General features: G+C 66.0%; 49 protein-coding genes and 1 pseudogene (2 of these 50 only partly in view). 26 read left to right on the top strand and 24 right to left on the bottom strand.

From position 1 onward, the window contains the following. Positions 1-1,284, top strand: partial view of a phospholipid carrier-dependent glycosyltransferase gene (locus tag GEV06_11960; protein MPZ18611.1) — the 3' portion only. 411 nt of this gene lie to the left of the window's left edge; only the last 1,284 of its 1,695 coding nucleotides appear in the window; its start codon lies off the left edge, out of view; it ends in the stop codon at positions 1,282-1,284. A gap of 24 nt (positions 1,285-1,308) precedes the next feature. On the opposite strand, the gene GEV06_11955 is transcribed toward GEV06_11960, so the two are convergent. The 6 genes from GEV06_11955 to GEV06_11930 all read right to left on the bottom strand — a co-directional run bounded on the left by GEV06_11955 (position 1,309) and on the right by GEV06_11930 (position 7,779). Further along, complete coding sequence (locus tag GEV06_11955) at positions 1,309-2,703, bottom strand: FAD-binding protein (protein ID MPZ18610.1); 1,395 nt, start codon at positions 2,701-2,703, stop codon at positions 1,309-1,311. Continuing rightward, complete coding sequence (locus GEV06_11950; GenBank protein ID MPZ18609.1) at positions 2,703-3,905, bottom strand: aminotransferase class I/II-fold pyridoxal phosphate-dependent enzyme; 1,203 nt, start codon at positions 3,903-3,905, stop codon at positions 2,703-2,705. Before GEV06_11950 ends, GEV06_11955 begins: the two co-directional genes overlap by 1 nt. Next, a complete protein-coding gene (gene coaD / locus GEV06_11945; protein ID MPZ18608.1) occupies positions 3,905-4,372 on the bottom strand; it encodes a pantetheine-phosphate adenylyltransferase in 468 nt (155 codons plus the stop codon). The genes GEV06_11950 and coaD overlap by 1 nt, the downstream gene beginning before the upstream one ends. A gap of 29 nt (positions 4,373-4,401) precedes the next feature. Continuing rightward, on the bottom strand, positions 4,402-4,956 hold the full coding sequence (gene rsmD / locus GEV06_11940; GenBank protein ID MPZ18607.1) for a 16S rRNA (guanine(966)-N(2))-methyltransferase RsmD: 555 nt from the start codon (positions 4,954-4,956) through the stop codon (positions 4,402-4,404). Positions 4,957-5,036: 80 nt separating this feature from the next. Continuing rightward, positions 5,037-7,163 carry an ATP-dependent DNA helicase RecG gene (gene recG / locus GEV06_11935; GenBank protein MPZ18606.1) on the bottom strand — a complete coding sequence of 709 codons (2,127 nt, stop codon included), beginning with the start codon at positions 7,161-7,163 and terminating at the stop codon, positions 5,037-5,039. A gap of 10 nt (positions 7,164-7,173) precedes the next feature. After that, positions 7,174-7,779: a hypothetical protein gene (locus GEV06_11930; protein ID MPZ18605.1), complete on the bottom strand. Its 606-nt coding sequence runs from the start codon at positions 7,777-7,779 to the stop codon at positions 7,174-7,176. A gap of 160 nt (positions 7,780-7,939) precedes the next feature. Between GEV06_11930 and lexA the strand changes: the two genes are divergently transcribed. The 11 genes from lexA to GEV06_11875 all read left to right on the top strand — a co-directional run bounded on the left by lexA (position 7,940) and on the right by GEV06_11875 (position 22,356). Then, positions 7,940-8,545, top strand: coding sequence for a transcriptional repressor LexA (gene lexA / locus GEV06_11925; GenBank protein ID MPZ18604.1), 606 nt, complete (start codon positions 7,940-7,942; stop codon positions 8,543-8,545). A 49-nt stretch (positions 8,546-8,594) separates the two neighbouring features. Then, entirely contained in the window at positions 8,595-9,761 is a 1,167-nt protein-coding gene (locus tag GEV06_11920) for a hypothetical protein (GenBank protein ID MPZ18603.1), read from the top strand. A gap of 64 nt (positions 9,762-9,825) precedes the next feature. Then, complete coding sequence (locus tag GEV06_11915; GenBank protein MPZ18602.1) at positions 9,826-10,632, top strand: hypothetical protein; 807 nt, start codon at positions 9,826-9,828, stop codon at positions 10,630-10,632. A gap of 87 nt (positions 10,633-10,719) precedes the next feature. Beyond that, on the top strand, positions 10,720-13,605 hold the full coding sequence (locus GEV06_11910; GenBank protein ID MPZ18601.1) for a SpoIIE family protein phosphatase: 2,886 nt from the start codon (positions 10,720-10,722) through the stop codon (positions 13,603-13,605). A 211-nt stretch (positions 13,606-13,816) separates the two neighbouring features. Further along, a complete protein-coding gene (gene nth, locus GEV06_11905) occupies positions 13,817-14,527 on the top strand; it encodes an endonuclease III (protein ID MPZ18600.1) in 711 nt (236 codons plus the stop codon). Beyond that, complete coding sequence (locus GEV06_11900; GenBank protein MPZ18599.1) at positions 14,524-14,925, top strand: hypothetical protein; 402 nt, start codon at positions 14,524-14,526, stop codon at positions 14,923-14,925. Before nth ends, GEV06_11900 begins: the two co-directional genes overlap by 4 nt. Further along, the gene (rsmA, locus tag GEV06_11895) at positions 14,922-15,824 is read left to right on the top strand and encodes a ribosomal RNA small subunit methyltransferase A (protein ID MPZ18598.1); all 903 of its coding nucleotides are present in this window, start codon (positions 14,922-14,924) and stop codon (positions 15,822-15,824) included. The genes GEV06_11900 and rsmA overlap by 4 nt, the downstream gene beginning before the upstream one ends. A 260-nt stretch (positions 15,825-16,084) precedes the next feature. Beyond that, positions 16,085-17,746, top strand: a complete 1,662-nt coding sequence (locus GEV06_11890; GenBank protein MPZ18597.1) for an RNase J family beta-CASP ribonuclease — start codon at positions 16,085-16,087, stop codon at positions 17,744-17,746. Positions 17,747-18,234: 488 nt separating this feature from the next. Further along, positions 18,235-20,088, top strand: a complete 1,854-nt coding sequence (locus GEV06_11885) for a DNA translocase FtsK (protein ID MPZ18596.1) — start codon at positions 18,235-18,237, stop codon at positions 20,086-20,088. Positions 20,089-20,163: 75 nt separating this feature from the next. Then, a complete protein-coding gene (locus GEV06_11880) occupies positions 20,164-22,113 on the top strand; it encodes an AMIN domain-containing protein (GenBank protein ID MPZ18595.1) in 1,950 nt (649 codons plus the stop codon). 18 nt (positions 22,114-22,131) lie between these two features. Further along, positions 22,132-22,356, top strand: coding sequence for a hypothetical protein (locus tag GEV06_11875; GenBank protein MPZ18594.1), 225 nt, complete (start codon positions 22,132-22,134; stop codon positions 22,354-22,356). Here GEV06_11875 and GEV06_11870 read toward each other — a convergent pair. Continuing rightward, on the bottom strand, positions 22,346-23,860 hold the full coding sequence (locus GEV06_11870; GenBank protein ID MPZ18593.1) for a leucyl aminopeptidase: 1,515 nt from the start codon (positions 23,858-23,860) through the stop codon (positions 22,346-22,348). The genes GEV06_11875 and GEV06_11870 overlap by 11 nt on opposite strands. 95 nt (positions 23,861-23,955) lie before the next feature. Here GEV06_11870 and GEV06_11865 point away from each other — a divergent pair, with 95 nt between their 5' ends. After that, positions 23,956-24,414 (top strand): hypothetical protein, encoded by a 459-nt coding sequence (locus tag GEV06_11865; GenBank protein MPZ18592.1) that lies wholly within the window; start codon positions 23,956-23,958, stop codon positions 24,412-24,414. A gap of 77 nt (positions 24,415-24,491) precedes the next feature. On the opposite strand, the gene GEV06_11860 is transcribed toward GEV06_11865, so the two are convergent. The 13 genes from GEV06_11860 to GEV06_11800 form a co-directional block, all read right to left on the bottom strand. After that, positions 24,492-25,010, bottom strand: a complete 519-nt coding sequence (locus GEV06_11860; GenBank protein ID MPZ18591.1) for a hypothetical protein — start codon at positions 25,008-25,010, stop codon at positions 24,492-24,494. Between the two features lie 96 nt (positions 25,011-25,106). Further along, the gene (locus GEV06_11855) at positions 25,107-26,543 is read right to left on the bottom strand and encodes a prephenate dehydrogenase/arogenate dehydrogenase family protein (GenBank protein MPZ18590.1); all 1,437 of its coding nucleotides are present in this window, start codon (positions 26,541-26,543) and stop codon (positions 25,107-25,109) included. Positions 26,544-26,747: 204 nt separating this feature from the next. Further along, positions 26,748-27,797, bottom strand: coding sequence for a 3-deoxy-7-phosphoheptulonate synthase (gene aroF / locus GEV06_11850; protein ID MPZ18589.1), 1,050 nt, complete (start codon positions 27,795-27,797; stop codon positions 26,748-26,750). Positions 27,798-27,848: 51 nt separating this feature from the next. Then, positions 27,849-28,175: a chorismate mutase gene (gene pheA / locus GEV06_11845; protein MPZ18588.1), complete on the bottom strand. Its 327-nt coding sequence runs from the start codon at positions 28,173-28,175 to the stop codon at positions 27,849-27,851. Then, entirely contained in the window at positions 28,172-28,978 is an 807-nt protein-coding gene (locus tag GEV06_11840) for a tryptophan synthase subunit alpha (GenBank protein ID MPZ18587.1), read from the bottom strand. The genes pheA and GEV06_11840 overlap by 4 nt, the downstream gene beginning before the upstream one ends. Further along, positions 28,975-30,237, bottom strand: a complete 1,263-nt coding sequence (gene trpB, locus GEV06_11835; GenBank protein ID MPZ18586.1) for a tryptophan synthase subunit beta — start codon at positions 30,235-30,237, stop codon at positions 28,975-28,977. The genes GEV06_11840 and trpB overlap by 4 nt, the downstream gene beginning before the upstream one ends. Before the next feature lie 19 nt (positions 30,238-30,256). Then, positions 30,257-30,901 (bottom strand): phosphoribosylanthranilate isomerase, encoded by a 645-nt coding sequence (locus GEV06_11830; GenBank protein ID MPZ18585.1) that lies wholly within the window; start codon positions 30,899-30,901, stop codon positions 30,257-30,259. Between the two features lie 20 nt (positions 30,902-30,921). Then, positions 30,922-31,749, bottom strand: coding sequence for an indole-3-glycerol phosphate synthase TrpC (trpC, locus tag GEV06_11825; protein MPZ18584.1), 828 nt, complete (start codon positions 31,747-31,749; stop codon positions 30,922-30,924). Further along, the gene (gene trpD, locus GEV06_11820) at positions 31,749-32,771 is read right to left on the bottom strand and encodes an anthranilate phosphoribosyltransferase (protein MPZ18583.1); all 1,023 of its coding nucleotides are present in this window, start codon (positions 32,769-32,771) and stop codon (positions 31,749-31,751) included. The genes trpC and trpD overlap by 1 nt, the downstream gene beginning before the upstream one ends. After that, a complete protein-coding gene (locus tag GEV06_11815) occupies positions 32,752-33,339 on the bottom strand; it encodes an anthranilate/aminodeoxychorismate synthase component II (protein MPZ18582.1) in 588 nt (195 codons plus the stop codon). Before GEV06_11815 ends, trpD begins: the two co-directional genes overlap by 20 nt. A gap of 149 nt (positions 33,340-33,488) precedes the next feature. Further along, positions 33,489-34,973 carry an anthranilate synthase component I gene (trpE, locus tag GEV06_11810; protein ID MPZ18581.1) on the bottom strand — a complete coding sequence of 495 codons (1,485 nt, stop codon included), beginning with the start codon at positions 34,971-34,973 and terminating at the stop codon, positions 33,489-33,491. Between the two features lie 5 nt (positions 34,974-34,978). Then, positions 34,979-36,463, bottom strand: coding sequence for a type I 3-dehydroquinate dehydratase (locus GEV06_11805; GenBank protein MPZ18580.1), 1,485 nt, complete (start codon positions 36,461-36,463; stop codon positions 34,979-34,981). 86 nt (positions 36,464-36,549) lie between these two features. Continuing rightward, positions 36,550-36,780: a hypothetical protein gene (locus GEV06_11800; GenBank protein MPZ18579.1), complete on the bottom strand. Its 231-nt coding sequence runs from the start codon at positions 36,778-36,780 to the stop codon at positions 36,550-36,552. Positions 36,781-36,869: 89 nt separating this feature from the next. On the opposite strand from GEV06_11800, the gene GEV06_11795 reads away from it, so the two are divergent. Together GEV06_11795 and GEV06_11790 are read left to right on the top strand one after the other, a co-directional pair. Next, positions 36,870-38,735, top strand: coding sequence for a hypothetical protein (locus GEV06_11795; GenBank protein MPZ18578.1), 1,866 nt, complete (start codon positions 36,870-36,872; stop codon positions 38,733-38,735). Positions 38,736-38,827: 92 nt separating this feature from the next. Next, complete coding sequence (locus GEV06_11790; GenBank protein MPZ18577.1) at positions 38,828-41,044, top strand: hypothetical protein; 2,217 nt, start codon at positions 38,828-38,830, stop codon at positions 41,042-41,044. Positions 41,045-41,115: 71 nt separating this feature from the next. On the opposite strand, the gene GEV06_11785 is transcribed toward GEV06_11790, so the two are convergent. Together GEV06_11785 and GEV06_11780 are read right to left on the bottom strand one after the other, a co-directional pair. Further along, the gene (locus GEV06_11785) at positions 41,116-41,886 is read right to left on the bottom strand and encodes a hypothetical protein (GenBank protein ID MPZ18576.1); all 771 of its coding nucleotides are present in this window, start codon (positions 41,884-41,886) and stop codon (positions 41,116-41,118) included. Then, complete coding sequence (locus GEV06_11780; protein MPZ18575.1) at positions 41,883-42,509, bottom strand: sigma-70 family RNA polymerase sigma factor; 627 nt, start codon at positions 42,507-42,509, stop codon at positions 41,883-41,885. Before GEV06_11780 ends, GEV06_11785 begins: the two co-directional genes overlap by 4 nt. Before the next feature lie 121 nt (positions 42,510-42,630). On the opposite strand from GEV06_11780, the gene GEV06_11775 reads away from it, so the two are divergent. Then, entirely contained in the window at positions 42,631-44,034 is a 1,404-nt protein-coding gene (locus GEV06_11775; GenBank protein MPZ18574.1) for a tetratricopeptide repeat protein, read from the top strand. A gap of 82 nt (positions 44,035-44,116) precedes the next feature. On the opposite strand, the gene GEV06_11770 is transcribed toward GEV06_11775, so the two are convergent. Beyond that, a complete protein-coding gene (locus tag GEV06_11770; GenBank protein ID MPZ18573.1) occupies positions 44,117-44,518 on the bottom strand; it encodes a four helix bundle protein in 402 nt (133 codons plus the stop codon). A gap of 106 nt (positions 44,519-44,624) precedes the next feature. Continuing rightward, entirely contained in the window at positions 44,625-48,410 is a 3,786-nt protein-coding gene (locus GEV06_11765; protein MPZ18572.1) for a hypothetical protein, read from the bottom strand. 60 nt (positions 48,411-48,470) lie between these two features. Here GEV06_11765 and aroC point away from each other — a divergent pair, with 60 nt between their 5' ends. The 10 genes and pseudogenes from aroC to bamD form a co-directional block, all read left to right on the top strand. Then, positions 48,471-49,709: a chorismate synthase gene (gene aroC, locus GEV06_11760; protein ID MPZ18571.1), complete on the top strand. Its 1,239-nt coding sequence runs from the start codon at positions 48,471-48,473 to the stop codon at positions 49,707-49,709. A 116-nt stretch (positions 49,710-49,825) separates the two neighbouring features. After that, a complete protein-coding gene (def, locus tag GEV06_11755; protein ID MPZ18570.1) occupies positions 49,826-50,353 on the top strand; it encodes a peptide deformylase in 528 nt (175 codons plus the stop codon). Continuing rightward, the gene (locus GEV06_11750; GenBank protein MPZ18569.1) at positions 50,343-51,302 is read left to right on the top strand and encodes a methionyl-tRNA formyltransferase; all 960 of its coding nucleotides are present in this window, start codon (positions 50,343-50,345) and stop codon (positions 51,300-51,302) included. Before def ends, GEV06_11750 begins: the two co-directional genes overlap by 11 nt. Beyond that, positions 51,299-52,696 carry a 16S rRNA (cytosine(967)-C(5))-methyltransferase RsmB gene (rsmB, locus tag GEV06_11745; protein MPZ18568.1) on the top strand — a complete coding sequence of 466 codons (1,398 nt, stop codon included), beginning with the start codon at positions 51,299-51,301 and terminating at the stop codon, positions 52,694-52,696. The genes GEV06_11750 and rsmB overlap by 4 nt, the downstream gene beginning before the upstream one ends. 476 nt (positions 52,697-53,172) lie before the next feature. Continuing rightward, positions 53,173-54,681 (top strand): radical SAM protein, encoded by a 1,509-nt coding sequence (locus GEV06_11740; protein ID MPZ18567.1) that lies wholly within the window; start codon positions 53,173-53,175, stop codon positions 54,679-54,681. Positions 54,682-54,726: 45 nt separating this feature from the next. After that, the gene (locus GEV06_11735; GenBank protein ID MPZ18566.1) at positions 54,727-55,449 is read left to right on the top strand and encodes a PASTA domain-containing protein; all 723 of its coding nucleotides are present in this window, start codon (positions 54,727-54,729) and stop codon (positions 55,447-55,449) included. Then, the gene (locus tag GEV06_11730; protein MPZ18565.1) at positions 55,446-56,156 is read left to right on the top strand and encodes a ribulose-phosphate 3-epimerase; all 711 of its coding nucleotides are present in this window, start codon (positions 55,446-55,448) and stop codon (positions 56,154-56,156) included. The genes GEV06_11735 and GEV06_11730 overlap by 4 nt, the downstream gene beginning before the upstream one ends. Further along, entirely contained in the window at positions 56,149-56,544 is a 396-nt protein-coding gene (locus tag GEV06_11725) for a YbgC/FadM family acyl-CoA thioesterase (protein MPZ18564.1), read from the top strand. Before GEV06_11730 ends, GEV06_11725 begins: the two co-directional genes overlap by 8 nt. Beyond that, on the top strand, positions 56,541-57,533 hold the full coding sequence (locus tag GEV06_11720) for an NAD-dependent epimerase/dehydratase family protein (GenBank protein ID MPZ18563.1): 993 nt from the start codon (positions 56,541-56,543) through the stop codon (positions 57,531-57,533). The genes GEV06_11725 and GEV06_11720 overlap by 4 nt, the downstream gene beginning before the upstream one ends. Continuing rightward, positions 57,530-57,671 (top strand): annotated as a pseudogene (gene bamD / locus GEV06_11715) (outer membrane protein assembly factor BamD) (it continues 246 nt past the right edge of the window). Before GEV06_11720 ends, bamD begins: the two are co-directional and overlap by 4 nt.

Here is a 57,671-nt window from a genome sequence, read left to right as displayed (position 1 = left end):
TTCATCACCCTCGCGACGTGGGCGCTCATCGAAGCGCTGGATGCGCGTTACCGTGACGAGCCGATCCGCCCCGCCGCGCGCCGCGGTTGGCTGCTCGTCGGCGCCCTCGCCTTGGGACTCGCCGTTCTCACAAAGGGTCCTGTCGGCGTCGCGCTTCCGGTGATGACGGTTGCCGCCATCGCCTGGCGGGAGCGCTATGGCCAGGGCGTGCCGTGGCACTACCGCTGGCCGTCTCGCCGTGACCTGCTGCTCGCGGCGCTCGTCTTCGTGATCGTGGCCGCACCGTGGTATGTGGCCATGACCGAGGTCCACGGGTTCGCATACCTGGATCGCTTCTTCGTCAGTGAGAATCTGGAGCGCTTTGCGACAGACCGGTACAACGAGCCACGGTCGCTCTGGTTCTACGGCCCGATCGTGCTCGGCGGGCTGATGCCCTGGTCGCCCTTCCTATTGTTGTGGGGCCCGTCATTCCTGCAGATCGTCGTGAGACGAGAGCGACGCCTGACCAGCGGTGCGTGGCGGTTAGTGCTCTGGTCGGCGGTGCCGCTCATCTTCTATTCGCTCTCCATTGGCAAGCAACCACGCTACATCCTTCCCGTCCTGCCTCCGCTGGCGCTCATCGTGGCGCGCTCGCTCATCGCGCGTCTCACCGATTCGACCGACGCGACGAAGCGGCACGTCCCGCTTGCCGTGTGCGGCACGCTGGTCTCTTTCAGCCTGCTCCTTCTCGCGGGCTTGCTGCAGCGTGCCAGCCCACTGCTGTTTGCGCTCAACCCTTCGTTGAGCCACGAGGGAACGGCCGCGATTGTTGTGGCGGGTGTGGCAGTGCTCGTGGCTGCTTGGCTGCGTCGGCGCTGGCTGCTTCCCACGACGCTGGCCGCCGCTTCCGTGATCACCTTCTTGTCGCTGCAGTACTCGATTGCGTCGGCGGCTGGTCTCGAACCGGTCCAGCGGATGGCAGCCCTTTACAAGGCTGCCCACCAGCGGAACGAACGGTCCGGGACATACCGGGTACTGGTGCGCAATCTCATCTTCTATACGGGCGTGCGCCAAACGGATCTCATCAGTACCGCAGCGGTAGCGGAGTTTCTTCGTTCGCCCAAGCCAGTCCTCTGTGTCGTCTCGGAGGACGACTTGGCGGCGCTTCAAGCCAAGCACGGCATTCGTGTTCGTCGTCTCGGCGAGGTGCTCTACTTCAACCCCTCAGCCGTCCGCATAGGAACGCTTCTCTGGCCGGATCCTGCAGAGGATTTGGAGACGGTGTTGTTGGTCACCAATCAGTGACGAGTGACGACATCAGTGACTTCGTCACTCGTCACTGAGAAAGATCTTCCCTGGATTCAAAATATTGTGCGGATCGAAGGCCTGCTTGAGACGCCTCATCAGTGCAATCTCCGGTGGTGCGAGCTCGAGGCCGAGGTACTTCGCCTTGGCGAAGCCAATCCCATGCTCGCCGCTGATGGATCCCTCGAGCGCGACCACGCCCTCGAACAAAGCCCGCTCCGCGCGATCTGCGCGAGCCATCGCGGCGGGATCGGCCGGATCGACGAGGATGTTCACATGGATGTTGCCATCACCCACGTGTCCAAAGCATGGAATTCGAAGGGCGCTCTCTGCACGCAGCCGGCTCACCAGATCGAAGAGCTCTGGAATGCGTCCCTTCGGCACCACGACATCGTGATTGATCTTGAGCGGCGCGAGCGACCGGAGCGACGACGACAGCTCGCGCCGATGCCGCCAGAGCTCGTCACGCTCGGCCGCGTCGCGCGCCAGGCGGACCTCCGTCGCGCCGGCGTCGCGGCACGAGGCCGCCACGCGCTCGAGCTCCTCCTCCACCGCCGACGCGAGCCCATCCACCTGGATGAGCAACATCGCGCTCGTACCGGACGGTGCCAGCGTCGTCGCGCCGCGATGCGCGGCCACCGCGGCCAAGGAATCCCCGTCGATGAGCTCGAGGGCCGCAGGCACCACGCGCGCCCGCAGCAACCGGGTCACGCCATCGATGGCGCTCTGGATCGTCGGAAACGCGGCGCGAACGTCGGCCTGTTTCGGCGGTTTGGGCACCAGGCGCAGGATGACCCTGGTGATCACTGCGAGCGTCCCCTCGGATCCCGCGAGCAACTGGGTCACGTCGTAACCCACGACGTTCTTCACCGACTTGCCACCCGTGGTGATGATCTCACCGGTCGGCAGCACTGCTTCGAGCCCGAGGACGTAGCGTTTGGTCACGCCGTACTTGAACGCGCGTGGCCCGCCGGCACACTCGGCGACGTTGCCGCCAATCGTGGACTGGTGCAGGCTGGCGGGATCCGGCGGATAGAAGAGCCCAACGCGCTCGACCGCATTCTGCAAGTCTGCGGTGATCACGTTGGGCTCGACCACGGCGAGCAAGTTCAGCTCATCGATCTCGAGGATGCGGTTGAGGCGCTCGAGTGACAAGACGAGCCCCCCACGGACGGGAACGGCACCGCCCGTGTAGCCCGTGCCGCCGCCCCGGGGGACGACCGGGACCCGCGCCTGGTCGCACAAACGCAGGAGCGCTGCCACCTCAGGGGTCGATCCGGGCAGCACAACGGCGTCGGCGGGCCGGCCTTTCCGAAGCGCGTCCACGCCGTACGCCTCTCGCGCGGTGACGTCCTGCCGCACGTGCGCTGGACCGACGATCGCCTCCAGTGAAGAGACAAACTCTTGCGCGAGCTCCATTAGGCGCGGGCGGCGGGCACGCTCTTGGCCGTCGTATCTACGAACTCGTGAAACCGCTTCGCCGCTTCGCGGAGTCTTTCCTCGGACGTCGCATACGACAAGCGGAGGAAGCCAGGGGCGTCGAAGCCCTCGCCGGCGGTCACGACGACGTGCTGCTGTTCCAGGAGGGTGTCGGCCAGCGCCGCCGATGTCCGCAGACCATCGGGAGACAGGAGATCCGACACATCGACGAACAGGTAAAACGCGCCTGCGGGCTTCACGCAACGGACTCGCGAATCCGCCGTGATGAGATCCCACACGAGATCCCGTCGGCGACGGTACTCGTCCAGCATCTCGGTGACGCAGTCTTGTGGCCCAGTCAGTGCGGAGATGACCGCCTGTTGGGTGATCGAGCAGACATTCGAGGTGGAGTGGCTCTGCAGCGCGCCACACGCGGCAATCGCCTCCCGTGGTCCCAGCGCCCAACCGCAGCGCCATCCCGTCATGGCGTATGTCTTGGACGCCGTGCCGGTGATGATCGTATGGTCGCGCATCCGCTCGGCGAGGATCTTCGGCAGATTGTGCGGCTGCGGGTCATAAATCAGCTTCTCGTAGCAGAGATCCAACACGATCCAGATACCGCGGCGTGCGGCCTCGTCGGCGATGCGGATCATCTCCGCCTCGGTGATGATGGCGCCGGTCGGATTGCAGGGCGAGTTGATGACAATCGCCTTGGTGCGGGGCGTGAGCGCCTCGAGCACGGCGTCTGCGGTGAGCGTGAACCCCTCCTCCGATCGCGTGCGCACGATGACCGGTGTCGCACCACAAAACTTGATCTGCTCGAAGATCGTCGGCCAGCCAGGTGCGTGGGTAACGACCTCGTCTCCTTCGTCGAACAGCGAGAGGGCCGTGTTGACGAGCGCCTGCTTGCCGCCGGCCGTCACGATGATTTCCGCACCACTGTACTCGACCCCGTAGTCCCGCTTATAGCTGGCGGCGATGGCGTTCTTGAGCTCTGGGACGCCGGTATTGGGCGTGTACTTGGTCAGGTTGGCGTCGATGGCGGTGTGGGCAGCCGCCTTGACATGATCCGGCGTCGGAAAGTCCGGCTCCCCTGCGCTCAAGTCGACGACATCGTAGCCAGCTTGGCGCAGCCGCTGCGCCGCAACCAGCCCTTTCATGGTGGGTGACGAAGAAATCCGCGTCATGCGAGTGGCAAGCATCAGTGTCCTCTCAACAGGTGTTTCTGAACCGTGGGCGGGACAAACGGCGATACGTCGCCGCCCAGGCGATGAATCTCCTTGATCAGCCGTGAGCTCAGGTAGGTATGCGCTGTGCTCGGCATCATGAATATGGTCTCGAGCGCCGGCTCGAGCTGGCGGTTCATGTGCGCCATCTGCCTCTCGTACTCGAAGTCGGAGACCGCGCGGAGCCCGCGCACCACGACCTCTGCGCCCCGGCGCCGCGCGTACTCCACGAGCAGCCCCTCGAAGGCATCGACCTCGACCTCCGGCTGATCGTGAAAGACCTCGCGGGCCATCGTCACACGGTGCTCCACGCTGAACAAGGGTGACTTCTCGGGGTGGATGAGCACCGCGATCACGACGCGCTCGAAGAGCCGAGCGGCACGCCGGACCATGTCCACATGGCCGTTGGTCAACGGGTCGAACGAGCCGGGACAAATAGCCAGCTGCCTGGACGCGGCGTCCCGCCCACCGCTCACTGCCGCTCCTCTTCAGCCGGTTTGTAGAACGTCAGCATACTGTCACCCGCACGCACCTGCCGGCGTCGAATCAGGCGGCCCACCGCTCGAGGCACGTCACGTCGCGCCGCGTGCTCGAAGACCAGGAGTCCCCCGGGCGCCACGAGACCGCTGGCGACGTCGAGCGCGCGATCCGCGTCCGGGAGATCGTACGGCGGGTCCAGGAAGACGATATCGAAGTGCTGAAGGGCGGGATCGGTACTCGCCTCCCGCGCGTCCCGGCTCACGATAGTATAGCGCTCGGTCACACCGCAGCGCCCCAAGTTCTGCTGGATGAGCGCCAGAGCTTGTCGATCTCGCTCCACGAACACGACGTGCGCAGCACCACGGCTCAACGCCTCGATACCGACGGCGCCCGTCCCGGCGTAGCCGTCCAGGAGCCGCGCACCAGGAAGCTCCGGCGCCAGGATGTTGAACAGCGTTTCACGGAGCCGATCGGACGTTGGTCGAAGCCCGGCTCGCTTGGGCCCTGCGAGCGTCCGGCCCTTGAAGCGTCCCGCAATTACGCGCATCTCAGGGTTCTTGCGCTAGCCGCAGTAGCGCAGGCCTTCAGGCCTGCCCATTGCGGCGCTGGCAGGCCTAAAGGCCTGCGCTACGAGATGCCGACCAGGCCAAAGCGACGCTGCCAAGCCTCGTCGACCGAGCGGCGCGCGGCAGAGAGGTTGGTGAGCGTGCCGGCCCACACCTGGGCCGTCGCGTGAGCGCGCAGCAGGAGATCCCGATCGCGGACGAGGTCTCCAACTCTGAGCGTTGGAAGCCCAGCCTGTCGTGTGCCGAAGAGATCGCCGGGACCGCGCAGCTCGAGATCTTTCTCCGCAATCAGAAACCCGTCCTCGGTCGCGGCAATGGTCTTGAGGCGAGCACGCGCATCGTCGGACAGCGGACTCTGATAGAGCAGAATGCAGTGCGACGCCTCGGCACCCCGGCCTACGCGCCCACGAAGCTGATGAAGCTGCGCCAGCCCAAAGCGCTCGGCGTGCTCGACCAGCATCGAGGTGGCGTTTGGCACGTCGACGCCGACCTCGACGACCGTCGTCGAAACGAGCACGTCTATCTCACCTTGCGCGAAGGTCGTCATCACGCGACCCTTGTCCTCTGCCGGCAGGCGCCCATGCACCAAGCCGACACGATACTCGGGGAACACGTCCTGCTGTAAGGTGTCTGCCATTGCAGCAGCGGCTCTCACGTCGATCTTCTCACTCTCCTCCACCAGCGGGTACACGATGTACGCTTGTCGGCCTCGCGTAAGCTCGTGACGAATGAAGGCGTGCGCGGCGTCGCGACGCGATTCGGGCCGCACGGTGGTCTTCACCGGCTGCCGACCCGGTGGTCGGTCACGTATCGTCGACACGTCGAGGTCGCCATAGACGGTCAGGGCAAGTGTGCGAGGAATGGGTGTGGCCGTCATGACGAGCACGTCGGGCAACACGCCCTTCTCGCGTAGCCGCGCGCGCTGCAACACACCGAAGCGGTGTTGCTCGTCGATCACGACGAACGCGAGCTGCTTGAACGTGACCGGCTCTTCGAGCAGCGCGTGGGTGCCGATAACGAGCGCGGCTTCGCCCGACGCGACGGCGGCCAGCCGCACCCGGCGCTCGGCGGCATTCAGGGAGCCCGTCACGAGCCTGACCGAGAATCGCGTCGGCTGCAGCAATTGCGTGAGCGTGCGAGCGTGCTGCTCCGCCAGCAGCTCGGTCGGTGCCATCAGGGCGACCTGCAAGCCGTTCTCCATCACGACAACGGCAGCCAGCGCGGCAACCACGGTCTTGCCGACGCCGACGTCTCCCTGGAGCAGGCGGTGCATCGGCTCGGGCCGCTGCAAATCCTCGACGATCTCTGCCAGCGCGGCACGTTGTCCGGCAGTGAGCTTGAACGGCAGCACCGAGCGGGCCGCGCTGCGCACACTAGCGTCGACGCGAATGGCGTGGGGCTTCGCCTCACCTTGGCGCTCACGCCGGCGCAGCGCCAGGCCAAGCTGGAAGACGAAGAACTCCTCGAAGATCAGCCGGACTTGCCCGGGCGTTCGAAATCGATTCAGTGTGTCCAGGTCGGTATCGTCGGGCGGGAAGTGCGTGTGCCACAGGGCCTCGCGGCGCGCAGGGAGCGCCATTTCCTCGCAGACAGGGCGTGGCAGGGGATCATTGGGCGGATCATCGGGCGGCTCCTCGAGACGCTCGAGTGCTTGGTGCACCAAGTCGCGTTGGATGCGCGCAGTCAGCGATCCGACGCGCTCGTACACCGGCACGATGCGCCCGTGGTGAATGGATGGCTTGGGCTCGACACCGAGCGCTTCAACCTCGCCCGCCTCGGCGAGGACCTCATAGTCAGGGTTGGTGAGCTGCGTGCCCGACGGCGTCGATTCCACCTTGCCGTACAACACGACCTGCTGTCCGCGGCGCAACACATCGCGCAGGAAGCGTTGGTTGAACCAGAGCGCACGAGCACGTCCGCTGCGATCGTGAATGACCGCTTCGAAGATCGTGAATCCGGGCCGGCGTGTCGGTCGCAGGCCACACCGTGCAATCGTGCCGGCGACAGTGCTGGTTCGACCTGCTTCGAGCTGCGCAAGAGGGACGAGACGACTACGGTCTTCGTAGCGCAGCGGGAAGCGGAGCAAGAAGTCATCGAGGGTGACGATGCCCACGCGCGCCAGCTCCGCCACGCGCCGCGGGCCCACTCCGGTCAACACCTCGACTGACGTCGACAGGCTGAGTTTCAAGGTTCGAGGTCTACTGGACGACGATCGCTTCGCCGGCGCCGAGGCGAATCTCGCGAATGCCGGAGGGCAGCTGGAAGGGCGTCTCTAAGTCGAAGCCGCCGGGATTCTCCGCCGTTTGCGAGTAGTAGGCGATAATTTGCTGAAGCAGACTCTTCGGCACAGCGACACCGCCAATCTCCGCAGATTCCAGCTGGAATTGCCCAACGCCGTCGCGCGTGTGCAACGTCCCTTGCGCTGTCGCCGGCAGCTTTCCAGAGAGGAGATTAATAGGGTCGAGCCAGTCGCTTCCGCCCTTCGTACGACTAGCGCGCACCGCATCCAGATCGACCACCGCCGACGCGGCGAGACGGCTGCTCCCGAGCATCCGCAGCGATGGATCCGTCAGGCCTGCGGGCAAGCTCTCCGCCATGCGATAGTGAAAGAATGCGTTGCACTCGCGCTCGCTAATGGGCGTGAGCTGTGCGTCGCGCGAGCGGGCAGCGCCATACGTGGCGATGGAGAGGATCTTGGCCTGCAGGCGCTCGGCATCCGCCGGTGTTGGTGCGTTGTCACCATTCGCCACGGAGCCAGCGAGCAGCATGCACCCCAGCGCGACGAGCACAGAACGTACCGACACGTGTCTCTTCATCTTGCAAGTCTCGCAACCGAGCGAGGTCAAGTGTACCACGTGATTCCTGAATCCTTCCTGTTGACTTTCGCTTTTTGTTTGCATATCATACTCGCATCGTGCGGGAACGGACCGGCAGACCATCTGTCACGACGTAAAAGGAGGGCCCGTGCAGCCGCTCACCAAACGCCAGCGCGAGATCCTCGACTTCCTCCACGAGTTCATCCAGCAGCATGGCTATGCGCCGAGCCTCGAGGAAGTCGGACGCCGATTTGGGCTGTCGTCGCTTGCGACGGTTCACAAACATTTGACCAACCTGCAGGAGAAGGGCTGCATCAAGCGGATGTGGAATCGCAGCCGCTCCGTCGAGCTCATGCCAACTCGCGTGAGCGATCGTGTCGTCGAGCTGCCGTTGCTTGGATATGTTGCAGCGGGAGCCCCGATTGAGGCTATCGCGACGAACGAAGGTTTCGCAGTACCCCACACGTTCGTGGGCCGGCAAGAAACGTATGTGTTGCGTGTCAGGGGCGACTCGATGATCGATGAGCATATTCGCGATGGCGACTTCGTCATCGTCGAAGACCGGAAGACCGCCGAGAACGGCGAGATGGTCATCGCGCTGCTCAACGGCTCGGAGGCGACGCTCAAGAAGTTCTACCGTGAGGATGGCCAGATTCGTTTGCAACCGGCCAACCCGATGATGAAGCCGATTCTCGTCTCAGCCGACAACGTGGAGATTCAGGGCGTCGTCATTGGCGTGATGCGCCGATACTAGCGCTAGCAACCGGCATTGACACCGACATCGGTACAGTAACTCTTTGAAAATGGCGCGGCAGATTCTCCACGTCGACCTGAACGGTTTTTTCGTTGCCGTTGAACGTGCGCGTCAGCCGGAGCTCCGGGGGCAGCCGCTCGTGATTGGCGGACGTCGGGACGGCACGGGACGTGTGGCGGCGGTCTCGGCAGAGGCGCGGTCGGCTGGCGTGTACGTTGGCCTGCGGCTGTGCGACGCGGCTCAGCGCTGCCCGGCTGCACACTTCCTCCCCGGAGATCTCGAAGCGTATGGAGAAGTTGCCGACGCCGCTGACGCCATCCTCCGCAAGGCCTTTACGCGCGTCGAGTGGCTCTCGCTGGACGAGGCCTATGTGGACGCGGCGAGCCTCCGGTCGGGCGTCGGTGGGCTCGTCGTCGCGACGGAAGCCATTCAGGAGGCGTTGCGAGATGAGCTGCAGATTGCAGCGTCGTGTGGAATTGGCGTGTCGAAGATTACCGCGCGGGTGGCCTCTCGTTTGGCGCGCCCCTCGGGACTCCTCTATGTGTTACCCGGCTACGACCGGCGCTTTCTGGCACCGCTTGCCATTGAGCTGCTGTCCGGCCTGCCAGAGTCGTTGCGTGCGTCGTTGATCTCACGTGGAGCCGAGACCATCGGGGATCTCGCAGGTCTGTCGGATGACGCTGTCGCCGCGTCGACCGATCTCGTGCTCTGGCGGCGGCTTGCGTCCGGGGATGACGATCGGGCGGTCGTCGGGTCCGTCTGCCCTCGCGGGGTCTCGGTTCAAGCAACGCTCGACGGTGCATTCATGGACGCCGCTGCCCTGGCCGGTCGCGTGCGTGAGCTTGCACGGGATCTCGCCTCCCAGCTGGGCACACGTCGATTGCTCGCGCGGCAATTGACGGTGCGTGTCGTCGATATCGCCCAGGCCAGGTACACGGGCATGATCAGCGTGACGCCGGCCGCGTCGAGTCCGACGATGCTCGCGGGAGCGGCGGTGACGGCGCTCCACCGTGCACTCGGCTGGTCACGCTCGGTCACCAGGTTATCGGTCCGGGCGTCGTCGCTCTGCCACGGCGATGCACAGCCTTCGTTGTTTGCCGGCCGCGATCTGCCGTCTCGATGTCGGTCACGAGCGCCCACCACGCGTGGCTTTCGTGAGCTCGAACGGATTTTGCTGGCCGCTGGAGATCGCACGCTGACGCGACGAGTGAGCTGACGGGCGCCTCGGCGAGGTGTCTCTACCGGACGGACGCCTCGGCGAGGCGTCCCTACCTACGACGATGGTAGGGCGCGTTCGCCGAACGCGCCGTCTTGTCAGCCTCGTTCCGGCAATGCTAAGCTCGCGGAGATTTCCGCCACATCGCTGTCTCGCAGGAGGACTTATGAATAAGTCGTCGCACATGCCGGATGCGGTCCCGTCCCACGTGTCGACCGATCATGCCAGCGAGCGAGCAGGTGTGACGCGCCGTGTCGCCCTCCAAGGTCTGGCCGCTGGGCTTGGCGGGAGCTTTGCACTGCCGCTCGTGGCCGAGGGGCATCCAGTGCAGCAGCACGTGGCCGGGCGATCATCCACGCCCACTACCACCAAGGCGTCCGAACGAGAGTTCCTCGACCCGCACCAGTTTGCGACGCTCTCCGTGCTTGCCGAGCTCATCGTGCCGGGCGCCGTGGCAACGGAATCGGATCGGTTCATCGACGCGGCGCTCGCAGTGGAGGCCCCCAGCGCACAGCAGGAGTTCCTGACGGCGCTCGGCGCCATCGACGGCTTTGCAATCTCGCGTCACCAGGGGCCGTTCAAGGATTTAGGTGAGGCGGAGCAGGTCGCCCTTCTGGAGGAGGCGTTCACGCAAGCGTCAGGTCAGCCGGGACCAAGGCCTTGGAAAAAAGGGGATCCTGTGATGCCACCTTCTCCGCCAGAGCGGCCCATGCGCACGCTGCGTGATCACGTCGATCACATCAAGGGCTGGGTGGCGGGCGCCCACTACTCATCCGAGGCGGGAATGAAGGAGCTGGGTTGGACCGGCAACATGTTCTTCCAGAGCTATCCGGGCTGCCCGCATCCTGATGGCCACGAGGCTGCGGAGTAGGGCCCTCCCGGGGAAGGTAGGGCGCGTTCGCCGAACGCGCCGCGCGGGCTCCCTCGACAACGACAGCGCCACTCGCCGAGGCAGACAATGACAGACGTGCTGGAGAGGCTCGATCGCTACCTCGAGACCTTCCAGGGGCGAACTCGGATGCGGCGGCGCCTTCGCTTCCTCACCGGCGGGCTAGCGCTCCTATTCTTCGTTCTCTCGGTCGTCACCGTCGTACAGTTCGGCAAGCAGGCGCTCGCCGACCACGATTTCGTTGGCGCATTCTCCACCGCGCACGTCGGGAAGCGTGTTGCAGCCGCTCCCGCGCCGCCCGACGCTCCGGCACCGGGGGGTTCGTACTTGTATACCGGGTTCGGGGCAGGTCGAGCCCAGCAGGGCTCGAGCCTCGAGCCAGGTGACCTCGTTGTGGAAGTCGGTGAGGTCAGCGTCCACTCCGAGCGCGACGTTACGAGGGCCCTCGCCAAGCAGACCGATCCGGTCGAAGTGATGGCGCTCCGGCCACCGGTACGCGGGGCTGTGGCGCTCTACGTGCCGCCGGCGGCGCTCGGCGAGGCGGTGAACGACGTCGGCCCATCCCTCATCGTGACTACGTTGGCTGCCGGTGGCACCTCGGATCGCGCCGGCATGCAGGTGGGCGACCTCATCATCCGCATCAACGGTCAGCCGTTCTCGAATCGGGATGGCGCCGATAGCCTCATTCGCGGTGCTGAGCCCGGACGCGCTATCGACTACGACATCCTTCGACGAAGTAACGCACGGACGCTGCACGTTCGGCCCGTCTCGCTACAATTCACGTTCGGGTTTCTGGCCATCGTCGTGGCGGGTGTTCTGTGGATGCTGCTGGGAGCGTTCCTTGCGCTTGCCCGTCCACACATTCCGGCAGCACGATACCGCGGGCTCGCGTTTCTCCTCATCGGCTACGCGCTGACCGTCGCCTGGACGCGTCCCTACATCTCGTCCTCAGCCTTCCATTTCGGGCTCGACCTGTTGTTTCAGGCCGCGCTGTTTGTCGGGATTGCGGTCTGGGTGCATTCGGTTCAGTACTTCCCGCGTGAACGACCGTTGCTTCGGGCGCGGCGGTGGGCGCTGCCCGTGGTGTACGGCTGTGCCGTTCTCGCTGCCGCCGTTCCTCTCGCGAGCCGGGCCGACCTGGTGACCTTCATGGCCCGCACGTTCATTGCCCTCGCCTTCATGCTGCTGCTCGGCTGCCTCGTGACCTGGCGCACGAATCGCGATCGCAGCGCGAACGAGGCGGAGATCATGCGGCCGCTCGTCCGCCTTCGAAACCTGACGCTCATCGGCATCGCGCTCGGCGTCGTGTGGCTCGGCTCGTTCGGACAGGGCCGGTTCGGCCCGGGGTTTCTGGCAGCCGCGCTGGTGGCAGTGCCGTTTGTCAATCTGTACGTCATTGCCAGGTACCGTCTGCTCGAGCTGAACCTGCGGGTACGGCGCAACGTTGCGTATGTCGCTGCCAGCACAGCCTGGACGCTCATCGTCGTCGCCGTCGGTGTGTCGGCGGTGTGGCAGCTCGCTCAAATCGCCATGCCGATCCCGAACATCCGCTTCTCCGCACAATCCGTCCAGGTCGTCGATGCCCCTGAGCAAGCTGAAGAGCGGGCGGCATTGGAGCGTGCCTTGCTGATGATCGCTGCGGTCGCGCTGACCTTTGGTCTCCGGAGTGTTCGGCGGCGGGGACAGCGCGTCATCGATGCGCGCTTCTACCGGAAGGACGTGGACTACCGTGTGGTCGTCCGGGGCCTGGGCCGTGTGCTGGCCACGCGGGTCTCGCGGGATGAGCTTGCCGCCGAGCTCGTCGCGGGTGTCGACCGTTTGCTACCGCTCAAGCGTAGCGCCGTCATTCTGGTCCGGGGCACCCAGTTGGTGATCCCCCGCGAGGCTCGTGGCCTCTCGGCAGAGGAATGGCAGGCGCTGGCGAGCCATGTTGGCGACGACGCGCTCCAGGCGGTGCAGAAGGCGGAGCGAGAGGTGCATGCGGAGTACGCGATTCCGCGACTTCGCCGGCCACTGGAGGCTGCGCGCATCCAACACCTGTACCCGATTCGCCACGATGACGCCGTCGTCGGCGTCCTGCTCCTCGGCGAAAAGCAGGCGGAATCCGCCTTTACGAGCGACGATTTCGAGTTCATCGACGCGGTCGCCGCGCAGGCCGGGGTCGCCATCGAGAACGCCTTTCTGTATGACCGGGTGGCCGAGCAGGAGCGCTTGAAGCACGAGCTCGAGCTGGCCCGCCGCATTCAAATGGCGTCGCTGCCTCAGACGACGCCCCGTGTCGACGGTCTCGACGTCGCCGCGCGGTCGGTGCCCGCGTTGGAGGTGGGCGGCGATTTCTTCGACTACTTGACCAACCCACCGAATCGCTTGGGCATCGTCGTCGGGGACGTCAGCGGTAAGGGGACATCGGCCGCGTTCTACATGTCGAAGGTCCAGGGGATTCTGCGGTCGCTCCACAGCTTCGATCTGGCACCATGCGAGCTCTTCGTGCGCGCGAACGACCTCTTGTTGTCGGATCTCGAGAAGCGCTGGTTCGTGACGGCGTTGGGGGCGTTCTTCGACACGACGACACGCCGCCTCCTCCTCACCCGTGCTGGTCACCTTCCGCTCTACCACTTCGAGAAGGCCACCGGCAATGTGCAGTCGTTGCTGCCGCGCGGCATCGGCTTCGGGCTTTCGCCGCGAGCTGTGTTTGCGGCGGAGCTGGCGCAAGCCGAGGTGGAATACGCTGCCGGCGATGCCTTTCTCCTCATTACCGACGGCGTGACCGAGTGTGGTGACACGCTCGATGCGCAGTTTGGCGAGGAGCGCGTGATCACTGCCTTTCGCACAGCCAGCCATAACGGCGCCTCCGCCACGGCTATCGTCGAGCGCCTGCTGCTGGAGCTAGATGCCTTCTCTGCAGGGCGCACGCCGTTCGATGATCAAACCCTCGTCGTTGTCCGCGCCCAGTAGCAGAAGGGGTCAAGGGGTCAAGGGGTCAAGGGAAAGGGTGCATCGCTGATCCGAGTAGCCGTCGGGCTGCTGCCACGTCCGACGCGAAACCTGTGCGTTTGAACAACCCCGTCCTCTACCCTCGACCCCCTGACCCCTCGATTCCTTGACCCCTTGATCCCTTGATCCCTTGTCCTTGCCCCCATGCGACCTTCCCGCTACGATCGAGCCCATGCCGCGACTTGCTTCCGGCCAGCCACCGTCGGCGCGCCAGGTGGTCGCTCGGCTCACCAAGCTGTATCCCGACGCCGACACCGAGCTACACTACTCGACGCCGTTCCAGCTGCTCGTGGCCACTATCCTGTCGGCGCAATCGACTGACCGGCGGGTCAATGAGGTGACGCCGGCGCTCTTCGCACGGTACCCAGACGCCCGGGCGCTCGCGCGTGTGAAGCCGGAGACCCTCGAGCCGCTCATTCGCGCCACGGGGTTCTTTCGTGCCAAGTCACGAACCATCGTTGCCATGGCAGGAGCTGTCGTCGAACGGCATCACGCCGACGTACCGTCCCGGATGGAGGAGCTCGTCGAGCTGCCGGGGGTCGGCCGGAAGACGGCGAACGTCGTCCTCGGCCACGCCTTCAAGACGCCGTACGGTCTAGCCGTTGATCGACATGTGCTCCGCGTTGCGCCGCGCATCGGTCTTGCGACCGGCACGACGGCGGAGTCGGTCGAGCAAGAGCTGATGGCAGGGGCGCCACGGAAGGACTGGACACGGCTATCGGATCTGTTGATCCTGCACGGACGACGGATCTGCCGTCCGCGGCCGCTCTGTTCCGACTGCACCCTGAACGACATTTGTCTGTTCGCCCGCGGCGAGCGCGCGGCTGGCGCGCCACCACGGCGCACCGCCGCGCCCGCAACCTCTCCGCGACCACGGCCGTGACTCACGTCAGTCGGCGGCGCTTCGACCAGCTCGTCGAACGAGCCCTACTGCGCATCCCACGCCACTTTCGCGAGGCGATGGTCAACATCGCCATCGTTGTCGAGGACGAACCAGACGAAGATCTGCTCGACGAGATGGACCTTGGCGCGGACGACACGCTGTACGGGCTTTACCAGGGCACGCCGCTGGTTGAACGCACCTGGGCCGAAGGCAACCGATTGCCCGATCAGATCACGCTCTATCAATTGCCTCTCGAGGCGGACAGCATCGATCAGGAAGACCTCACGGTAGCGATCGCCGAAACGCTGATCCATGAGATTGGTCACTATTTCGGCCTGAGTGAAGAGGAAATCGAAGCCATCGAGGCTCGGTTCTGGCGCGGTGAGGAGATGAAGTGACTCGCGTGCCACCCCGATTGTCACGGCGGCCGGCGCGCAAGCGTTTCGGGCAGCACTTTCTCGAGCCGCAGTGGGTGCTGAAAGTCGTCGCCGCAATCGCACCGCGGCCCGAGGAGAGGTTTCTCGAGATTGGCCCTGGGCGTGGTGCGCTAACGGCGGCGCTCGCAGCGCGCTGCCACTCGATTGTCGCCGTGGAAATCGATTGGGACCTCGGGGCGGAGCTCACGGATGCGGCGCTTCCCAACGTCCGTGTCGTTGTTGGGGACTTCCTCGAAACGCCCATCGATGAGTGGCGAGAGCGCTCACGCACCTATCGTGTGGCCGCGAACTTACCGTACAACGTCGCCACACCGATCCTCTTTCGGTTGTTGGCGCTCGCGCGCGACGGCCTCCTTGTCGACGCGGTCCTGATGCTCCAACGCGAGGTTGCCGACCGGCTCGCCGCCCGTCCCGGGCATCGCACCTGGGGCCCTTTGGGCATCCTGACCCAGCTTCAAGCAGAGGTCGACTACGTGCTGACGTTGCCCCCCGGGGCATTCCGGCCAGCGCCGCGCGTGCACTCCGCGCTCGTTCGCCTGCGTTTCCGCGAGGATGCGGTGGCTGTCGGCGACTACCCTCACTTCGTTCACCTCGTCCGTGGCCTCTTCCTCCACCGGCGCAAGACGCTCGCCAACGCCCTCCGCGAAATGGAACGGCATAGCGTTCGGGAACAGCCCTCGTTTTCGGCCTCGGGCCCCGAGGCGCCGGCCGGACGTGGTCGTCCGAAATCGAGGAGCGTCCCCGACCGCTATGCGGTTCCCTTTATCCTCGCGCGTGCCAACCTCGACGGTGGTCGTCGACCGGAAACCCTAGAACTGGCGGAGCTTGCACGGCTGTCGCGAAGCTACAGGCTTGCGTGAGCTGTGCTATAATTCGCCCGCTTGACCCTGCCTGTCTACAGGCAAGCCCAGGGCCTGAAAGGGGTGTCTGCCAGGTTCCCAGCCTTGCTGCAGCCTACCCCGCGCCACGGGGGTTGCCCACCCGGGCTGCTCGGCGGCGCACCACGTCCACGACTGTCGCGACGCACGGAGCTCGTCGTGCGATGCAGACGACAGGTGTGATCGTGGGGTGACTATGGTCGTCCGCTGAGCGTGGACGATCGCTCTGGCTTGAGCTGTCAATGAGTGTGCCAGTTGTCGATGTCGTTGCGTTGGGAGGACTCCGCGAGTTCGGCATGAACATGCTGACGATCTCGTGCGGCGACACGACGATCGGCATCGACGCGGGCGTCATGTTTCCAGAGCCGGAGCTCTTGGGCGTCGACTTGATCATTCCGGACCTCGCCTCGCTCCAAGAGCGGGGGCGCCGGTTGGATGCGCTCATCCTAACGCACGGGCACGAAGATCACATTGGTGCCGTGCCGTTCGTGTTCCGTCACATCGACGGCCCGATCTACAGCACGCCGCTGGCCCTGGCGCTCCTCCAGCCCAAGCTCGCCGAGCATCGCATCGACGCGCGCGACCGGCTGATCCCCGTGCGCCCGCGCCAGATCGTCGAGATCGGACCATTTCGCGTCGAGTTCCTGCGCGTGACGCACAGCATGCCGGATTGCATGGCGCTGGCCATCCACACGCCGCAGGGCATCATCGTTCACACCGGCGACTTCAAGATCGACCAGACGCCGATCGATGGTGAGCACTTCGACATCCATCGCTTCGCACAGTTGGGCAGTGAAGGCGTGCTCGCACTGCTCGGGGACAGCACGAACGTCGACCGTTCGGGATTTGCAGGGTCGGAGCTCGACGTGGTGGACGCGTTCGAAGAGATCTTCACCGCCACCGAGGGCAAGATCGTTGTCGCGCTCTTCTCTTCGAGCTTGTATCGTATGCAGGTCATCATCGACCTTGCCGCCCAGTTCGAGCGCAAGGTGGCGTTCCTTGGACGCGGTGTCGTCGAGAGCTCGGAGATTGGCACGCGGCTCGGATATCTCAAAGTGCCCGCAGGTGAAGCTATTCGCGACAGCGAGGTCAAGAATCACCCGGCTGGCGACGTGGTGTGCCTGACAACCGGCTCCCAAGGAGAACCGTTCGCTGCCCTGTCGCGCATCGCGATCGACGACAATCGGCACGTGCGGCTGACCGAGGGAGACACGGTCGTCTTCTCGGCACGCGCGATCCCGGGCAACGAGCGTGCGATTGGACGCGTGATGAACCACATCGCGTCGCGCGGCGCCGAGGTCATCTACGAGGGCCTCAAGCACGTCCACGTGTCCGGTCATGGTAGTGCCGACGAGCTGAAGCTCATGCTGTCGCTGGTGCGGCCGCGGTACTTCATTCCCATCCACGGCGAGTACCGGCAGCTCGCGAGACACGCGCGCGTCGCGACACAAGTCACGGGGAATCACTCGACCGTCGTCCTTGCCGACAACGGCGATGTCGTCCGGTTCGACGAGAATGGCGCCACGATCGCCGACAAGGTCTCCGTGGGCCGTGTGCTCATCGATGGAACGCTGACTGGTGAGGTCGAAGATCAGGTGCTGCGCGATCGACGCCATCTCGCGGGCGATGGCTTGGTCGTGCTGGTGCTGGCGATCAGCCGGCAATCCGGGACGTTGGAGGGCGTGCCGGAGGTCATCACACGTGGCGTGGTGCTGGACGATGTCACCGAGCCGCTGGTGCGTGGAGCGGGAGGGATCGTGCAAGAGGTGGTCGCCAGCGCGAGCGTCGAGGAACGCACTGACATTGGGCTGATCAAGGAGAAGATACGGACCGAGCTGCAACGACTCTTTCGACGCCGTTCGGGGCGGCGTCCGCTGATTGTCCCCGTCGTCATGGAGATTTGAACGTGTCGTCTTCCGTGATCACTCGTCGGCTCAGTGAGGTCATGGGCATGTCGCTGTTCGGCGCGGCGGTCATTTGGCTCATCGCGCTGGCGAGCTATGTGCCCAGCGACCCGGCATGGTTCTTCTACTCCGGGCCGGAGCGCCCGGTGGCGAACTTCGCCGGTCACGTGGGTGCGTTTCTCTCCGAGCTGTCGTTTCAATCGTTCGGCCACGCGTCGTATCTGATCCCGCTCGTGCTCGTGGTCGCTGGTTGGCACTACTTCTGGTGCCGCACGCTGACCGCCGGCTATACCAAGGTGCTCGGCGCGTTGGTGCTCATTACCTGCGTCGCGGCGCTGCTCAGCCTCACCTTCGATACGTTGAGCGTCGGTGCGCGCAACGTGCCCCCAGGCGGGTACTTGGGTGCGGCGCTCGCCGCGGCGTTCAAGAGCCTGTTCAATCGCACGGGCGCGGTGGTGCTCGTCGTCACGCTGCTCTTCCTCGGCGTCATGATGGTGACGCAGATGTCGCTCGGCGCGGTGCTGCTGTGGACGTTCGAACATGTCGGCGCCCAGTGGCGAGCCTGGCGCGAGCGAGTGAACGCCTGGCGGGATGAGCGGCGCCGGCAGCAACAGGCCCGCGAGGTGATTCGCAAGCACATCGAGAAGGGCGCCAAGCCAGACGAGGTGCTGCGGACGGTCCGTCGAGGCGCTGGAGCCGAGGCGTCCTCGGCCAGTCCGGCCGAGGCACGCGCAGAGAATCGTCGTGTCGCGCCGCCGCGCGAGCCCGTGCGGGAGGCACGGGCCGAGCCGAGAAAGGCAGCGGTGCGCATCAGCACGCCGCCGCTGCCGCTCAGTGAGCCGGAGCCCCTGAGCAAAGCGCCGGCCGAGCGCCGCAAGGGCGACTTCACCCTGCCGCCGCTCGCCCTGCTCGACAGCCCTGCGGAAGAGCGCAAGATCGACGAGCGTGAGCTGATGGAAGCTGCGCGGCTGCTGGAGGACAAGTGCCGGGAGTTCGCGGTCGAAGGCAATGTCGTGCAAATCCATCCCGGCCCCGTCGTGACGACCTTCGAGTTCAAGCCTGATGCGGGCGTCAAGTACGCCAAGGTCACTGGCCTCTCCGAAGATCTCTGCCTTGCCATGCGCGCCGAGTCGGTGCTCATCGACCGAATCCCCGGCAAGTCGACGGTCGGTATTCAGATACCAAACGCGCAGCGCGAGCAGATCTCGCTCCGAGACCTGCTCGAGGCCGAGCCGTACCGCCGCTCCAGCTCGAAGCTCACGCTGGCGCTGGGGAAGTCGATTCACGGTGAGCCCACGGTCGCCGACCTCGCCACCATGCCGCACTTGCTGATCGCCGGATCCACCGGAACCGGCAAGTCCGTCGGCCTCAACGGGATGATCACCAGCATCCTCTATAGGGCCAGCCCGGAAGACGTGCGGTTCATCATGATCGACCCGAAGCGGCTCGAGTTGGGCATGTACGAGGGCATTCCACACCTGCTCACACCGGTCGTGGTCGACGCGAAGCTGGCGGCCAACGCGCTGCGCTGGGCGGTGCGCGAAATGGAAGAGCGATACAAGACGCTCGCCGCGCAAGGTGTACGCAATGTCGAGCAGTTCAACAGGAACTTGCGCAACATGCTTGCCTCCGGCGAGGCGAAGCCGGATCCGCAAACCGGTGAGCTCCCCCGGACGCTCCCATTCGTGGTGGTCATCATCGACGAGCTCGCCGATCTGATGATGGTGGCCTCGAACGAGGTCGAAGAGTCGATCTGTCGCCTCGCGCAGATGGCCCGTGCCGTGGGCATCCATCTGATCCTGGCCACGCAGCGTCCGTCCGTGGACGTCATCACCGGGTTGATCAAGGCAAACCTGCCGGCACGGATCTCGTTTCGCGTCTCGTCGAAGACCGATTCCCGCACGATTCTCGACTGTAACGGCGCCGAGCAGCTGCTGGGCAAGGGAGACATGCTGTTTCTGCCACCGGCGAGCTCGCGCGTCGTGCGCCTGCACGGACCGTACATCTCCGAGCAAGAGAGCGCGCGGCTCGCGAGTTACCTGCGCAAGCAGGGACAGCCCATTTACGACGACACGATTACCGAAGACGAGAAGAAGATCGAGGCGATAGGCGGCTTCGAGAAAGACGACCTGTACGACGAGGCAGCGCGCATCGTCGTGCAGAGCGGACAGGCGTCGATCTCGTACCTCCAGCGCCGCCTGCGCATTGGCTTCAGTCGTGCGGCGCGTCTCGTAGACATGATGGAAGCCGAGGGGCTCGTGTCAACCGGATCGGGCGGCAAGGCACGTGAAGTATTGGTGCCGAAGGACTACTTCGATCAGGTGGATGCCCAAGTGCGATAAGTAGGGACGCCTCGCCGAGGCGTCCGCTACGGCGCGTTCGGCGAACGCGCCCTACCCGGAAACGGATGTGAGGCTATGCCCATCCGCAGAGTTGTCATTGCTCTAGCTGTTGCGGCGCTGATGGCCGTGCCGGCCGAACTGGCGGCGCAGTCAGCCAAGACGAGGTACGGGCGCGCGCTCGCGCGCGAGAAGAGCCTCAGGAACACTCGTCGTGCGCCACCCTTGTCGCAACTGCGGGCCACGGTGCGCGCCTACGAACAGATCGCGCGGCGGTATCCGAGGAGCGGGTACGCCGACAATGCCCTCTACAACGGCGGCCTGCTCGCGCTCGAGGCATATCGCCATTACGAACATGCCGAGGATCGTGAAGCGGGCATCAAGATGCTCGAGTGGATGGTTCGCGAGTATCCGTCGAGCTCCCTCGAATCGGAGGCCAGCGCACGTCTTCGCGAGGCCGACGGCAGCCGCAACGCACGGCGGGGGGAAGAGGACGACACGGATGACGAGCGCCCGACACCCAGGCTGGCTGGTAGCTCAGCGCCAACTGCACTTGCAACGGTGCGCGGCATCGAGCGTACCAACCTGCCAGACGCGGTTCGTGTGACGGTCGAGTTGGATCGCGAGTTCACGTTTCACCAGGATACGCTGGGCAATCCACCACGGGTGTTCGTCGATTTGCAAGGCGTGAGGCCGGGTGAGGCGCTTCGAGAAACGCTGCGCTCCGATGACCACGAAGACATCCTGCGTGAGGTGCGCGTGGGCACGCGCGGCAAGGATGTCACACGCGTCGTCCTCGAGCTCGCAGACAAGGTGCAACATCGAGTGTCAGCCATGTCGAACCCGTTTCGACTGGTCATCGACCTGCAACGACCTGACGCGGTCGCGTCGCATGATACCGGAGGGGGCTTTCCGCAGCCCGGCGACGCCAAGGTGGGGAGCCCGCCCCTGCCCCGCTCGGCCGAGGCAAACGCCGATGGAGCGGGAAGCTCCAGCAAGCAGGAGCCAGGAAACGTGCCGCAGCCGTTTCCAGCGGTCGGCCCACGAGCAGCCGAGATGGCGCGCGCCGAGCCGACCACGGTCGAGACCCCGGCCGTCGAGGCACCAACAGATGTCGCGGCTTCCTCGCCGGATCCGCCGCCGCCGACTGAGGTTCCAGAAAGCAGGACGAACGGGACGGAGGAAGCTCCAAGGGCCAGCGAGCCTGCTCCGGCAACCACCGCCGCCCCAGATCTGCCTACCACCCGCGACGCGCCGGGTGTCGGTAGCCTCGACGCGCCGGCGGTGCCCGAAGTCAACGGCAGCGGGCGCTTCTCGATGTCCCGGCAGCTTGGCCTGGGCATCGCGCGCGTGGTCATCGACCCGGGCCACGGTGGGCACGACCCAGGCACGAGGTCGAATGGTGTCGTCGAATCCGAGCTCGTGCTCGATGTTGCCCTCCGTCTGGAGCAACTGCTGAAGCAGGGCGGAGTCGATGTGGTGCTGACACGACGCGCCGACGAATTCATCGATCTCGAAGAGCGCGCCCCCATAGCGACTCGCAATAAGGCAGACCTCTTCGTCTCGATCCATGCCAATGCGAGCCCGAACCGCAGCGCGAGCGGCATCGAGACCTACGTATTGGACTTCGCCTCCGACAAGGATGCCGAGGAAGTGGCTGCGCGCGAGAACGCCACGTCCGCACAGCGGATGCAGGATCTGCCCAATATCGTGGAAGCCATCGCGCTGAATAACAAGCTCGACGAGTCACGCGATCTTGCCAGGATGGTGCAGGCCGCGATGGTCAGCGGTGCGCGTGCTGCGAATCACGAGGTGCCGGATCGCGGCGTCAAGCGCGCCCCATTCGTCGTGCTGATTGGCGCGGAGATGCCCGCCATCCTCGCCGAGATTGCGTTTGTGAGTAACCGGCAGGAAGCGGGCCTGCTCAAGACCTCCGCCTACCGCCAGCGGATCGCCGAGGCCTTGCGCGACGGCGTCCTGCGCTACCAGCGCTCGCTCAAGTCGACCGGCACGCTCGCCGAGCAGTAGTCGAGCGATAATAGGGGTATGGGTGGACAGCCGCATACGCCCATCGTCGTGAGAGAGGTGCCGCCGCCCAGCACGCAGACTGGCGTGGCCGACGTCTTGGTGGGATCGCTTGGCTTGGCGGGGCTGCTGCTGGTCGGCGCGCTCGTCGCCGGGGCAGTACTAGGGGTCATTGTCGTCAGCGTCAAGCGCTGGCGGGACCGTCATCGCAGCGTCGAGACCGAGTTCGTCCAGCTCAAGTTGTAGCGGGAAACCGACCGCTCGTCAGCGTGAGCTCTGCAAGCGTTCGCACGGCCACGCCGGTTGCCCCCTTGGGCTGATACGGTGTGGCGTCATCCGCCCAGGCCGTGCCGGCAATGTCCAGATGTGCCCACGGCAGCCCGCCCGTGAACTCCTTCAGAAATGCGGCGGCTGTAATCGCCCCAGCCGCTCGGCCGCCGATGTTCTGGAGGTCGGCAATCTCACTCTCGAGCAGCTCCGTGTAGTCCTCGAACAACGGCATCGGCCATAGCCGATCGCCGGCGTGCTCCCCGGTCTCTCGAACGAGCTCGACCCACGAAGCCGGTTGTCCAAACAAACCGCTCGTCGTGCGTCCCAGCGCGACGACGCAGGCTCCCGTGAGTGTGGCCACGTCGACCAGGTGTGTGGCGCCCAGCTCACGCGCGTACCACAACGCATCTGCGAGAATCAGGCGGCCCTCGGCATCCGTGTTGAGTACTTCTACGGTCTTGCCGGTCGCGCTTCGCAGCACGTCGCCTGGCTTGATCGCGCGCCCGCCGACCATGTTCTCCGTGGCCGGTATCACGCCGACGACCGATACCGGCGGCTGCAGCTGCGCCACGGCGTGGAGCGCTGCCAGAACCGACGCGCCGCCGGCCATGTCGTGCTTCATCTTGTCCATGCCATCCGCTGGCTTGATCGAGACACCGCCAGTATCAAAGGTGACCCCCTTTCCTACCAAGCCGAGCACGGCATCGCTCACAGTTTCCGGCGGCGTGTATCTCACGACCAACACGCACGGCGGCTCGACGCTCCCTCGAGACACGCCAGCCATGAGCCCCATACCCAACTCTTGAATGCGACTCTCGTCGAGCACGTCGATGGCGAGACCCCTGTTCGCCAGCAGCTCGTGCGCACGCTCGGCGAAGCTGCGGGGTGTCAGCAAATTGGACGGTTCGTTCGACAGCCCCCGTGCGAGGTTGGTCGCCTCGCCAAGGACCACGCCGCGCTCAGCAGCTGCCGTCACGCTCTTTTCCTCACCATCGGCGATAATGGCCGCCTCGCGCAACGCGCCCTGGTCCCGTTCGCGCGTCTTGTAGGGATCCGTCTGGAAGCTTGCAAGCACGAGGCCCTCGGCCAGGGCTTGGGCGCAGGCCTGTCGATCGAGCGGGCCACGCTGTACCAAGGCAAGCCGCCCAATGCGCTGCCTGCGCGCCAGCAAGCCGGCCGCGGTCGCCAGACGTCTCGTCCGCTCGAGCGTGAGCTGGTTCCGAGGGCCCGCGCCCATCACCAGCACCCGCCGGCAGCGCCAGTTGGCATCATCGACGTGAAGCCAATGCGTCTCGTAAAGCTTGCCGCGTATCTCCTGGTTCCCCCTGAGGCGCGCGAGCTCTCCACCGGACGCATCGTTCCACTGCGCAAGGTCGGCGCCTGCGTCGTCGACAAAGACAGGGAGGACTATGAGATCGGTGGTGACGAGGCGTGGAGTGGCGCCTGTCACCGACAACGAGAGGCGGGTCTGACTAGCCATGCGCCCGATTATAACCAGGGCGCAGCTCTTGCTCACCTCGGCTCGGAGGCGCTACGATTGGCGCGCTCAGCACATTTGGTGAAAGAACGGACGCCATGCCCTGGATATCCCGGCTATTCGCGTTGGTGGCTTCCCTCGCGGCCGCCTGGTTAGCGGTCATAGCACTGGTCCAGCACCCTATCCTGGCCGAGGCGCGCGACGACGAGCGGCCGGCGCTCGCGCTCAAGGCCACGCCGCAGGTGGGCTTCGCGCCCGCGGAGATTCGCCTCTCGGTCGAGGTCAAGGGAGGCCCGGACGATTACGAGAGGTTCTATTGTCCGGCCATCGAGTGGGATTGGGGAGACGAGACGAGCTCCGAGCTGCGATCCGATTGCGATCCTTACGAGCAAAGGAAGAGCGAGATCACGCGTCGCTACAGGACAACGCACATCTATCAGACAGCAGGTAACTACCGCATTGTGTTTCGGTTGAAGCGCGGCAGCCGCGTGGTCGGATCTGCCAGCACGGCGGTCCAGGTACGGTCGGGACTTCGTGATCCAGGCAACCCTTGGTGAACAGACTGCCTCCCTGCCGCGCCCTACCATCTTGCGAGCCCCGACACTTGACCCAAAGGCGTCGAGTGTCGGGGTTCTCAAGCGTTCTCGCCGATAACGACGAGCTGAACCTCCACGAAGCCTGTAGACCCAACGTTCCACGTTCGCGCTTCGCGCTCCGGCGGACAAGCTAGGGCGGGCGGCTCGCTCGCGAGGCGCCAAGCCCGCACCGCGATGGGGCCCTGATCGTGCTGCCACACGGGGCCGCAGATAAGGTAGACGAACTCCGTGTAGCTCGCTTCTTCGAGGTCTCGTGGAGACGGCACCGGCGGCGTATTGGGATGAGAATGGTACGCGCCCACGACACGACGCCCAGTTGCTCGCGCTCGCCGAACTGCGGCGAGATGATCCGCCGGGTCAACGAGAAAGCGAGACGACGAGGCCTGGAGATTGCGGGCCGGGACGGCCTCGTCGATACGCTCGTCGGTCCCCAGGATCAGACCGCAGCACTCGTTTGGCCACTCAGCCCTTGCATGCTCGGTGATTCGTTCGATCACCTGCCGCGCCACGCTCACGCGCGGTCCCTGGCGCTTGGTGCTCGCTTCCTCATGCGGCATCGTCGGGGTACATTCACGTGTCGTGGGGGCGGACGCCTCGGCGAGGCGTCCCTACCGCCACGATGGTAGGGCGCGTTCGCCGAACGCGCCGTGCTCCTACCCTGGCAACCAAGCCTCGTATTCTTCCTGGTGATACAGCGTGAAGCCTCGCGCGAAGTAGTTGCGTAGCGCCGCCGGGTGGTCGAGCGAGCACGTGTGGACCCACAACCGGCGCGCCCCCGCAGCCCATCCCGCCTTCGCGGCCGCAGTGAGCAGCCCCTTGCCATAACCCCGGCCGATGAACTCCTCGAGCAGCCCAAAGTACGCAATCTCCGTGTTGCCGTCATCAGCACTTCTCAGCTCGAAGAACCCCGCGGGGGCTCCCCCGACCCGCAGCAGCCACAGCTCGAGTCCAGGTCGAGCGAGGTGCCGACCGATGCGCTCGTCGTTCCAGTCGTAGCGCTCGCGCCAGTGGTACCGGCGGCCGACCTCTCGATACAGATAGCGGTAGAACGATGGTGGGCCGTTGCGTATCTGCTCTACGCATGCCGAGGCGTCGTTCAGCGCTGCCGGCTTGAGGGCGTCAGGAGAGGTCATTTCGAGGTAGAACCGGGTGGCCACCACCCTCCTACGACCGCGTCCGCTGGCGGGAGGCCTGGGCTCCCACGCAGGTGCGGCTGTTTGAGTTGGGACGTTTGACTGGAAGGCAATACGCGATTCGAGCGTGCGCCGCCAATCGTTGCCGCTCTCGAGGAGCCCGCGCAACGCCGACGAGTCTGCATTCTCCGGATGAGCCCCGGTCACCGCGTGCACGAACGCCTCGACCGCCCGGCCGATCTCATCCGCATTCGTCTGCAGAATGTCAATCCAGACGGAGGCGGGACTGGCCGCGAGCCGCGTGGTGTCGAGCAGACCTGTGCCCGACAACGCGAGGTCGTGTGTGCCGCCGAGCGCGGAGCCGATCGTGTGCATCAGCGCACTGGCCACCAACTGCGGCAGATGACTCACGTATGCCATCAGCCGATCGTGCTCCTGCGCATCCACCAGTCGGGGATATGCCTCGATGCCGGCAGCCAGGGCTGCGATGGAGGCCACAGCGGCGCTCTGCGCCTCACCGGGCAGCGGCGTCAGCAGCCACGGCTTGCCCGCGAAGAGGTCGGCGCGCGCGCGGTCGAAACCGCCTGGCGCGTCGCCCGCGAGGGGATGGCCACCAACAAACGCGTACGGCCGATGCAGCGCCTGGGCGGCGGCGAGGATCGCACGCTTCGTGCTGCCAACGTCGGTGACGACCGCGTTTCCCGAGAGATGGGCGGTCAGCGGCTCGAGCAACGCGATGTTCTGGGCGACGGGCGTTGCGAGCACCGTGACGTCGGCGCCCGTGACCGCAGCCAGCTCAGACGCCACATGAAAGCCGGCGCTCCGCGCCGCCGGCATCTCAGGTGCATCGGCTCGCTCGATCGCGACGACCTCGCAGTCGGGCCAGGCACGGCGCACGGCCAGACCGAGCGACCCACCGATCAGGCCGAACCCAACGATCGCAAGGCGCCGAAACATCGCTTCAGAAAGGGTGTGACACCGGGGCAGGTCTTAAAGGTTCGAGGTTCGAGGTTTGAGGTTCGAGGTTGGGGGAGTGCGAACGCTTTGGGGCTAGCGTCGATCGCCTCGGCGCGTCGCGAACCTGCAACCTCGAACCTCCAACGTAACCCCAACTTCCAGCCCTGCACTCAACCTCGAACTTCGAACCTCGAACCTCAAACCTCACTGCCCCCAGCCGCGGCGGGCGACCGGCTCCAAACAGATGCTACGCCCAATGGCCGGCGCAATGATTCGGAGCTCTGCCATCAAACGATCGAACTGCGTGGGATAGAGCGACTGGGCGCCGTCGCTGAGCGCGTGATCCGGGTCACAGTGAACCTCGATGAGCAGGCCATCGGCACCTGCAGCAACGGCTGCTCGCGCCATGGGCGCGACCTTGTCCCGTCGCCCCGTGCCATGGCTTGGGTCGACGAAAATGGGAAGGTGACTCAGCTTCTTCACGACGGGGATGGCCGAGATATCGAGCGTGTTCCGCGTGTAGCTCTCGAACGTGCGGATACCACGCTCGCAGAGGATGACCTCCATATTGCCACCTGCGAGCACATACTCCGCGGAGAGCAGCAGCTCCTCGATGGTGGCGGAGATCCCGCGCTTGAGCAGCACCGGTTTGCGTACGCGGCCGAGCTCGCGCAGGAGCGTGAAGTTCTGCATGTTGCGGGCGCCAACCTGATAGATGTCGACGTAGCGCTCCAAGAGCTCGATCTGACTCGCGTCCATGACCTCCGAGACGAGCTGCAGGTCGTGCTCCTTGGCCGCCGAGCCGAGCAGCCGCAGCCCCTCCTCACCGAGGCCCTGGAAGCTGTAGGGCGATGTGCGCGGCTTGAACGCGCCACCCCGCAGGATCTTGCCGCCACCGCGTTTCACCGCGGCTGCCGCCGACATGACCTGCTGCTCGTTCTCCGCCGAGCATGGCCCGGCCATCACGACCACCTCGTCGCCACCTATGCGGACGTCGCCGACGTTGACAATCGTGTTCTCTGGCCTGAACGTGCGGCTCGCCAACTTGTACGGCTCGGTAATCCGCAGCACTTCACGGACGCCGTCGAGCACCTCGACGAGCCGCGGATCCGCCTTGCGATTGTTGCCGACCGCGCCAATGACCGTGCGCAGCGCACCCGTCGATCGGTGCACGTCGTATCCCATCTCGACCAGTTGCGCGATGACCTTCTGGACTTGATCTTCGCTCGCTCGTTCTTGCATGACGACCACCATGATTCTTCTCCCTGGGAGCCAATCGGAAACGGAGACAGTCCCCGTTCTCCCTTAATCGTTCGTGTCCAACGCATCCGCAAGGCCGTTTGGCTCGGCCGTGTCCGGGGTGAGCCCCTCGTGGACCACCCGTTCGAGTCGCCGGTTCTCGTCGATGATCCGCTCGAACAGCCGCGTGATCGCAGCATCGTCGAGCGGGCCATCATTACGGCGACGGACGTGCTCGAGCACGTCATGCTCGCGATCCGGCTGGTAGATATCCAACCCCGCTTCTTTCTTGAAACGTCCTACCTGCAGGGCGCAGCTCGCGCGCCGGTTGAGCAGCCGGACGAGTCGCTCGTCAATGGCATCGATCGCGCGCCTGAGCTCGTCAATGCTCATGCCGTTGGCTCGCTTCCATTGCGGAGCCAGCGCACGAACTCGCTCACGCGTGCTTCGAGCGCCGGTGCATCTGCATGGTTGGCCACCTCCGCCACCAGCGCGCTACCCACGACGGCCGCGTCCGCCCAGCCGCCGACCTCATGGACGTGCTCGGGCCGGGATAAACCAAACCCCACGGCAACGGGCATCGTCGTCTGCTGCCGGATGCGGCCGACGAGCGCTTGCGCCTCTGCGGCGATCCGATCCCGCATACCTGTCACGCCGAGGCGTGAGATCGCATACAGGAAGCCGCGGCCGGCCTCGGCCGAGCGGCGGATCCGATCGTCGCTGGTCGTTGGGCTGACGAGGCAGATCGGATCGAGCTGGGCCGAGGACAACGCTTCATGGAACGGCGCTGCCTCTTCGATCGGCACGTCGACGAGCAGCACGCCATCGACGCCGACGTCAGCCGCGCGTGCCGCGAACGGTGCCACACCCATGCGCACGACCGGGTTGGCGTACGTGAAGAGCACGATTGGCGCGCGGACGGCCGCGCGCTGCTCGCCGATCAACTCGAGTGTCGCGGAAAGCGTCATCCCGGCGGCCAGCGCCCGCTCCGAGGCGCGCTGGATGATCGGACCGTCAGCGAGCGGGTCCGAGAACGGGACCCCGATCTCGATCACATCGGCGCCCCCCGCATCTACCGCGCGCAGCACGCCGGCCGTGCGCGCGCGATCGGGATCGCCAGCCGTGATAAAGGCGACGAGCCCGCAACGTCGCTCCACCTTGAGACGCGCGAACGTCTCGGCGATCCGCTGACTCACCGACCCACCTCCTCTGTCTCGCGCCGGCGTGTGGCCAAGGCCCGCTGCACGGACTGAACGTCCTTGTCGCCGCGCCCGGACAGGTTCACGAGAATCAATGCGCCCCGGCCGCCCTCCTGTCCGATCGCCCGCACGGCCGCCAGCGCATGCGACGACTCGAGCGCTGGTAAGATCCCTTCGAGCTTACCGAGCGCCAAGAACGCCTCCAGCGCTTCGTCGTCGCTGGCGTACCGATACTCGGCGCGTCCCTGCGCCGCGAGCCACGCATGCTCGGGGCCGACTGCCGGGTAATCGAGGCCCGCCGAAATGGAGTGTGTGAGCTCGATGTTGCCGTGATCGTCCTGGAGCAGCAGCGTCCTGGTACCTTGCAGAACACCAGGCGCACCGCCCGCAAACCGCGCCGCATGCCGGCCTGGGCTGATGGCAGTGCCGCCAGCCTCGACGCCAATCAGGCGCACCGACACGTCCTCGATGAACGCATCGAAGATCCCCAGCGCATTGCTGCCTCCTCCCACGCAGGCCACCACGGCGTCTGGCAGCCGGCCGAACCGTGCCAGACACTGCTCGCGTGCTTCCTGGCCAATGACCGATTGGAACTCGCGAACCATCAACGGATATGGATGTGGCCCAAGCACCGACCCCAGCAGGTAGTGCGTGTGGCGAACATTGGTCACCCAGTCGCGCATGGCTTCGTTGATCGCGTCCTTGAGCGTGCAGCTCCCCGCATCGACGCGATGCACCGAGGCGCCCAACAGCTCCATGCGAAACACGTTGAGCGCCTGCCGGCGCATGTCCTCGGCGCCCATGTAGATGTCGCACTCGAGGCCGAGTAGCGCACAGACCGTTGCCGTGGCCACGCCATGTTGGCCGGCGCCGGTCTCCGCCACGATGCGCCGCTTGCCCATGCGCACGGCGAGCAGCGCTTGGCCGAGCGCGTTGTTGATCTTGTGCGCTCCGGTATGCGCGAGGTCCTCCCGCTTGAGGACGATACGCGCGTCGCCGCACTCGGCAGCAAACCGCCGCGCCTCGTGGAGCGGCGTGGGACGGCCGGCATACTCGTGAAACAGCCGCATCAGCTCCTCGCGAAACGTTCCGTCCCGCCGCACGGCGAGGTACGCGTCCGTGAGCTCCGCAATGGGGGCGACCAACGTCTCGGGCACGAAGCGCCCTCCGAACGGTCCGAAGTATCCGCGCTCGTCCGGATCGCGCCGGGCAAAGACCGGCCCTGGCGTCGCCATCACGGTGGTGTCGTTGGACATGCTGATCTCCGTGCCCGACTTAGGGCCTACACACGGCATCCATGAACGCGCGCATGCGATCGTGGTCCTTGACGCCTGGCGCGCGCTCGACGCCAGACGCCACATCGACCGCGTACGGCCGCACCGCTCCAATCGCCTCCGCGACGTTGTCCGGTCGAAGACCGCCGGAGAGGATGACGCGGCGTTGACCGGCGATGCGCGCGGCAGCCCTCCAATCGATTTGCTGCCCCGTGCCGCCGCGCCGTACCGGATCGATGGCATCCAGCAAGATCGTCACGCGCTCTCTTGGAGCACTCACCCACTCGCTCGTGGCGTACTCGCCGACGTCGAGCGCCTTGATGACGCGGCACGGAATCCGCTGCAGGTGATCGACGCTTTCGTGCCCGTGTAATTGGACCGCGCCCAAGCCCAAGCTGACCGCCATCCGAATCACCTCTTCCATCGGTTGGTCCACGAAGACGCCAACCACGGTCGTGAACGGGGGCACCGCGTCGACGATGCTTCTTGCCTGCGGCATCGTCACGGCACGCGGGCTGTTCGGCCAAAACACGAGTCCAATCGCCGACGCGCCGAGCGCTGCCGCGAGGGCGGCGTCCTGCGGCCGTGTCACGCCGCATATCTTGACGGCAACGCTCGCGCTCTGGAAGAGCGGTTCGTTGGCCACGTTTGCGCGAGCGGCGCGGCTCACCGGCTCTCCCTCCCAGTGAGCGCGGTCGCCTCGTCGATCACCTCCGCGAGCGCGCGACCCGGACTCGGCGCCGTCATGAACCGCTCGCCGACGAGGAACGCGTCGTAGCCTCGCTCCCGTAGGCGCCCGAGATCGGTGCCGGTGCGCAGACCACTCTCCGCGACGGCGACACGATCGTCCGGGATCTCGTCGATCAGACGTTCCGCGACATCGAGCGAGACCTCGAGCGTCTGGAGATTTCGATTGTTCACGCCGATGATGGAGGCCCCGGCCGACAACGCGGTAGTCAGCTCGACCTCGTCGTGCACCTCGACCAGCGCCGCCAATCCAAGCGTCTGCGCCTCGCCCAGCAGGCTCGTGAGCGCGGGCTCGTCGAGCGCAGCCACGATGAGCAACACCGCGTCGGCGCCCATGGCCCGCGCTTCGTGCAGTTGATACGCATCGACGATGAAGTCCTTGCGCAGGACTGGCACGGTCACGGTCTCACGTACTGCAGTGAGATGGTCAGGGTGACCGTCGAAGAACGTTGGCTCCGTGAGAACAGAAATGGCTGCCGCGCCCGCGGCCTCGTACTCGTCTGCGATGGCCGCGGCGTCGTACGCGTTGCGGAGAAGGCCACGTGCTGGCGATCGCCGCTTGCACTCGGCAATGACATTGACGCGGTCTGCCTTGGTCAGCGCTTCGACGAACGACCTGCTCCTCGGCAGACGCACCGGCGCCTCCGCGTCCAGCACTGCGCAGGGCCGGCGCGCCGCGCGGCCCTCGACGATGCGCTTGGTCGCGGCAACGACCGTGGACAGGAGGCTAGCGTTACTCTGACGCATCATCGTTCACCGTCGTCGTGGGATGCTTCGACCATGCGATCCAAGACCACGGCTGCGCGTCTCTCGTCGAGTGCGTTGGCAGCCATCTGGATGCCTTGTTGTAACGATGCCGCACGACCCGCAATGAACAGCGCGGCCCCCGCGTTCAACAGCACGATATCGCGCGCCGGTCCGACCTGCCCTTCGAGGACCGCGCGAGCAATCGCGGCATTGGTCGCTGCATCGCCACCGGTCAGATCCGTGAGCTGCCCTTTCGGCAAGCCGAAGTCAGCAGGGTGCACATAGAAGGTCCGCATCACCCCGTGCCGGCACTCGGAGACTTTCGAATATCCGGTTGTCGACAACTCGTCCAGGCCGTCCGCCGCATGCACCACCCACACGTGATCGGACCCCAAGAGCCCGAGCGTCCGCGCGACGAGCTCCGTCAATTCTGGCCGGGGCACGCCGACGAGCTGGCGGCGCGCGCCCGCGGGATTGGTCAACGGTCCGAGCAGGTTGAAGGCGCTCCGGACGCCGAGCTCTTTGCGCACGGGCGTCGCGTGCCGCATCGCCGGATGAAACGTCGGTGCAAAGAAGAACGCGATGCCGGCCGTGCGGAGGCTTCGCTCCACCACGGCGGGCGGTGCCCCGATCCGCACGCCAAGCGCCTCGAACACATCTGCACTGCCACACTGGCTCGAGACCGAGCGGTTGCCGTGCTTGGCCACCGGCACGCCGGCGGCGGCCACCACGAGCGCCGTCAACGACGACACGTTGATCGTGCCGGTTCCATCACCGCCGGTGCCGCAGGTGTCGAACGCGTCGTCGACCCGCGAGGAGAGTGGCACGGCAGCGGCCCGCATGGCACGCGCCAGGCCCACGAGCTCGGCCGGCCGCTCCCCCTTCGCACGCAGGGCCACGAGGAAGCCAGCGATCGTCGCCGCACCCGCCTCGCCGCGCATGATCGTGGCCATCGCCGCCTCGGTCGCGTCGGTCGTCAGGTCCTCGTGCCGCAGAAGTTGTTCAAGCAGCGTGCGGAACATTGCTGATCTCGAGGAAGTTTCTCAAAATGCGCCTGCCGACATCGGTCAGCACCGACTCCGGGTGGAACTGCACCCCGTACATGGGATACACGCGGTGCCGCAAGCCCATCATCGTCTGATCGTCGACGGTGCTCGCCGTGACGACGAGCGACTCCGGAACCTCTGTGGTGGACACGGTCAGCGAGTGGTAGCGGGCGGCCACGAACGTGCGATCGAGCCCGCGAAAGACGCCCTGGCCATCGTGCGCCACGAGCGAAGTCTTGCCGTGCATGAGACGGGCGGCCGGCACCACGCGCCCACCAAATGCCAGCCCCATCGCTTGGTGCCCCAAGCAGACGCCCAACATCGGTACAGTCGGGGCGAAGCGCTTGACGAGCTCCACCGTGATGCCGGCATGCTCGGGCCGTCCCGGTCCTGGCGATATCACGATGTGCTCCGGCCGCAGCGCTGCAACCTCATCGAGCGTTATCTGGTCGTTCCGCGTGACACGGAGCTCCGCGCCCAGCTCTCCGAGGTACTGCGCCAGGTTGAACGTGAACGAATCGTAGTTGTCGATCAGGAGAACCATAAGGTTCGAGGTTCAAGGTTCGAGGTTCAAGGTTAAATGTGCAAAGTCGACGCTGCACGGGTTGAATTCCGACGTTGAAGGTCGAAAGTTCGAGGCTTCCACGCTGGTTTCCCCTCACCTCGAACCTCGCACCTCGAACCTCGAACCTTCTAAGTCATACGCTGTGCGAGCTCGAGGGCATGGAACAACGCTTGCGCCTTATTACACGATTCCTCGTACTCCATCGCCGGGTTGGAATCCGCCACGACGCCCCCCCCGGCTTGAACCTGAGCGATGCCGTTGCGCATCGCAATCGTTCTGATTGCAATGCAGCAATCGAGGTTTCCGGCGAAGTCCAGATAGCCCACCGCGCCGGCATAGATCCCCCGCCGGGTCGGTTCCAGCTCTGAGATGATCTCCATCGCGCGGATCTTCGGCGCGCCAGTGACCGTGCCGGCTGGGAAGCAGGCCACGAGTGCGTCGAGGCAATCCTGATCGTCGGCGAGCTGGCCCTCGACGCGCGAGACGAGGTGCATGACGTGCGAATAGCGCTCGAGCGCCATGTAGATGGGCACCCGCACCGTGCCGTAGTCGCACACACGCCCCAGATCGTTGCGTCCCAGATCGACGAGCATCACGTGCTCGGCGCGCTCTTTCTCGTCTCGCTTCAGCTCCTCCGCCAAGCGCAGGTCTTCCTCATCGGTGCGGCCGCGCGGCCGCGTGCCGGCAATGGGGTGTGTGGCCGCACGGCGACCCTCGACCCGCACCAACATCTCTGGCGAGGAGCCAACGATCGAGAGCTCACCAAGCCGCACGAAGAACATGTAGGGCGACGGATTGACGTAACGCAGCGCGCGGTACACGTTGAAGGGATCTACCGCCACCTCGACGTCGAATCGCTGCGACGGCACGATCTGATAGGCATCGCCCGCCGCGATGTACTCTTTCGCCGTGCACACGGCCGCCTCGTACGCCTCCCGTGTGAGGCGCGCGTTCACGACCGGCGCGGGAGCGTTGCGAGACGCCGGCTGCGAGGCGTAACGATCCAGCTCGCGCTCGAGAAAATCCAGGCGCGCGCAGGCGAACTGGTACAGCGTCTCGAGGCTCTCGCTCGGGGTGATTCGCGCGTTGGCAATCAGCAGGATTCGATGCTTGACATGATCGAATGCCAGCACCGTGTCGAACAGCATGAACGCCGCTTCGTCTTCCTCGCTCGGCTCCTGCGTAGCCCGTGCCCATGCATGCTCCAGAGAGGGCTCGAACCAGCGCACGGCATCGTAGCTCACATACCCCACCGCGCCGCCCGTGAATCGCGGAAGGCCCGGCACGAACGGCGCGCGATACTCCGCCATGAGCCCGCGCAGCGCCTCGATGAATGGCTTGTCGACCGCTGTCGTGCTCCCAGCCTTCTCGAGGAGTGTGCGCCCGTTCCGGGCACGCAATACCACGAACGGATCCTTGCCGAGAAACGAGTAGCGCGCGACCTGCTCACCGCCTTCCACGCTCTCGAGCAGGAACGCGTAATCGGCGTGCTCAGCGACGCGGAGGAATGCGGAGACCGGCGTGAGGAGGTCGGCGAGGCGCTCGCGGCACACCGGCACGAAGGTGCCGCGGCGCGCCAGGTCGACGAACTCCTCGAAGGTGGTCTGCTTCATCGTCGTCACTCCGCTCGAAGGCGCCGGAGCGCCGCCTCCCGCATGGCCTCGACCGGCGCGGGCCGGCCGGTCCACCACTCACACTGGCGCGCGGCCTGCACCACGAGCATCTCGAGCCCCGGAATCGTCTCGTGCCCGTGCGCCTGTGCCTCGCGCAGCAGCCGTGTCTCCTGCGGGTTCGTCACGAGGTCGTAGACGATCCGCCCGGGCCGGCCGGCGTCCGCCGGCGCCGGCGGCGATCCGCGGAGGCACGCCGTAGACAGCGGGAGCGCATCGACTTGGGGCCAGGTCCCGACTGGGGTCGCATTGACGAGTAAGTCCCAGCCGTCCGGTTGCGGCGGCCAGCCGCCAACGCGAGCCCCAAAGGCAGCCACGGCTTCCGCCTGCTCGCGCCGCCGCGCGTGGACGGTGACCTCCACGCCTTCGCCGACCAGACCCGCGACCACGGCGCGGGCGGCGCCACCGCCGCCGAGGACCGACGCAGCGATCCCCTGTAACGAGTGGCGCGCTCGAAGCGGCGCGAGAAACCCCTCCACGTCCGTGTTGCGCGCCTCCCAGCCATCTCGGCTGCGCCGCAAGGTGTTCGCGACACCGAGTTGTTCGGCCAACGCAGAGCGAGAAGCGGCGGCCGCAAGCGCTGATCGCTTGAACGGCGCCGTCACGCTGCAGCCACGAAGGTCCATGGCTTCGGCAAAGGTCAGGAAGTCATCGAAGTCCGGCGATTCACAGGGGACGTACGCGGCGTCGATGCCCAGCTCCGCGAACGCCGCGTTGTGCATCGCAGGCGAGAGCGAATGGCCGACCGGGCATCCAACAACGGCGTAGATCGTCGACGCGCGCGTGATCCGGTCGAGGCGAAACTCCTCGCGCAGACGAGCGACCGGCAGCTGACCTGGGGCGACGCCTTCTCCGCCATACGTCCAGCGCGAGCCGAAGCGAGCGGCGAGCACCCGGCTCGGCACACCCGCGACGCCCATGCCGATGACGACCACACCGCGATCGCGATATTGCTCGCCGAGCGCCAGGAGTGGAAGGAGGCTCGCCAGCCGCTCTACCCGTACGGCGACCTTCACCACCGCGGCTCGGCTGTCAGCCATGGCCTGGACCAGGGCGGCAAGATCGGCCGGCACGCCTTCGAAGTCGTGGAACGACACCACCACGCGCGACGGATCGCGCTCCAGAAGGCGCTCTCGAAACGAGGCGCGCCATTCCACGTCCACGAACTCCGCCCCACCGGTCAGCGCAGCGGTGAGCAGTTGCTCGCGCGCTTCCTCCGGCCCCTCGAACTGTCCACCCTCCCAGACCGGACGACACGAAACGACGACAGGCCGCTGCCGCCCTGCGAGGACCGCCGCGACTTCCGGCTCCTGGACGCCGTCCAGGCGCAGCTCGACCAAGTCCACGAGGGGACCGACCTCGTCGCGGGCGCGACGAAGGTCCTGGACCGTGGCTGCCGTCACCGTCCCGCACAAGCGCGCTGGTAAGCCCATAATGAAAAAGCCCCTTCAACCGGTGGCTGAAGGGGCTCGATTTGCTCGTGAGTCGTGCGCTTCGGTATTGCTGTTCTGCGCGCGATTTAGGTCTCCACCCCTCCGGCCACGATTCGGTACCACCACCGAAACGAGCCGCTAAAGCTCGTGGGGCGGTAGCCAAACGGGAATCGGAAGCGCGAAGGCGCGAACATGGTTCGATAGAAACTATCACAATCGGTGACGGGGTGACAAGGTGGAGAGGGACCCTGTGGAGAGGGACCCTGTGGAGAGGGACCCTGTGGAGAGGGACCCTGTCGGCCGCGTGGAAATACCACGTCCGGCGCGCACGTGTGGCGACCCGCTACCCCATCCGTGAATTCATGCTATAACGGCTCTAAGAGCCGTCTCGTTCGCGCCCTGTTCAATGACTACCTTTCGAGCTCTCGGAGCCGTGCTCGCTGCACTTGCTGGCGCCTGGCTCACCCTGGTGCCCGTGAGGGCCTCTTCCCCACTCGACTCACGTACGCCATTCATGCCGGTGAGTGAGGTGCGGGCCGGCATGCGCGGCACCGGTGTCTCGGTCTTTCAGGGGGCGACGCGCTCGGAGTTTCGCGTCCAGGTCCTCGGTGTTCTCGAGAACGTCCTCGGTGCCAGGCGGCGTCTCATTCTGGTCAAGCTGGAGGGCGGCCCGCTCGCGCAAGCAGGTGTTGTAGCCGGCATGAGTGGCAGCCCCGTCTTCATCGACGGTCGGCTGGTCGGCGCCGTCTCCTATGCGCTCGGCAACTTTGCGAAGGAGCCGATTGCCGGCATCACCCCCATCGAGGAAATGACCGAGGCCACCGCACGAGGCGCCTTCCGACCGGCCGCCGCCCGCCGCGCGCTTGCCGAGCTGCCGACGACGCGCGAAGCCTTGGCTGCTGCGCTCAGGGACACCTTCGACCGGCTGCGGCCATTTGCGCAATCCGCCGAGGAGCTTCGCGCGCTCGGGGTTCCCCCACAAACAGCCACACGCTACGGCGTGGCGCTGCGCCCTATCGCGACGCCGCTGACGTTGGGCGGTTTCAGCGGTGAGGCCGAGCGACTCTTGAGCTCGGCGTTCGCCTCTGCCGGCTTCACGCCGGTGACCGGCCAGCCCGCAGACGCGACCCCAACCCGTAAGCTTGGCCCGCTGCAGCCGGGTGACGCCATTGGTCTCAGCCTCATTCGTGGTGACCTCAGCCTGGGCGCCTCCGGCACCGTCACCTACGTGGACAAGGAGCGCGTGTATGCCTTTGGTCACCCGTTCTTGAATCTGGGGCCTGTCGACATCCCAATGACGCGCAGCTACGTGCACACGATTCTGCCAAGTCTCATGGAGTCGACCAAGATCGACAGCATGGGCGACGTCATTGGGAGGGTGCGCCAAGATCGAGCCACCGCCATCGCAGGCTCACTCGGTCCGGGCCCCCAGTTGGTTCCCCTGGCGCTGACGCTCGAGAGCGAGCAGGTGCCAACGCGCACGTTCCGTTTCGATCTCGTCAACGACCAACTTCTCACGCCCCTGCTCACGTTCGCTGCCGTGGCGAACACACTGCAGTCCTACGAGCGGGAGTTCGGCGCCGCAACGTTCACGGTGCGTGGCAAAGCCCAGGTGGCCGGCCACGGCGAGATCGAATTGGACGATGTCTTTGCGGGCGATACCTCGTCGACGGGAGCCGCAATGTACGTGGCGGGACCGGTCAACGCGCTTCTGCGCAATGACGTGGCCCCGGTCGAAATCGGGCCCGTCACGCTCACCATCACCTCCACGGAGCAACCGCGCACCGCCAGCATCGAACGCATTTGGGTGGACAACCCTCGGCCTCGCGCCGGCGAGACCGTTCGACTCCACGTGCTGACGCGCTCGTACCGCGGCGAGGAAATCGCCCGCACGCTGACGATCGAGATTCCAGAGTTTGCCCGCGGCGCCGTGTCTCTCGTCGTCGCGGACGCGCAAGCAATGGCCAAGGTGGATGGGACCGCCCCATCCCCACAGCAGGCCGAAAGCATCGACCAGATGATTCGCGTCTTCAACGAGGCGCGGCGTAACAATCGTGTCTACGTTCGCCTCATGAGCCCGTCGCCCGGCGCCGTCGTCAACGGACGCAAGATGCCCGCGCTGCCCCCTTCCGTCATGGCCGTGCTCAATGGCGAGCGCAACAGCAGCCGCGTTTCGTCGCTCGAGCAGGCTCCACTCGGCGAATGGGAGATTGCCACCCAAGACGTCGTCAGTGGCAACCGAAGACTGTCGCTAACCGTCCGAGAGCCTTGAAGGAAGTCCTTGGTGCTTGGTTCCTGGTGCGCTTTGGCGTACCGAAGCAGCGAGGCGTACTAGGTGCACCAAGAACCGGGAACCAAGAACCTATGAGACGTCCTGCGCATTACTGGCTCCTTCTTCTCTTCGTGCTCTCGTTGGCCACCGTGGTAGGCGCCTCAGAGCCCAAGTTCTGGACCGTTGCCAATCAATCGGGCTTCCTGAAAGGCAACGTCGACAACGTCGTCGTCGACAGTGATGGTCGTGTGACGCTTGGGCCGACGAGCAAGGTGCTCAGCGAGACGCAAGCTCCCTTCATTTGGGACCTGCACGTTGAACCCGACGGGGCACTCCTGGCGGGCACGGGCAATCAGGGGCAGGTGCTGCGGCTAACGCAAGCGGGCGAGTCCACGGTTCTCTTCGACAGTCAAGAGCTCCAGGTTCACGCGGTCCTCCGTGCACCGAACGGCAGCCTCTTCGTCGGCACGTCACCGGACGGCAGGATCTACCGCGTCAAAGGGGAGAAAGACAGCGCTCCCGTCTACGATCCACCCGACAAGTACATCTGGGCGTTGGCCGCGGCGGCAGACGGAACCGTGTACGCGGCGACCGGTAACAAGGGACGGGTCTATCGCATCAATGCGAAGGGCGAAGGCTCGCTATTCTACGACACGAAAGCGGCGCATGTGACCGCGTTGGCCCTCGATGAGAAGGGGCGCGTGCTCGCCGGCACCTCCTCACCGGGCCGTGTGTACCGCATCGACGCATCGGGGAAGGCGTTCGTGCTGCTCGACTCGCCGTTCAAACAGATTCAGGCGATTCGCCTTGGGCGCGACGGGACGATCTACGCAGCAGCCATGGATCCAACCGGCAAGTCGGCGCCAGCCGAATCGAAGTCCGACCCGACGGAGAGCTCCTCGGAGCAGCCTGTGCCAACCGTCACCACCGACGTTGTCGTCACAGGCGTCGGTGAGGTGCCGCTGAGCGCCGTCTCCGACCAAGCGAAGCCAGAGCCGGACGCCACACCAAGCGCAGCGCGAGGCGCCATTTACCGCATCGGCCCCGACGACATGTGGTCCAGCGTGTGGGAATCGGAGAGCGACCTTCCCTACGACGTCCGTGAGGAGCCCAGTGGGAGCCTGCTCGTGGCCACGGGCAACGAGGGCAAGGTCTACCGCCTCGAGGGTGACCCGGTCCGGACGGCGTTGGTCGCGCACGCCGCGGCCGAGCAGGTCACGCGCATTGAGGCCACACGGGACGCCGTCTATCTTGCAACGGCCAACCCGGGCAAGATCTTTCGGATGTCAACGGCACGCGCGACCGAGGGCACGTTCGTCTCCGAAGTCCGTGATGCAGAAACGGCCGCGCGATGGGGCACGCTCCGGTGGCGTGCCGAAACACCGCCCGGTACACGCGTGGAGCTGGCCACCCGTACCGGCAACACCAGCACCGCTGACGCCACGTGGAGTGACTGGTCCTCGCCGTACCGCAAGCCGACCGGCTCGACGATCGAAAGCCCTCCGGCCCGCTACATTCAATGGCGCGCGCGGCTCAGAGGATCGGCCTCGGCCAGCCCCATCTTGACATCCGTCACGACGACATACCTGCCACGCAACCGCCGGCCGGAGATTACCTCGCTGACCGTGCATCCGCCCGGCGTGGTCTTCCAACGCCCGTTCTCCATGAACGACACCGAGCTGGCGGGACTCGACAGCGCGACGGCCGGCCAGCGGGCGGCCGCAGCCTCCATCGCCGAAACCGATGGCGGCACCGTCCTTGGCCGGAAGCTGTACCAGAAAGGGCTGCAGACGTTCGCCTGGCAGGCGCGCGACGATGACGACGACTCCCTCGTCTACGGTTTGTCCTTCCGCCGTGCGGGCGAGAGAGAGTGGACGCCCATCGAGCACAACAAGACCGACGCTTTCTTCACCTGGGACACATCGTCGGTCGCCGACGGGACGTATGTCGTTCGTCTTGTTGCCTCCGATCAGGGCGCGAACCCCCCGGACACCGCGCTGAGCGTGGAGCGCGAGAGCGTGCCGTTCGAGATCGACAACACTCCCCCAACGATCGAGCGTGATCCGAAATCATCGGACGCCCCGGGTACCGTGTCCCTGATCGTCCGGGACGCGCATTCACCCATCCAACGCGTCGAATACAGCACGGATGCGCTCAGCTGGCGTGAAGCGTTTCCTGCGGATGGCATCGCGGATGGGCCGGACGAGCGCTACGCGATTCGCCTGAAAGGGGCTGGAGCTACACGCCTCATCGTGCGCGCCAGCGACACGATGGCCAACATCGCCACGAGCGAGTTCTCCATCAAGTAGGGCCGCCTCGCCGAGGCGGCCCTACCTCACCCAGACATCTCGACGGCGCATTCGACGAACGCGCCCTACCCTCAGGCGGCGGTGTTGTCGTGTAGAGGCGGCGCCAAGCTCGCGCCTGGCTTGCCGATATCAGCGGGAGCCGGAGGTCGCACGGTCGTGCGCGAGAACAGCCACACCACGCGAACGGCCACGGGGGAACCGTTGTGGCTCGCCGGCTCGAAGCGCGTCTCTGCCAGCTGACGAATCATGAGCCGCGCGACTTCTTCGCTGAAGCTCGCATTGACCAGCTCCGGGTTCGCGAGTCGTCCCTCGCGCGTGACCACGCCGGAGAGGGCGAGCTCGAGCTCGCCCGCCTGTACCGCGCTCGAGACGAGCGCCGCCGGCATGACCGTGCTCGACCCCGCCAGCACTTGCGGCAGCACTTCTGCGTCTCGAATCGACACCGGGTTGCGGTCCGTCCCTGGCGAGAGGGCCGCCGACAGAAGGGCGACCAGCAATAAGCACAGCGCGGCGCTGGTCGTCCCGCTGAGACCGGCCCACACGAGGTGCCAGTCCTCGAACAACCGGCCCATCCGATTCGGCCACGCCATGTTGCGCTCGGCGGAAATCTGACTCACGACACGGATGGGAAGATTGGCCAGATCGTCCTGCTGTTCGGACGTCCGCGCGCGCACGGAGGCGCGCAGGAGCGTGCCGACCGAGTCGAACGCCGCCACCTCGCCGGCACACGCCGGGCAGGAGGAGAGATGCGCGCGCACGGCTCGCTGCTCGTCGATCGGCATCGCGCCGTCGCGGAAGGCCGATAGCCGCTCGCCAACGTCCGCACAGGACAACGCGTTCATGCGACCCTCAGTTCTTCTCGCAACTGGTGGCGCGCTCGGGCCAACCGCGACTTGACGGTCCCGACCGCAACCCCCAGCGAATAGGCAATCTCGTCGTAGCTCAGACCATCGATCTCGCGCAACACAATCGCCGTCCGCTGATCGAAGGGCAGCCGGTCCAGCGCGCGCCACACGAACTCGACGACTTCCTTCCGCTCCACCGTCGCCTCCGGATCGTCGCCCCGGTCCGGATCGGGCACCTCACGGAGGCGGTGCAAATTGTCGTCGAGCGACACTTGCTCGCGTTGCTTCCGTCGGCGCCACCAGCGCTGCCGATTGCGCGCCTGGTTGATGACAATGCGGTAGATCCAGGTGCGCAGCGAGGCGTGGCCCCGGAACGAGGGCAATGTCCGGAAGACGCGCAGGAAGACTTCCTGCGAGAGGTCCAGCGCTTCGTCATGCTCCCCCAGCAGGTGCAGTGCAAGCTGGTACACCATGCGCTGGTGAGCCTCGACGAGGGCCGTGCAGGCCTGCTCGTCCCCTGCCCGACACCGCGCTACGAGCTCGGCTTCGACTTCGCCGCTGCTCGCCCACTCCAAGCCAACTGGCTTGACCGAGAGCCCCTCGGCCATTCGACGCTCCATCCTTCTACAATAGCAGCTGAAGATATGCTCTTGTAAACCTTTAGACACCGGTGTGTCCTAAAAGGTTCCTGTACAGGTAGTTTGGTGCGGACGCCTCACCGAGGCGTCCGTCTCGGGCCCAATGACTCGCCGCTCCATCCTGACCGTCGTCCTGCTCGCCGTGGGCTTCGCGGCGGTCTTGGCTGCGACCGCGATCCAGCGGGAGCGTACGTACCAGGGGCTGCTCGCTCGCGGCACCAATGCGCTCCGCCACCATGACGCGGCCGTGGCCATCGAGGCGCTGAGCGGCGCCATCGCGCTGAAACGGAGCTCGATGGTGGCATACCTGCGGCGGGGCGAAGCCTACTTGCTCGGTGGCCCACAGGGCTTTCCGTCGGCGCTGCGCGACTTTCGGGAAGCCGCACGCCTGGATCGCGGCGCCGTCCGTCCCTTGGAGCGCCTCGGGGACATCAGCACGAAGCTGGGCTCCCATGAGCGCGCCGCGGAGTACTACCGCACGGGCCTCGAGCTCGACGCGGGTGCGCCAGCGATGACATACAAGCTCGCGCTGGCGACGTATCAAGCAGGCCGACTCGCGGACGCGCTCGAGCTCGCCCAACGCGCCTCGAGGCTCGATCCACGACTGGCCGAAGCGCATTACTTGCGTGGCCTCTGTTTGGTCGACCAAAAGAGACTCCGTGAAGGCTCTGAGGCATTTCGGCGGGCGTTGGCAGGCGATGCGAGCCTCGTAGAGGCCAGGGCCCAGCTTGCGCTCACGGCCAGGCAGCTGGGACGCGGTGGTGAGGAGGTCACCCAGCTCGAACAGCTGGCGGAGCAGACCCAGCAACCAGAGTATGCCGTCGAGCTCGGCCGAGCGCTGACACGGCTTGGACGGATCGACCAAGCCATCGAGGTCCTCGACAAGGCGTCCACTCGATTCCCGCGCGACACGAAGGTGATGACAACGCTAGGCAGCGCCTGGCTCGAAAAGGCAGCGGCCACGGAGGACGGACGAGCGCGCACGCAGGCGCTCGCCTGGCTCGAGCGCGCTGAAGCGGACGAACGCCGCACAGGACGAGAAACGAGCGACACGCTGGCGGCGCTCGGGCGCGCCTGGCTCCTTGGCGACAACCCGCGTCAGGCGGTCGAAGTCCTCCAGCGAGCGGTCGCCACGCCACCCGCCAGCGTGACGGCCTTCGATGACCTGGGCCGCGCTGCGGAACAGCTCAGCGACTGGTCGCTTGCCCGAACCGCACTCGAACGCGCGCAGGCGCTCGATCCGACAACGCGGCCCGACGGTCGCGCCGCGCGCGCCGCACACCTTGCCGACCTCTCCACGCGACTATCGGATCACGAAGCGGCAGCCGCGTGGCTCGATGAGGCACGTCATCTTCGCCCTAACGACATGTCACTGGTCGCGCGCGCGGTCGAGGCTCACTGGGCCGCCGGCCATCGAGATGAAGCAGTGCGCATGCTGTATGCGGCACTTGCCAAGGAGCCGGAGGACGCCGCGCTGCGCCGCCTGGCATCGCGGATGCAGGAGTAAAGGGGCAAGGGACCTAGGGATCTAGGGATCTAGGGACCTAGGGATCTAGGGGGGGCCAGGGGCAGGGCGAAGGAGGAGTCGTCTAAATAGGCCGGCATCCAACCGATCGCGCTTGCTTGGCGCGCAGCTTGTTTATCAGAGCGGCTAGCATTCGCTCGATATCGCCGTGGAGAGCAAGCATACGTATTGCCTGATCCTCGGAGAAGTAGCGAAGTGCTCGAGCCAGGAGCACCTGTGTTTCCAATTCTGCAACAGAGCCGGCGGCGATTCGGAGGAAGCGCAGGTACTCAGGCGTGGTGCCGCGCCTGTGTCCCTCTGCGATGTTGTAAGTGACCGAGCGGGCGGTCTTGCGCAGCTCCGCGCTGAGGCCATATTTTTCCTCGGCCGGAAAGTCCTTCGTCAGTTGGTGCACGTCTACCGCCAAACGGAATGCCTTTTGCCAGACGACGAGATCCTTGAACGTGCGAATGGCCGCTCTCTGCATATCGCGCCTCCCCGGCCCCGTGCCACCCTGTGCCCTAGATCCCTAGGTCCCTAGATCCCTAGACCCCTAGACCCCTAGACCCCTAGACCCCTAGACCCCTAGACCCCTACCCAATGCCCAGCCGCGCGATCAGCTTTTGAAGCCCCTGCCGTGTCAAGCCAAGCTCGCGAGCGGCACGGGCGCGGCACCCGGCCGTGCGTGCAAGCGCTGCGCGCACGTACCGCGCCTCGAAGGCGCGTCGGGCCTCGTCCAGCGTCGCGGCGTGCGCCGCTCCCGCCTGCGCGGCAATGGCGTCGGGGAGAAGGCGTGGCCCGACCTGGCCGCGTGACGGCGCACGGACCGCGAGGGCCGCAAGAACGTTTTGAAGCTCGCGGACGTTGCCCGGCCAGTCGTAGCGCGCCAGCGCAGCCACCGTCGCAGGCAACAGCCTCGCCGCGCTCCCAACACGCTGGGTGGTCTGGCTCCAGTAATGCGCCGCGAGCACCGCGATATCTTCGGAGCGCTCTCGCAGTGGCGGCGCCACAATGTGCACGACATCGAGCCGATACAAGAGGTCGCGCCGGAAGCGGCCTTCATCGGCCGTGGATTGCAGTGAGCGATTCGATGCCGCCACAATCCGGACGTCCACGCGGCGCGGCAGCGTCTCCCCGATGCGGCGCACCTCACCCTCCTGAATCGTGCGCAGCAGCTTGGCCTGACCGCGTGGCGAGAGCTCACCAACTTCGTCCAGGAAGAGCGAGCCTCCGTCGGCGTCTTCGAAGAGGCCAGCACGGTCGGAGAGGGCGCCGGTGAAGGCGCCGCGCGTGTGACCAAAGAGCTCCGCGTCGAGCAGCTCGTCCGGCAGCGCCGCACAGTTGAGCGGACAAAAGCGACGGAGCCGCCGGGGGCTTCCGGCATGGATGGCTCTCGCGACGAGCTCCTTGCCGCTGCCGCTCTCTCCCTCAACGAGCACCGGAAACGGAGCGGCCGCCGCGCGCGCCACCGCGTGACGTAGCTCCGCCATGGCAGGGCTCGCGCCGAGCAGCCCATACTGCTCGCCTTTCTCCGGCACGGCCGGCAGCCTCGCCTGCCGATCGACCAACAGCCAGACCAGCGATGCGCTCGCGGCCGCCGCCGATGCCAGGAGCGCGAGAACGCGGCGCCCGTCGGGCGTCGCCCCCAACGACCAGCAGGCACCGAGGGCGCCGACCGTGGCGCCATGTGTCCGCACGGGAACGGCGCCCACCAGGCCGGACGCGGTTTCCGACAAGCCCTGCGCGACTCCCGCGTCGAGCGTGCTTCGGCACGTGTCGAGCGCGGCCCTTCCAGGTCGCCCGACGCCGACCATCGCGCCCGAGGGCGGCTCTCGTCCGACAATGAAGACCGCTGAGGCATCGAGCTCACGACGGAGTGACCGGCAAATGGCATCGAGCCCCATGGCTTCGTCACTGGCGTCCTCGCAGACACGCAACACGTCCGAGAGCGCCACGGCCATCGTCCGCTCTTCGGGGGAGCCCTCGAAGAGCGGGTCGAGTACGCGGCTGACCGCCATGACGATCGACGATCGGGGTGGTGCGGCGTTCGGGCGGCTTCCCGCTCGCTCACCCCACGCGCGTCGCCGCGACTCACCGCAGGCGGCTTGACCCGGTCCATGGCAGGCAAGCGCATAGTCGACACAGGCCCTCACAAGTGGAGGGAGCTGGAGTCGACGCGCTCGGGCCAGCCTTCTGGCCGCGCGCCTGGCTTCGGCGCGTGCATCCAGTGCACCCGCAACACGCAAGGCCATTGCCCGACAGGTCAGCGCAGCGAGCGGAAGTGCGGCTGCCCGGGCGGCGGCAAGACCCGCACGCACGTGCTCGAACGCCGCATCGCGATTGCTGACGCGCGTTTGGAGCACGGCGTGGGCCGTGTGCCACTCGACGGTCTCGAGCCGCATGGTCGATGGACCATCCGATTCCTGCCATCGGGCCGTTGACTCCCCCACGCGGTCAGCACCGTGCTCTGCCGGCTCGTGTCCAAAAGGCCTGCCGGCGCCGGCCGTGCCACGTAAGACCTGCCCCGCCTGCACAATCCGCTGCTGTGCAATCAGGGCGAGCGCCTCGTACACGAGCGCTCGTGTCCGAACCGGCTCAGCGGCAGTGGCAAGCGCGCCGGCGAGCTCTTCGACCTGCGTGAACCGCGCCTGCCAAAACGCGCAGCGCATCAATTCAACGCGTGCCAGCGCATAGCGCCGATCGTCTCCCCGGCCGGCCGCATCGAGCTCTGTCGCCCGCAAGAGACGCTCGGCCACCTCGAATCGTCCGGCGTCGGTCTCGGTTGCACCCATGGCGCGCGTTGCGTCGTTCGCGCGGTCTAGGCAGTGCTCCACCGCAAAGAGGTCGGCCGCTTCGCGAAAATGCGTCACCGCACGTTCGGTGCTGCCTTGGCGGACCAATGCCTCACCAAGCGCCATCGCCGCGTCCGCCACAGCAAGGCCCGCACCGCGGCGGCGCAGCGTTCCAAGGGCGACGCGGAGCAACGCGATCGCCTGCGTGCGGCGACCTCGCGCCGAGAGCGCCCGTGCGCGGTCGATCTGCCCTCGCGCCCGCGCCGACAGGCGATCGACGGCAGCCACGGGTGTCGAGCGACCCTTGGTCGGCGGCGTCGAGTCGCCCGCGCGTGGTGGTGGTGGTTCTGGTGCGGGAGCGTAATCTCGTGCGTCCTCGGCAGCCAACAGTGTGTGGCGCCGTGCAGGTGCATAGGTCTCCATCGTTTCGCTCCCACACCAATAGCCGGCCGTGTGCAAGGCGTTGATCAAGAGTCCGGGGATGCCCGTCGCACGGTGGGCGGCCTGCTCCACGGCCAAGCGCATCTGTCCTGGCACCGTTGGCGCCGGCCAAGCCACAGCACCGACGAGCTCGCGTCCACACCAGCCAGCCAGGCGAAGGCTCCGTTGCGTCGATCGGGTGCTCCAGAGTCCCGTCACCAACGCGACCGCACGACCTGCGCGGGTCCAGCGTGCCACGAGCGGCCCGGGAAACAGTGGTGTTTGCGAGCGCGAGCTGCTCGAGGGGCCTGTCCCGAGCGCGGTCGAGGGGCTCGTCCCGAGCGTAGCCGAGGGATCGACAAGCAGGACCAGCGTTCGTCCTCGAAGCTCCGGGAGCGTCTCGACGAGCGGCGCCGTTGACGGGCACACCGGCACAAACCCACGTCGTCTTGCTTCCGAGGCCACGAGCGCGAGGAGGGTGGTGAGACCCGCACCGCGAGGCGCCTCGAGTGCCACGGCACAGAGCTTCCGATCGGACCACGCGTCCAGCGTCTCGCCCAGTCCTTCGACGAGTGGATCGATCTGTAGCCGTAGCCCCACGCACAACGGAGCGGCTCGAAGGTGCGCGAGCCGCGTTGCCGCCTCGAGCTCGGCCATCTCTACCCGTCGGTTTCCGTGCTCTTCCAGCTCGAGACCGGTGATCTCGTCTGGCAGCATGGCGAGACGCCCGTTCCACGTTCTGATGCGCCCCCACGGAGATACACCAGCCGCGAGCTTCAACCCGTGAAGTGTCCCGTACGCGCTGGCGAGGGCGTGTACGCCGGCCGCAGTAGGGTCTGTTGGTCCAGGAACACTGGCAGCGTAGAACTCGAGCCACGATGCTCGATCGCCGTGACCACACTCGGCCCAATCCACCAGCGGCACGAGGTGAGGATGGCGCAGTCGAGCGAGACGGGCGCACCGATCCCGCCACGCTGCCCGCCTGGAGCCGACGACAACGCGAGCACACACAGTGACGCGCCGCCCGGTCGCGAGGTCGAGCGCTTCACCTCCCGGTCCGCAGACGAAACGATCGGCAAGGAGCTGCGGCACACGTCGCTCTGTGCAAGAACGCTTCCGGGGCGACCACGAGTCGCGAGGTGCCGAGATCACGGGATGTTTCAGCATCCATGTGCGCGCGACGAGCCGAGATGTTGCAAAAACTTCGTGTACAATTCCCTCGAAATGCTGCGATTTCTCACAGCTGGTGAGTCGCACGGACAAGCGCTGGTCGTGATCATCGAGGGCCTGCCGGCCGGTTTGCGCGTGGATCCCGATGGGATCACGCGGGATCTGCGGGCGCGGCAGGGCGGGTATGGTCGTGGGCGCCGGATGGCGATCGAGAGCGACCAGGCAGAGATTCTGTCGGGCGTGCGGAAGGGCGAAACACTCGGCAGTCCGGTTGCGCTCCTGATCCGGAATCGGGATTGGCCAAACTGGCAGGTCACGATGCATGCAGCGGCTGAGGCACCGGCAGATGCCACTGGCGCACGCCGCGCGGCGGTCACGCGCCCGCGGCCGGGCCATGCGGATCTCGCCGGTGCGCTCAAGTACGACCGCTCCGATATTCGCGATGTCCTCGAGCGCGCGAGCGCCCGGGAAACGGCGGCACGCGTGGCGGCAGGCGCCTTGGCAAGACAGCTCTTGGCACGCTTCGACGTGCGCCTGGCAAGTCACGTCTTCGCCATTGGTGACGCCGCGCTGTCCGACCCGCTGGCCGTGACGTTCGAGCAGATCGTCGCGATACCAGCCGAGGCGCCCTTGCGGTGCGTTGATAGCTCGGTGGAAGCGCTCATGATTGCTGCGATCGATCGCGCGCGCGAGGCGGGCGATACGCTCGGTGGTGCGTTCGAGGTCGTGGCCCGCGGCTTGCCGCCCGGTCTCGGCAGTCACGTCCACTGGGATCGCAAGTTGGACGGCCGTCTCGCACAGGCGGTCATGTCGATTCCAGCCATCAAAGGGGTAGGCATAGGCCTCGGCGCGACAGCCGCCGCTCGTCCAGGCTCGCAAGTGCACGATGAGATCCTGCTGCCGAGCGCCCAGCGGCTCACGCACGGAGACATGGGCGTCGTGCGGCCGACCAATCGCGCCGGAGGCCTCGAGGGCGGTGTGACAAACGGAGAAGATCTTCGGGTCACCGCCTATATGAAGCCCATCTCGACCCTCATGAAGCCGCTGCAGTCGGTTGATCTCGAAACCATGGAGACCTCCCCCGCGACCGTGGAACGAAGCGATGTCTGCGCAGTGCCCGCGGCAGCTTGTGTCGGCGAGGCGATGGTTGCCCTAGTCGTCGCCGACGCGTTCCTCGAGAAGTTTGGCGGCGATTCCATTACCGAGATCCAAGGGCACTACGGCGCCGCCCGTGACCGCGTGCGCGAGCGCTTCGTGCCCAGAACAGTGACGAATTCAGTGACGAGTGACGAGTGACGAGTGAGGGTAGATCCTACGTTTCAGGACACTAGCGATGGACCACGCCGGCAGCCCGCGGCGTCTCGCGTGCCGGCTCGTCACTCGTCACTCGTCACTCGTCACTGTTTTTGAGCATGACGCAGCCCATCCTTCGCTACGGTGCCTCGATGCTGCATACGCCAGCGGGGCCCGTCACGACGTTTGATGATGAGCTGCAGGTGCTGGTCGACAGCATGATCGAGACCGTGCACGCCGCACCCGGTGTGGGGCTCGCGGCGCCTCAGGTGGGAGCCCCGCTACGTTTGATGGTCATCGATCTGTCGATCGGCCGGAACCCGCACGAGATCCTGGTGCTTGCAAATCCGGAGGTCGTGGCCAGGGAAGGCGTTCAGCGCCAGCGCGAAGGCTGTCTGAGCGTGCCTGGCTTCGATGCGCGCGTCAGCCGCCCACGGCGAATCGTCGTCCGCGGGCTCAACCGCCACGGTGAGCCTTGCACGATCGAAGGGACGAATCTGCTGGCCCGCGTTCTCCAGCATGAGCTGGACCACCTGGAGGGCACGCTGTATCTCGACCGGCTCAGGCGGCTTTCACGCTGGTCGATCATGTGGCGTTTGAAGCGGCTCCAACGGAAGGGAACGTGGTGGCGAGCGCATGGCAAATGAGCCGCGGCTCCGTATCGTCTTCTTTGGAACGCCAACGTTTGCCGTACCCACGCTAGAGGGACTGCTGCGATCCCGCCATCCGGTCGTCGGTGTGGTCACACAACCGGATCGACCGCGGGGGCGCGGGCAGGTCGTCCGATCCTCGCCGATCAAGGCGCTGGCGCTCGTACACGACGTTCCAGTGTGGCAGCCGGACAAGCTCAAAGACGATGCGTTTCTGGCTCTGGCTCGATCGGTCGAGCCGGATCTGGGCGTCGTTGCTGCTTATGGCAAGCTCCTACCGGATGTTCTCCTCACCATCCCGCGCCTGGGCTTGATCAACGTGCATGCATCACTGTTGCCACGCTACCGCGGTGCCTCGCCGATCCAACGAGCGGTGCTCGCGGGCGACGCCGAGACCGGCGTGACGATCATGCGCGTGGTCAGCGCACTCGACGCCGGGGCATCTCTCGCGCAGCGGCGGCATCCCATCGGCCCCGAGGACACGAGTGGCGACGTCGAGCAGGCGCTCGCGACACTTGGCGCCTCCCTCCTCTGCGAGACCGTCGATCGACTCGCCGCCGGAGCCGTCGACGAAACGGCCCAAGATGACACACAGGCGACCTACGCGCCGCGCTTGCGCAAAGACGAAGGACTCATCGACTGGAGCCGACCCGCGCTGGCCGTCCACAACCATGTGCGCGCGATGCAGCCATGGCCCGGCGCGTTCTCGTTTCTTCACGGTCAGCGACTCATGATGCGACGCACTCGGCCCGCCGCTCCAACTGACGCCGCTCCCGGGACCATCGTCGAGGCGGACCGCGATGTGCTCCGTGTCGCTACGGGTGACAACAGCTCACTACACTTGCTCGAGGTGCAACCGGAAGGACGACGGGCGATGGCGGCGAGAGACTTCCTGGCGGGCCGACGACTGGAGGTGGGCGCTCGTTTCAACGGTCGGCGCCCATGACGGCTCCAGCTCGCTCGGCGGCGTGGCGTGCGCTCCGTCGCGTGCACGAGACGGGCACCGACCTGCCGATTGCCTTGGCGCGCGAGCGCGACGGTCTGGCGGACGCCCGCGATCGGGCCCTCACTACTGAGATCACCCTCGGCGTCCTTCGCTGGCAGGCCGCGCTCGACTACCTGATTACCCGCGCCGCCAAACGTCCTCTCGACGCCATCGACACTGCATCGCTCGACGTGCTCCGCCTTGGCGCGTACCAACTCCTCCACTTGACACGCGTGCCGGCGGCAGTCGTGGTCGACGAAGCGGTAGACCTGGTAAAGCGCGCGCATCACCCACGGGCCGCCGGGTTCATCAACGCCACGTTGCGCCAAATCGCGGTCACGCGAGGCGCTGGCCTTCCACCAGCCCCCCCACTGCGGCCACCATCAGCGAGCGGCGCGGCGCGCCGATGGCGGCAACGCGCGCTGGAGCATCTGGCGGTCACACTCTCACACCCGGCGTGGCTCATGGAGCGCTGGCTCGATCGTTACGGGTTTCAGGCCGCCGCCGAGATCGCGAGCTTCAACAACCGCAGTGCACCGCTCACCTTGCGCGCGAATCCGCTACGCACGACGCCGGCTACTTTGGCAAGGGCGCTCGAAGCTCACGGCGTTGCAACGCAGCCCGGACGCTACGCGCCAGAGGCGCTGATCGTTACCGCTGGGCACCCGCTCGGAACACCACCCCTCGAGGAAGGCGCTTGCTCCGTGCAGGACGAAGCATCGCAGGCGGTCGGCGTGCTCGCAGCCGCCGCCACCTGCGCAGGGGAGAGGGCGCCGGTGCTGGATGCCTGTGCCTCACCTGGTGGTAAGACGTTGGCACTCGCAGCGGCACTGGAGCCTGGGTCGCTCATCGTCGCAGCGGACACGAGGCGCGCGCGCGTGCAGTTGCTCCGGAACACACTCGCCCGCGCGGGCACCAAGTGGGTACAGGTCGTACAAATCGATTTAACACGCGGCTTGCCGTTTCGAGAGCTGTTTCAGGGCGTGCTGCTCGACGTGCCCTGCTCGGGCTTGGGAACAATCCGCCGCGACCCGGACATTCGGTGGAAGCGGACGCCGGACGATCTCATCCGTTTTGCGGCAGCTCAGCGTGTGATGCTCCGCGAAGCGGCACGGGTTGTCGCTCCAGGCGGGCGGCTGGTGTACGCCACCTGCTCGAGCGAGCCGGAAGAGAACCAGGATCTCGTGGCGCGCTTTCTCGCGGAGCACGAATCCTTTGCATTGATAGGCGCGAACAGCCTACCGGTGCCGGACTCGATGCGAACGCTCATCGACGCGGAGGGCTTCTTTCATACCCTCCCACACGTGCATGGCCTCGAGGCGTTCTTCGCGGCGGTCATGAGGCGCGCAATCTGACCGCGCACGATTCCTGACCAGTTCAGATGGAGGGCGTGCTAAAATGCGCGAAGTCTGGCTTTCTTGAGTCCTGTCTCCGACCCGCCTCGTGTAGGGTCTTATCCAGCCCTCATCAAAGCTCGTCATCTCGCCGGGGACTGGCCGTGGGGCCTCTGGCGACGAGCAACCTCGCACACTTGACCGATGCAACAGCCAACTTACTCAGAGACCATCAGCCCGCCGAGCGCGTGCCCTTCCTGTGGCGCAACAGATCTGGTAACCACGAGCAAGACCATTGGTCCGTCGACGTATTGGCGCTGCCGGGCGTGCGGCGAAGTGTGGAATCAAGGCCGACGGTTGGGAGGCAACCGCTATGACTTTCGGCGACCGGCGGGACATTAGGTGCGATGCGGCCTGACGGCCGGCGCGCCGCGACCGTCGCGCCAGGCTCTATCCGCCCTACCTAGCAAGGAGAATGCTTGCTGACCGCCGCTTCAATGACGATTCATCTCATCAATCCGAGCCACGTCTCGTTCGGGATTGGCGTCATCACGCCGCGGTGGCTCTATGTGCTGGCCGCTGCCACGCCTGAGTGTTACGGTCCCCCAATTCTGGCCGACGAAACGCTCGAGCCCTTCGACGCCGGATCCGTGAAGGCGGGAGACGTTGTCGGGATCGGGATTCACACCGGTAATGCCTTGCGGGGCTACGAGGTGGGCGCCGCGGCGCGGGCGGCTGGCGCCCATGTCGTCTTTGGCGGCATCCATGCCACGCTCTATCCAGACGAGGCGTTTCAGCTCGGCGGTGCGCATGCGGTCGTGACCGGCGATGGCGACCAGATCTGGTCGACCGTGCTGAGCGACTGTGCCAAAGGAGCTGTTGCCCGCGTGTACGAGGGTGGACGCCTCGAGCCCGATCGTTTTCTCGCGGGCCGTTGGGAGCTGCTGCCGGCCGGGCGCTATATGTGGGCGTCGGTGCAGACGGTGCGCGGCTGCCCGAAGCACTGCTCGTTCTGCTCGGTCTGGAGGACCGACGGCCAGCGTCCTCGTCAACGCGATTGGGGCTGCATCATCCGGGAGATCGTCGACCTGCGCCGGCGGGGCTTCCGCTTCATTGCGCTGGCCGACGACAATTTCTATCCCGTGACGTTGACCGATCTGCGGATGGCCGCGCGACGGAGCAATCCCGCACAGCTCGAGCAGCTCCAAGCGGCGCGCGCAGAGCGGTTCGAGCTGATGGCCCAGCTCGCGCGGTTGCCGGACGACTCGGTCTTCTTCACGCAGATCACCATGGAAGCGGCGGAAGATCCGGAGTTCTTGGAGGCCATGCGGCGCGCGCACATCAAAGGCGCGCTCGTCGGCGTCGAATCGGTGACGCCCGAGGGCCTGAAAGACGTGTACAAGGACTTCAACGCCAGTGGCGACGCGCTGGTGGAGCGGCTGCGCGCCTTTCGCCAGCACGGTGTGCACGTGCTCGGCTCGTTCATCTTCGGCCTGCCGAGCGACAAGCCAGAGACGTTCGACGCCTGCCTTGCGGTGGCCGAGCGTGCCGATCTCACCTTCGCGCAATTCGTGATGTTGACGCCCTTTCCGGGCACGATCGATTTCACAACGTGGGAGAAGTCGAAGGGCGCGGATCCTGACCGCATCGGGGGCGTGCCCGTGACGCGACACTGGCTCATACCCCAGGTCCTCCGGCCCAAGGTCTACGTGCCGCACCCCGTCATGACGCCAGACGAGATCCGCCGGCGCACGCAGAGAGTCTGGGACCGCTTCTACAGTCTGCGCAGCATCTGGGGCCGGTCGCAGGTTGTCAGCTCCATGAAGGCGCGATTGACCTTTGTGCTCATCTCGAAGATCTACCGGCAGATGTACGCCAACACGGGCATCGCGACCGACAGCGCACGTGTCAGTCGCTCGGTGCGCCTGGCGCGCCTCATGGCACGGCCTTGCCGCAGGCTGTTTGCGGGCCGACCGCTGCCCGAGCTCCAAGTGCCGCCAATGTAAGGCGTTAGGCAATTCACAGCAACCTGTAGTAGATTCAAGAGTTTGATGGCGCTCTCGACGCGTGTCTGGGGTGCGGGACGGTTTGTCATACTCGGAGCCGCCCTCCTGGCTGCCTTCGTGATCTCCTTTGGCGTTGCCATGCGCCTGGCGGTCCGCTCACGCGATGTGGCGGTGCCGAGCCTCGTCGGCCGGACGGTCAATGTGGCCAGCCGTTCGCTGACCGACCTCGGCCTGCCGCTGAAGGTCGAAGAACAGGCACGGCGTGACCCGGCGGTGCCAGCAGGCGTGATCGTGGCGCAGGAGCCTACCGCCGGCACGCGGACGCGGCCGCCGCGGAGCGTGCGCGTGTGGGTGAGCGCGGGAACGGGCGCACGGGCCGTCCCGTCGTTTGTCGGTGCGCCAGAGCGAACGGCGGCGCTGCGAGTCGAAAGCGACGGCCTGAAGCTCTTGTCTGGCGCAGTGGTGAGGACAGCCGATTATCCCGTCGGCAGCGTGATAGCGCAGGCGCCAGGAGCGGGCCAGCGCAGCGACGGCGTGGCTTTGCTCGTGAATCAGGGCGAGCAAGGGCGCTCGTACGTCATGCCAGATCTCATAGGAACCGTCAGCGCCAACGCAGCCGAGGCGCTGCGGGCGCGCGGCTTTCGCGTGGCGGAGACCAACAGCTATCAGTATCCCGGCGTCCCACCCGGCATCGTGTTGCGGCAGGCACCGCAGGCCGGCTATCAGATTGCGCCTGGCGATGCGATCTCCTTGGAGGTCAGTCGATGAGCGTGCGGATCGCCTCCTCTATTCTGGCGGCCGACTTCGCCGCGCTTGGCGAGGCGGTCCGCGCGACCGAGGAGGGAGGCGCCGATTGGATACACGTGGACGTGATGGATGGCCATTTCGTGCCGAACATCACGATTGGCCCGCCGGTCGTGGCGGCGCTCAAGCGCGTGGCCCGCGTTCCGCTCGACGTGCACCTCATGATCACCGAGCCAGATCGCTATCTGGAGGCATTCGCGGAAGCAGGTGCGAATCACCTCATCGTGCACGTGGAGGCGACGCCCCATCTGCACCGCACGGTCCATCGAATTCAGGAGCTCGGTCTCCGGGCCGGCGTCGCGCTCAACCCCTCGACGCCGATCGCGGCGATCGAAGAAATGGCCGCCGATCTCGACATCGTGCTGCTCATGTCGGTGAACCCCGGGTTCGGCGGACAGGCCTTCATTCCCCGCAGCACGTCCAAAGTACGGGCGGTGCGCGGCCTGCTCGAGCGAACGGGAAGCCGCGCGCTGGTCTCCATTGATGGTGGTATCGATACCAGCAACGCCGCCCTCGTCGTCGATGCTGGCGTCGACGTGTTGATCGCCGGGACGACGATCTTTGGCACCGACGACGCGGGCGAGGCAACCAGGGCCCTCCGCCGATCGGCGACACGCGGTCTCGCCGCGTCCGACCGCGACAGCCTGCTGACCGGTGACGCCCATGGTTGAAGGGGCCACCAAGGTCCGCGTGCGGTATGCGGAGACCGACAAAATGGGCGTGGTCTACTACGCCAACTACTTCGTCTGGTTCGAGGTCGGCCGCTGCGAGCTGCTCCGAACGCTTGGGTGGACCTATCGCGATATGGAGGAGAACGGAGTCTCGTTGCCGGTGCTGGAAGCCAGTTGTGCCTACCTCCGGCCGAGCTTCTATGACGATGAGTTGGAAGTGCGCACGGCGGGACGTGTGGTGTCGCGCGTCCGGGTCGGCTTCGATTATCAGGTCGTCCGCACCGCCGACGGCCTGGTGACCGCCACGGGCCGTACCGTGCACGCGCCACTAGACCGTGAGCGGCGGCCCTGCCGCCTGCCCGGGACAATTCGTGAGGCGCTCGCATGAGGGCACTCGTGACCGGTGCGGCCGGCTTCATTGGATCGCACCTGTGTGAGCGGCTGCTGGCGCAGGAGGCGGAAGTCGTTGGCCTCGATGCATTTACCGACTACTATACGCGGGCGCTCAAGGAGGCCAACCTCCACGCCTGCCACGCGCATCCAAAGTTCCAACTCCAGGAAGCGCGACTTCAGGATGCGGAGCTCGCGCCGCTGCTCCGTGACGTGACGCACGTCTTCCACATGGCGGCGCAGCCCGGCGTTCGCAAGAGTTGGGGACGGGACTTCGACGTCTATGTTCGAGACAACATCGACGCGACGCAGCGCCTCCTCGAAGCATGTACGGTGGTGCGGCTCGAGCGTTTCGTGTACGCGTCCACCTCGTCGGTATACGGTGACGAGGCGTCCATTCCCATGCGAGAAGAGGCGCGCCTCCAGCCGCTCTCGCCCTATGGTGTGAGCAAGCTGGCTGCCGAGCACCTGTGCCACCTGTATTGCCAGTCGTACGGCGTCCCGGCTGTCTCACTCCGCTACTTCACGGTCTATGGGCCGCGGCAACGACCAGACATGGCGTTTCACCGCTTTCTCAAGGCCGCCATCGAGGGGCGCGCCGTCACCCTGTATGGCGACGGCGAGCAAACGCGCGATTTCACGTTCGTTGGCGACGCCGTTTCGGCGGCCCTGGCGGCCGCAAGCCGTGGAGGCGCCGGACGCGTCTACAACGTCGGCGGGGGCTCTCGGGTGTCGGTGAATCAGGTTCTCGCCCTCATCGAGCAGCTGATGGGAAGACCTCTGAAGATAGAGCGACTTCCGGCGCAACGAGGCGACATGCGCGATACGTACGCTGACACATCGCGCGCGCGCCAAGAGCTCGGCTTTTCACCCGAGACGACCCTCGAAGAAGGACTTCACGCAGAGTATCAATGGCTCAGCACGATTTCGCAATCGCTCGTCCAGTCTTTGCGCGGCTCGGATCATCCCGAGGCGATCAAGGGATGACTCTGACACCGACGCGAGCCGCGCCGCGCCGGTCGGCGCTCGCCCGGCTCGGCGCGGTTCTGCTGCTCGCCGGTGCTGCGGCCTGCGCGGCCACGCCAGGTCGCGTGCCACAGGGCGTGGCACAGCCGGACCGGTACC

Origin of the sequence: Luteitalea sp. (genome assembly GCA_009377605.1) — a bacterium.
In the GTDB taxonomy this organism is placed as follows: domain Bacteria; phylum Acidobacteriota; class Vicinamibacteria; order Vicinamibacterales; family Vicinamibacteraceae; genus WHTT01.
This window is presented reverse-complemented; position numbering and strand designations above follow the sequence as displayed.

Coding starts and splice junctions, on each gene's coding strand:
- GEV06_11890 (MPZ18597.1), top strand. CDS start 16,085: ATGAGTGTGCCAGTTGTCGATGTCGTTGCGTTGGGAGGACTCCGCGAG.
- GEV06_11885 (MPZ18596.1), top strand. CDS start 18,235: ATGATGGTGACGCAGATGTCGCTCGGCGCGGTGCTGCTGTGGACGTTC.
- GEV06_11775 (MPZ18574.1), top strand. CDS start 42,631: ATGACTCGCCGCTCCATCCTGACCGTCGTCCTGCTCGCCGTGGGCTTC.
- GEV06_11910 (MPZ18601.1), top strand. CDS start 10,720: ATGACAGACGTGCTGGAGAGGCTCGATCGCTACCTCGAGACCTTCCAG.
- GEV06_11735 (MPZ18566.1), top strand. CDS start 54,727: ATGGCGCTCTCGACGCGTGTCTGGGGTGCGGGACGGTTTGTCATACTC.
- GEV06_11860 (MPZ18591.1), bottom strand. CDS start 25,010: ATGCCGCATGAGGAAGCGAGCACCAAGCGCCAGGGACCGCGCGTGAGC.
- GEV06_11720 (MPZ18563.1), top strand. CDS start 56,541: ATGAGGGCACTCGTGACCGGTGCGGCCGGCTTCATTGGATCGCACCTG.
- GEV06_11730 (MPZ18565.1), top strand. CDS start 55,446: ATGAGCGTGCGGATCGCCTCCTCTATTCTGGCGGCCGACTTCGCCGCG.
- trpD (MPZ18583.1), bottom strand. CDS start 32,771: ATGTTCCGCACGCTGCTTGAACAACTTCTGCGGCACGAGGACCTGACG.
- GEV06_11955 (MPZ18610.1), bottom strand. CDS start 2,703: ATGGAGCTCGCGCAAGAGTTTGTCTCTTCACTGGAGGCGATCGTCGGT.
- def (MPZ18570.1), top strand. CDS start 49,826: ATGACGCAGCCCATCCTTCGCTACGGTGCCTCGATGCTGCATACGCCA.
- GEV06_11795 (MPZ18578.1), top strand. CDS start 36,870: ATGACTACCTTTCGAGCTCTCGGAGCCGTGCTCGCTGCACTTGCTGGC.
- rsmD (MPZ18607.1), bottom strand. CDS start 4,956: ATGCGCGTAATTGCGGGACGCTTCAAGGGCCGGACGCTCGCAGGGCCC.
- trpC (MPZ18584.1), bottom strand. CDS start 31,749: ATGCGTCAGAGTAACGCTAGCCTCCTGTCCACGGTCGTTGCCGCGACC.
- GEV06_11785 (MPZ18576.1), bottom strand. CDS start 41,886: ATGAACGCGTTGTCCTGTGCGGACGTTGGCGAGCGGCTATCGGCCTTC.
- GEV06_11950 (MPZ18609.1), bottom strand. CDS start 3,905: ATGCTTGCCACTCGCATGACGCGGATTTCTTCGTCACCCACCATGAAA.
- pheA (MPZ18588.1), bottom strand. CDS start 28,175: ATGAGCATTGACGAGCTCAGGCGCGCGATCGATGCCATTGACGAGCGA.
- GEV06_11880 (MPZ18595.1), top strand. CDS start 20,164: ATGCCCATCCGCAGAGTTGTCATTGCTCTAGCTGTTGCGGCGCTGATG.
- GEV06_11875 (MPZ18594.1), top strand. CDS start 22,132: ATGGGTGGACAGCCGCATACGCCCATCGTCGTGAGAGAGGTGCCGCCG.
- GEV06_11770 (MPZ18573.1), bottom strand. CDS start 44,518: ATGCAGAGAGCGGCCATTCGCACGTTCAAGGATCTCGTCGTCTGGCAA.
- GEV06_11740 (MPZ18567.1), top strand. CDS start 53,173: ATGACGATTCATCTCATCAATCCGAGCCACGTCTCGTTCGGGATTGGC.
- GEV06_11725 (MPZ18564.1), top strand. CDS start 56,149: ATGGTTGAAGGGGCCACCAAGGTCCGCGTGCGGTATGCGGAGACCGAC.
- GEV06_11915 (MPZ18602.1), top strand. CDS start 9,826: ATGGTAGGGCGCGTTCGCCGAACGCGCCGTCTTGTCAGCCTCGTTCCG.
- GEV06_11815 (MPZ18582.1), bottom strand. CDS start 33,339: ATGGTTCTCCTGATCGACAACTACGATTCGTTCACGTTCAACCTGGCG.
- rsmB (MPZ18568.1), top strand. CDS start 51,299: ATGACGGCTCCAGCTCGCTCGGCGGCGTGGCGTGCGCTCCGTCGCGTG.
- GEV06_11765 (MPZ18572.1), bottom strand. CDS start 48,410: ATGCTGAAACATCCCGTGATCTCGGCACCTCGCGACTCGTGGTCGCCC.
- nth (MPZ18600.1), top strand. CDS start 13,817: ATGCCGCGACTTGCTTCCGGCCAGCCACCGTCGGCGCGCCAGGTGGTC.
- GEV06_11790 (MPZ18577.1), top strand. CDS start 38,828: ATGAGACGTCCTGCGCATTACTGGCTCCTTCTTCTCTTCGTGCTCTCG.
- trpB (MPZ18586.1), bottom strand. CDS start 30,237: ATGTCCAACGACACCACCGTGATGGCGACGCCAGGGCCGGTCTTTGCC.
- GEV06_11865 (MPZ18592.1), top strand. CDS start 23,956: ATGCCCTGGATATCCCGGCTATTCGCGTTGGTGGCTTCCCTCGCGGCC.
- GEV06_11920 (MPZ18603.1), top strand. CDS start 8,595: ATGGCGCGGCAGATTCTCCACGTCGACCTGAACGGTTTTTTCGTTGCC.
- GEV06_11805 (MPZ18580.1), bottom strand. CDS start 36,463: ATGGGCTTACCAGCGCGCTTGTGCGGGACGGTGACGGCAGCCACGGTC.
- GEV06_11855 (MPZ18590.1), bottom strand. CDS start 26,543: ATGTTTCGGCGCCTTGCGATCGTTGGGTTCGGCCTGATCGGTGGGTCG.
- GEV06_11750 (MPZ18569.1), top strand. CDS start 50,343: ATGGCAAATGAGCCGCGGCTCCGTATCGTCTTCTTTGGAACGCCAACG.
- GEV06_11870 (MPZ18593.1), bottom strand. CDS start 23,860: ATGGCTAGTCAGACCCGCCTCTCGTTGTCGGTGACAGGCGCCACTCCA.
- trpE (MPZ18581.1), bottom strand. CDS start 34,973: ATGAAGCAGACCACCTTCGAGGAGTTCGTCGACCTGGCGCGCCGCGGC.
- GEV06_11780 (MPZ18575.1), bottom strand. CDS start 42,509: ATGGAGCGTCGAATGGCCGAGGGGCTCTCGGTCAAGCCAGTTGGCTTG.
- aroF (MPZ18589.1), bottom strand. CDS start 27,797: ATGGTGGTCGTCATGCAAGAACGAGCGAGCGAAGATCAAGTCCAGAAG.